We start from the raw sequence: 55298 nt of genomic DNA on the forward strand, positions 1-55298 counted from the left end.
GCCCCGCCCCGCCCCGCCTCGCCCCGGCTCGCCTCGGCGAGAAGCCATGAGTCGTCGCACTCGAGACCGACTGCGACAAATCCTGCGCACTCGCGGAACCGCGATCGGGATGAGCCCGACGAGAAGCCAGTAGTCGTCGCACTCGACGCCCACTGCGACAACTCCTGCGCACTCGCGACCGGCCTCGGGACGCCGGACGCCCGTCGCTCCTATGCCGAGCACCCCGAGACTCCAGGAGTTGTCGCACTCGAGACCGACTGCGACAACTCCTGCGCACTCGCGGAACCGCGATCGGAGGAGTCCGGCGAGAAGCCAGGACTTGTCGCACTCGACTTCGAGTGCGACAACTCCTGCGCACGCGCGAACGGAGGCGGCGCAGGACGCGCCGAGACGACGGAGGCCGCCGCGCTCGAGCTCGAGTGCGACGGCCTCCGGACCGTCAGGAGCGGGCGCCCGCGGGTCAGGACTCCGTGTCGACGAGCGAGTCGAGGTGCGCGAGGTCCTCGGACGAGATCTCGAAGTCGACATCGGCGTTCTCGACGATGCGCGAGGGCGTCGTCGACTTCGGCAGCGGCAGCACGTCCTTCTCGAGCAGGTAGCGGATGCAGAGCTGCGCCACCGACTTGTCGTACTTCGCGGCGATCTCGCCGATGTCGGAGTTGTCGAGCAGGCCGCCCGTCGCGAGGGGCGAGTACCCCTCGACGAGGATGCCGTGCTCCTTGCAGTAGGCGGTCGTCTCGTCCTGGGTGTTGCCGACGAACCAGCGGATCTGGTTGGCGTGCGGCACCACGTCGGTCGCCGCGATCAGCGACTCCAGATCGGCGACCTGGAAGTTCGAGACGCCGATGGCGCGCGAGCGACCGGCCTCGAGGATCTCCTCCATCGCCTTCCACGCCGCGATGTTGCCCTCGCGGTGGTCCGAGCCCATGTCCTGCCAGGGCCACGGGGCGTGGATGAGGTAAAGGTCGACGTGGTCGAGCTCGAGCGCCGCCATGGTGGTCTCGAAGCTCGCCTTCGCGCCCTCGTAGTCCTTCACCTCGGCCGGGAGCTTGGTGGTGATGAACACCTCGTCGCGCGGGACGCCGCTGTCGCGCAGTGCCCGGGCGACGCTCGCCTCGTTGCCGTAGGCGCGGGCGGTGTCGATGTGGCGGTAGCCGGCCTCGAGCGCGGCGGTCGTCGCGTCGTAGGCCTCGGGGCCGTCGGGGATCTGCCAGGTGCCGAACCCGATCTTCGGGATGGCGACTCCGTTGGACAGCGTGAACGTGTCGGTCAGGGCGGGCATGACTCTCCTCTGCATCGGTCTTCTCCGCGGCCCGCCACCGGCGGCGCCGCTCCTTCCACGCTAGGCCGGGCCCCCGGCTCGCGCGGGCCCCTTGCGCTGTGCGCCTCCGGTGCTACGCGGCCGTCGCGCTCCGGGCCGCCGACCCCGCAGAAGTCGCAGGTCCCGCACTCGAGCACCGCGACTTCTGCGGACTCGCGAGCCGGCACCACCGGCCCGCCCCCGCGAGCGGCCGGCGCCTCCCCCCTGAGGCGCCGACCGCTCAGCCTCGCGCCACCGACCAGGGGGTCCGCAGCGCCCGCTCGGCGAGGAACCGCCGCTCCCCTGTGATCGACACCTCCGCCGTCACCGCCGCGTCCGCCGCCGAGGCGCCGGCCGTCAGCCGCAGCGGCCCCGGGTCCACGGCGAGCCGGCCGTCCTCCCCCGTCACCGCGAGCCGGGCCGCGTCGACGTGGAAGTGCACCGTCAGCGTCTCGCCCGCCGCGATCGGCACGCGCGCGAAGCCGATGAGCTGCGCGACCGGCCGCACCACCGCCGAGGTCGGGTAGCCCGCGTAGAGCTGCACCACCTCGACCGTGTCGGCGCCGTCGTTCCGGAGCGATACCGCCACGTCGAGCGATCCGCCGACCGGCAGCTCCGCCGCCGTCGCCAGCGCCGTATACGTCACCGCGCCGCGGGTCAGCCCGTAGCCGAACGGGTAGAGCGGAGTCGCGTCCAGCGCCGTGATCCCGGGGTTCGAGAGCCCGAGCGACGGCTGCAGGTACGTGGTCGACGCGGACGGGAGCCGTGGGATCTGCACGGGCAGGCGCCCGGTCGGAGCCACGCGGCCCGAGAGCACGCCGGCGACCGCAGCCGCCCCGTCCGCTCCCGGGAAGAACGCCTGCACGAGTCCGCGCGCCGCTCCGAACGCCCCGAGCGCGTAGGGCCGGCCCGAGAGGACGACCACCACGGTGGGCACGCCGGTCTCGAGCACGGCCGTCACCAGCGGCTCCTGCGCTCCGGGGAGGCGGAGGTCGGCCGCGTCGCAGCCCTCGCCCGAGGTGCCGTCGCCGAAGAGCCCGGCGATGTCGCCGACCACGACGACCGCCGCATCGGAGCCGCGGACGAGGTCCACCGCCTCCTGCACGCCGTCGGTCGACGCGGAGGTGATCGAGCCGCCCTCCGCGAAGCGCACGCGCGACGCTCCGAACTCCTCCTGCAGCGCCGTCAGCACCGTCGGGATCGACAGGCCGAGGTCGTGCCCAGGGTGCTTGGAGAGCACGTGGTTGGGGAACGCGTAGCAGCCGACCAGGCTGCGGAACTGGTCCGCGGCCGGTCCCACGACGGCGAGCGAGCCGGAGGACAGCAGCCCCGCGACGTCCTCGTCGCGCAGCAGCACGACCGACTCCTCCGCGATCCGCGACGAGATCGCGCGGTTGCGGGCGCTGTCGAGGTCGACGTCCTCGGCTCCCTCGGGCACCAGCGGGCCGCCGTCGAGCAGGCCCGCCTCGAACTTGTGGCGGAGGTGCCTGGCCACGGAGCGGTCGAGGTCGGCCTCGTCGACGACGCCCTCGCGGATCAGGCGCGGCAGCTCGCCGTACGCCGCCGTCTGCGGCAGCTCGACGTCGACCCCGGCGTGCAGCGCCAGGCGCCCCGCGTCGGCCGCGTCGACCGCGACGTGGTGCATGGCCTGGAGGAACGGCACCGCCCAGTAGTCGGCGACGACCGTGCCCTCGAAGCCCCAGCGGTCGCGGAGCAGTGTCGTCAGCAGGTGCCGGCTGGCGCTGCTGGGCACGCCGTCGATGTCGGTGTACGACGTCATCACGCTGCGGGCGCCGCCGTGCCGCAGAGCGGCCTCGAACGGAGGCAGCACCGTGTCGGCGAGCTCGCGCGGCCCCATGCTGACGGGTCCGTGGTTGCGGGCGCCGCGGGAGGCGGCGTACCCGGCGAAGTGCTTCAGCGTCGCGACGACGCCGGTCCCCTCCAGCCCCGCGACGTAGGCGGCGCCGAGCTGCGAGACCAGGTACGGGTCCTCGCCGAGGGTCTCCTCGACGCGGCCCCAGCGGTAGTCCTTCACGACGTCGACGACCGGGGCGAGGCCCTGGTGGATGCCGAGGGCGCGCATGTCCGAGCCGATCGCCTCCGCCATCTCGCCCACGAGCTCCTCGTGGAAGGTGGCCGCCCAGGCGAGCGGAGTGGGGAACGCGGTCGCGCCGTACGCGGCCAGGCCGGTGAGGCACTCCTCGTGCGCGATGGCCGGGATGCCGAGGCGGCTGCCGGCGACCACGCGCTCCTGCAGCTCGCGGAGCCGGCGGACGCCCTCCGGGACGGTGACCGGCTCGGTGCCGAACACACGGGTCAGCTGGCCGAGGCCGCCGGTGAAGAGGTCGTCGCCCGCGGCGGGCCCGTCGTCGAGCTTCGGAGCGAAGTCGTCGGCGGAGTCGGTGAGCCAGACGGAGCCGAGCTGCGCCGCCTTCTCCTCGAGGGTGAGTTCCTGGGTCAGGAGGCGGGCGCGCTCGGCCGGAGGCAGAGCGCGGTCCCGCCAGTCCCGCCCGGGAGGACGCACGGCGTCCGTCCCGGGCAGTGCTGGGGAAGCGTCGTGCATCAGCCCTTGAACGCCCCGTCCATGATCCCGGACACCATCCGGCGGCCGACGAAGAAGAACGCGATCAGCAGCGGGAGGGTGGCCATGAACGATCCGCCCATCGCCAGGGCGACGTCGATCGAGCGGTTGGCCTGCAGCTGCTTCAGCGCGATCTGCACCGTGAACAGCTCCGGCGACTTGAGGACGATGAACGGCCACATGAAGTCGTTCCAGACCGCGGTGAAGGTGATCAGTCCGAGGACGAACGCCGCGGGGCGGACCACCGGGAAGGCGATGCGCCAGAACAGCTGCCACGAGTTGGCGCCGTCGATGCGGGCCGCCTGGATCAGCTCGTCGCTGACCGTCGTGGACATGTGCTGCCGCATCCAGAAGATGCCGAAGGCGCTGGCCAGGCCCGGCACGATGATCGCCTGGAGGGTGTCGACCCAGTCGAGCGCCGAGACGATCAGGTACTGCGGGATGATGCTCAGCTGCGCCGGCACCGTCATGGTCAGCAGCACGATCAGGAACAGCACGTTGCGGCCCGGGAACTGCAGCTTCGCGAAGGCGAAGCCGGCCATCGCGCAGAGGATCGCCGAGATGACGGCGATGCTCAGCGACACGATGAGGCTGTTCAGCATCGAGGCGATGAACGGGACGGTGTCGAACACCTTCTCGGCGATCGCCATGAAGTTCGTGCCCGGGTAGAGGCGCGGCGGGATCGACGTGACGGCGGTCGCTCCGACCGACGCGACGACGAACATGTAGTAGAGCGGGAAGATCGAGACGAGCACCGCGATCACGAGGAAGACGTAGGTCGGCCAGCCGACTCCGCCGCCCTTCCCGCGCCGCTTCGGCAGCTGTGCCTTCTGGACCGTGGGGGCCAGCGTCTGCGGGACGGCCTGGTCGATCACATCCGACATCAGACGGCCTCCTTCCGGGTGCGGGTGGAGAGGTAGAAGTTGAGGAGGGAGACGAGGACCACGATCACGAACAGCACGACGCCGATGGCGGATCCGTAGCCGAACTTGAACTGGCCGAAGCCCTGCTCGTAGAGGAAGAGCGCCAGCGTCTGGCACTGCCGGCCGGCGCCGCAGGTGAGGCCCGATTCAGGGGCCACCAGGAGCGCCTCCGTGAAGATCTGCAGACCGCCGATGGTCGACATGATCACGGTGAAGACGATGATCGGGCGCAGCGCCGGGATCGTCAGGTGGCGGAACTGCTGCCAGCTGGACGCGCCGTCGACGGAGGCCGCCTCGAACATCTCGCGGGGCAGCGACTGCAGGCCCGCCAGGTAGAGGAGCGTGTTGTAGCCGAACCAGCGCCAGAAGACCATCGTCGAGATGACGATCCAGGAGCCGTAGTTCGTGGCGAGGAAGTTGATCGACGGCAGTCCGAAGATGCCGAGGAACCAGTTGATCAAGCCGAAGTTCTTATCGAAGATCTGCGCGAACACGATCGCGGTCGCCGCGACGGAGGTGATGTACGGCACCAGCAGCGCCATGCGGAAGAAGTTCGCCCAGCGGAGGCGGGCGTGGTTCAGCAGGTGCGCGAGGAAGAGGGCGAACAGCAGCTGGGGCACCGTCGAGATGATGAAGATGCCGAAGGTGTTGACCAGCGCGTTCCAGAACCGGGAGTCGGCGAAGAGCTGCTGGAAGTTCGCGATGCCGACGAAGGTCTGCTCGCCGATCGGGTTCCAGTCGAAGAGCGAGACGTAGAACGTGAACAGGAGCGGGAAGAGCCCGAAGACGATGAAGATGATGAAGAAGGGCGCGACGTACGCGTAGGGGGCGATCCGCTCCGAGAGGGAGTTGCGGATCCGCGCGGCCTTCTGGACCGGCGCGCTGGGCTGCTTGCGCTGCTTGCGGGGTGGTGCTGCTGTCACCGTTGACACGGGAGTACCTCCGTCGAGAAAGGGGGGAGGGGCCCGGCGCGCGAGGCGCCGGGCCGCTCGGGTGGGTGGGGCGATCAGCCGCCGATGGCCTGCTTGGCCGTGTCGAGTGCGGTCGACCACGCCTTGTCGGAGGTCACGTTGCCGGCCTCCAGCTCGACGAGGGTGTTGAGGAGCGCCCCGTTGATCGGGGTGGTGTCCGGTCCGTTGTAGAAGGACGGGAACTGCTCGACGGAGGTGGCCATGACCTCGCCGATCTTCGAGTCGCCGAAGAACGGGTCGGTGTACGACTGGACCTCTTCGCTGGCGACCGCCTCGGTGGCGGCGGGCAGCGTGCCCGAGGCCTTGAAGTGGTCGGTCTGGCCCTCGGCCGACATCATCGTCTTGATGTACTGCCAGGCGGCCTCGGGGTGCTCGGCGCGGGCGGGGATGGCGATGACGCTGCCGCCCCAGTTGCCGCCGATGCCGGGGACGCTGGTGACGCGCCAGTTGCCGGCGGTGTCGGGGGCGTCGGTCTTGATGCCGGCGAGGATCCACGAGGGGGCGATCGTCACGGCGAAGGCGCCGTTCGCGCGGCCCGGGGCCCAGCCCGAGGACCAGGCGGCGATGCCGGCGCTGATGCCGGCGTCCTTGGTGTCCACGGCGACCTGGAACGCGTCCTTCACCTGCGGGTTGGTGTCGTAGACCAGCTCGCCGTCGGGCGAGTAGTACTTCTCCGAGACCTGGTTGACGGTCGAGAAGAAGACGCTGGTCTCGATGTTGTCGACGAACGGCTTGCCGGTCGCCTCGGTGTACTTCTTGCCGGTCTCGATGAAGGACGGCCAGTCCTTCCAGAGCTCGGCGACCTGGTCGGGCTCGGTCGGCAGGCCGGCCTGCTCGAAGAGGTCGGCGCGGTAGGCGAAGCCCAGTCCGCCGACGTCGGTCGGGACGCCCACGACGGAGCCGTCGTCGGCGGTCGCGGCGGAGGCGGCCCACGGGAGGTAGGTGGAGGCGACGTCGTCGCCGCCGAGGGTGCGCAGGTCGAGGAAGTTCGAGCTGTTGGCGACGAACTGGGGCAGGTCGTCGTTCTGGATCATGACCAGGTCGGGCACCTTGCCGCCGGCGAGGGCCGCGGTGAGGGCGGTGGCGGTCTCGGTCGTGCTGCCGACCTCGGAGAGCTTGATCTTCGCGTCGGGCATCTTCGCGAGGTACTCGTCGACGCTGTCCTTGGCGTTGATGCCGGTGAAGGACCAGAAGGTGGCTTCGGCGTTCGGGTCGTCCGAGGCGCCTCCTCCCCCTCCGGACGAGCACCCGGTCAGGGTGAGCGCGACTACTGCTGCTGCTGCGGCTACGGCCGTCAGGCTTCTTTTCACGACAATTCCTCTTCGTTGGGGATTCGCAGGGTTTCGGTGAGGGCGGGCCTCAGAGAACGATCTCTTGGCGGCCAACCTAACCCGCCCGCGAGCACGATGCAAGCGAGAACCGGTCTCCGCGAGATAACGATCTCCGCCTAGTATCAAAGGGAAGTTTCGCAAATCGAGCAGTTCCGGACGGCCGCCCGCCGCCCCGTGCGAGTCTTCACTCCGACGCTCTCCCCACCGTGCTCCGCGGGGAGGCGCGGAAGCCGGAACCTCCCCTCGCAGAAGGAAGCAGCATGACTCGACCCACGCTGGTGGACGTCGCCCAGGCCGCGGGCGTCTCGCGCGCCACCGCCGCCCGTGTGCTCGCAGGCGGCACCAATGTCGACGTCCGGATGACCGCCGCGGTCGAGCGCGCCGCGAAGTCCCTCGGCTACGAGGCGAACAGCGCCGCCCGGATGCTCCGCGGCGGGCGGGCCGGGGCCATCGCCCTGATCGTCGCCTTCAACGAGCTCGACAGCCTCACCGGGACGTTCTTCACCTCGGTGCTGAAGGGCGCCGCGAAGGGCCTCTACGCCGGCGAGGTGCAGCCCGTGCTGCTGCCCGCCGACCACGACGACAGCGACCGCATCCCCCGCTTCCTCCGCTCGCGGGCCGTCGACGGCGCGATCGTGATCCTCCAGCACGAGATCACCCACCTCGCGCAGGCGCTGGCCGACTCCCCCGTGCCGATCGCCTGGGTCGGCCGCCCGCGGGTCGCCCTGCCCGAGGACGCGATCGTCATCGACTCCGACAACTACGGAGGCGGCCGCCTCGCCGCCCGCGCGCTCGCCGACTCCGGCCGCCGGCGCCTGGGCATCATCGCCGGCCCGCACGACATGGAGCCCGCCCGCGACCGCATCCGCGGCTGGCGCGACGAGCTGACCGAGCTCGGCCTCGACTCCAGCCCGATCGTGCACGGCGCCTTCACCCTCGAGAGCGGATCGGCCGCAATGGCCCGCCTCCTGCAGCGCCACCCCGACCTCGACGGCGTCTTCGCCTCCTCCGACCTGATGGCCAACGGCGCGATCCGCGTCCTGCAGGCGTCCGGCCGCCGCGTCCCCGCCGACGTCTCCGTCATCGGCTTCGACGACGTCGTCATCGCGACCACCTCGGATCCGACCCTCACGACCATCCGGCAGCCCCTGGAGGACATGGGCCGCGTCGCCGCCGAGACCGTCGTCGCCGTCGTGCAGGGCCGCCCGGTCGACCGGCAGCCGATCCTCGCGACGACCCTCGTGCAGCGCGAGTCCGCATGACCCCGCCTCCCCCGCACCGCCTGATCGTCAGCACCGACGCCGCGAACGAGGCCGACGACCAGTTCGCGATCGTCCAGGCGCTGCTGACCGACACCCTCGACGTCCGCGGTCTGGTGGCGGCGCACTTCGGCCGGCCGGGGAGCATGCCGGAGTCGCGCGCCGAGATCGACCGCATCGTGGAGTTGGCGGGATCGACGGTGACCGTCGTCGACGGCGCCGAATCGGCCCTGCCCGCGGCGGCGTCGGACGGCGCCCGCCTGATCGTCGCGGAGGCTCTGCGCGACGACGGCCGGCTGTGGATCGCCGTGCTCGGGCCGCTGACCGACGTCGCCGCCGCCCTGCTGCTCGAGCCGACGATCGCCTCCCGCGACATCGTGGTCGTCTGGGTCGGCGGCCCGCCCTACGACGAGATCCCCGCCTACAGCCCCGAGTTCAATCTGATCAACGACGTCGACGCCGCGAATCTGGTGCTCGAGTCGGGCATAGCCCTCTGGCAGATCCCGATGCCCGTGTACTCCGGAGTCGGAGTCGGGCACGCCGAGCTGCGGACCCGGCTGCGCGGCACGAGCCCGCTCGGGGACTACCTGGTGGACCAGCTGATCGCGTTCAACGACACCATCCCGTACGGTCCGCTCGACTTCCGATCGCTGGGCGACAGCCCGGCCATCGGCGCCGTGATGAACCCCGCCGGCGGGCGCTGGCGGGAGCGCCGCGCGCCGCGGTTCTCCGCGGACGGCGAGCTCCTGCCCGACGCAGGGCCGCACACGATCCGGGTCTGCGAGGCGTTCGACACCCGCTGGCTGATCGAGGACCTGTTCGCGAAGCTCGTGGAATTCGGGGAGCGAGCGGGCGGCGAGTAGAGGAGGGCCTCCGCGACCTGGTGGAGCTCGGCCTGATCACCGCTCGCCACACGGTCAGCTGGTGGAAGCTGCACCGTGACCGCAGGAAGATCCTCGCGGCGCTGGACGAGCTCGCGGACCGGTGACCGGATCGCCCGGCTGAGTATCGAGCCGCTTACGAGGAGATCCGCGCCGCGCACGCGGGCGAGTCCGTCCGCGCGATCGGCGGGCGATCAGGCCGACTCGCGGAGCACCAGCTGGTGACGGACGGTGCGGTGGACGTCTGGGCCGCCCCGCGGGAGCTCGCCGGCGATCATGGCGACCGCGAGGTCGAGGGCGTGCCGCGCGAGCTCGTCGAGGTCGACGGCGAGGGTGGTCAGCGTCGGTGCGAGCAGCCGCCCGATCGAGAGGCCGTCGATCCCGACCACCCGGACGTCGCCGGGCACGTCCACACCCGCCCGACGACAGGCGGAGAGCACGCCGAGCGCGCAGAGGTCGTTGAACGCGACGATCGCGTCGGCGACCCGGGGCCGAGCGATGATCCGCTCGGTCGCGTCCGCGGCCGCCTGGGCGGTGGGGCCCTCGGCGCGGACGACGGAGGCCTGGAGTCCGCGCGCGGAGAAGGCCCGGATCAGAAGCTCCGCTCGCCGGCTCGGCCGGGCATCCCGCGAGACGTCGACGACCACCGGGCGCCTCACGCCCGATCCCGCCAGATGATCGGCCAGCGCCTCGACGGCCTCGGAGTGGTCGAGCAGCACCGCGGCGCGCAGCGGATCGCCGGTCGGGTCGAGCTCGATGACGGGCACGGAGCCGAGCCGCTCGATCCACTCCGCAGCACGATCGCCGAAGGTGCCCATCACCGCGTCGGTCTGCGCGCCCAGCGCCTGGATCATCCGGTCGGAGTCGGCGGCGAGGCCCACGTCCGCGAGCGACACGTTCCAGCCCCGCGCCGCCGCGACCCGGACGACGGCCGAGGCGAGCTCCGGCGACCACGGATTCCGCAGGTCGTCGACGACGAGCCCGAGCTGGTGCTCGCCGCCGGTGACCAGGCCGCGGCCGAACCGCGACGGGCGGTAGGACAGCTGCTCCGCGGCGTCGAGGACCCGCCGCTTCGTCTCCTCGCTGATGCCCGGCATGCCGTTCATCGCGCGGGTGACGGTCTGGCGGGAGACCCCGGCGGCGGCCGCGACGTCGTGGATCGTCGCGCGGCCGCCGGCCTCGGCACCGCTCAGGCGCGGAGGTCGAGCCATGCCGTCTGCTCCGGAGTCAGCTCGATCGACAGGCCGCGCATCGACGAGCGCAGCTCGGTGATCGTGCGCGGCCCGAAGAGCGGGAAGGTGGGGAACGGCTGCGCGAGCACGTAGGCCAGCGCGATCGCCGTCGCTCCGACACCGTGCTCGGCCGCCAGCTCCTCGGCCCGGCGCAGTCGCTCGAAGTTGTTCGGCCCGTAGTAGCAGCGCACCAGCTCGGCGTCGCTGGTGTCGTCCGGGCGGGCGCGGCCGGTGAAGAAGCCGCGGGCCTGCGAGGACCACGGCAGCAGCGGGATCTGCCGCTCGACCAGCCACTCCTTCGACGCCCGGTCGGTGACGTGGACGCAGCCCTCCCACGGCACGTCGTACGCCTCGGCCAGGCCGAAGTGGTCGCTCAGCGCCTGGAACCCGGCCCGCCCGTGAGTGCGGGCGTACTCCTGCGCCTCGTCGAAGCGCGCCGGCGTCCAGTTCGAGACGCCGTAGGCGCGGATCCGCCCGGCGCGCTGGTGCTCGTCCATCACGTCGACGAACTCCCCCACCGGCACCTCGAGGTTGTCGCGGTGCATCAGGTAGATGTCGGCGTAGTCGGTGCCCTGCCGCTCGAGGCTCTCGAGCAGCTGCCGGGAGAGCGACTCCGGGTCGCAGTAGGGGGTGTGCGCGCCCTTGGTGATCACGACGACGTCCTCGCGGATGCCGCGGTTGCGGATCCACCGTCCGAGGCGGCCCTCCATCTCGCCGTCGCCGTAGATGTAGCCGGTGTCGAAGGCGGTGCCGCCCTGCTCGACGAACGCGTCGAAGATCGCCGAGGCGTGCGCCAGATCCGGCTGGTTGTCGACGCCCATCACGAGCCGCGACATCCGCTTGCCGACGCCGGGGATCTCGCCGAAGAGCATCGGGGTGTCCGACGCCGCGCGCAGCGGCCGTCCGGACACCGTCGGGATGTCCGCGGTCTCGGCCTCGAACGGGAAGCGCAGGCCGATCGCGGCGCGCCAGCGGTCGAGCGTGCGGGACGTCGCGAGCGTCTCCTCGAGCGTCATCTGCGGCGCCTCGACGGATCCGGCCGCCAGGGCGTCGGTCGTCGCATCCGCCTCGAGCGCGTAGGGACTCTCCCCCTCGAACGTGAGGATGCGCGGCTCCTCCCCCACGACGCTGATCTCGATGCCCGCGTCGGACGCACCGAACCACGGGTCGGCCACGTGCAGCCGGCCGCGCGTCCCGTGGATCGTGAGGGCGTTCACGTCGTCGAGCGCCACTCCGGTGCGGAGGGTGGCGGTGATGCCGCCCCGGTAGGTCGCGCGGGCGACGCTCCACTCGTCGACGCCGGTCGGGCCGAGGCTGCCCTTCGCGTCGAACTCGACGGGCTCCGCGACGGCGGCACCGGTCGCGGCCTGCACCACGGCCGCCGCGGCGGTGACGGTGTATCCGCCGACGTCGAGGACGCCTCCTCCGGCCGTCGCGACGTCGTACAGGCGGCCCTCGCGGGACGGGGTGCGGAACGAGAAGGAGGCGTCGATGTGCACGACGTCGCCGATCGCGCCGTCGCGGACGAGCTCGAGCAGCGCGGCGGTCTGCGGGTGGAAGCGGTACATGTACGCCTCGACCAGCGGCAGACCGGCGCTGCGGGCGGCGTCGACCAGGGCCATCGCCGTGCCGTGATTGACGGCGAGCGGCTTCTCGCAGAGCACGGCCTTGCCGGCCTCGAGCGCCTGCAGGACGAGCGCGGCATGACCCGTGTGCACGGTGGAGATGTAGACCGCGGTGACCCGCGGATCGGCGAGGACCGCGGCGTAATCGCCGGCGGTCGCGTCCGCGAAGCCGTGCTCGACGGCCTCGGCGGCGAAGGCCGCGGCGCGCCCCGGGTCGGAGCTGCCCGCCGCGACGAGCCGGGCGCCGCGGTCGCTCGCCGGCAGCTGGGAGAGGAACCGGCGCGCGATGCTGCCGGGGCCGAGCACCGCCCAGCCGGGTGCGGGAGCGGTCGGGGTGGAGTCGGTCATGGGGACCCTTTCGCGGCGTCGTCGGCGTGAACGTTCACGCACCACGCTAGGCGGGCGGGAGGGGCCGGGACAAGTGCGGGGTGGAGCCTGCACGTGAACGTTCACCACGAGACCGGGGGCGCTCCCCCGCTGCTCGAGCGGCCGGGCGGAGGGAGCGGCGCCGCGATCGCTTCCGATGCCGAGCGCCGCCTCAGGCTCGGCGAGTGACGGCAGCGGCCCGACCCGCAGGTCGCCGACGGCGTCGCTTCACCGGAACACGTCGCCGTCGCGACCGGACGGAGCACGCAGGCAGCGGCGCCGCGGAGCAGCTCGCCTTCGTCGGGGCGCCACGAGGACCGTTTCGAGTGGGGTGCCTCAGCGGGACTCTTCATCGGGCGGGGTTGTCGGGACACTGCTCGCCGCGGGATCCCGCGGCCGGTTCTACTGCGTGCGCGTGTACCGGTGAACGATCCCCATACGGGACGCCGGATTAGCTGAACCCGGCGCTGCTCAAGATCTGCGGACGAGCGTGGGAAGAACGCTGTGATCGACGGTCTCGACGACAGCTGCGGTGACGACGGGCCCGACGGTGAAGCGGCGGGGTGGCGGATAGCTTCGCCGAGAAGGCGCCCGCGCAGCTCAACGAGGAGCGCGACGATCCGGGTTCGCATCTCAGGTCGCCGCCCCTACTCCTCGGGGGGCCTGAAGACGCGGCCAGCCGGGGTCGTGAGACGCATGACGACGGCGGCTCGTGCCCCACATCTCCCGCATTACGGGTCCATGTAGCCCCTGCGCGCATCGAGGCCCTTTTGTATACCACCGCCAGCGAACGTTTCGAGGTGTATGCGGTTCTGCGCGGTCACTGCGGCTCAGAGGAAGGTTGTAGCATCGTGGAAACCTGCCCGAAACGGTGTTTGGGATACAAAAGAGGAGTCCTCGCGGTGACCATCACTCTGGAGCCGCTTCCCCCCTCGCCCTGCTGGGAGCTACACATGTCAGCTGTATCCCGCACCACCGCTCCGCCCGCCTCTGGACACACGGTCGCCTCCGTCCTCGACTCCATCGGCTTCACCCGCGCGCAGTTCTGGATCTTCCTACTGATCCTCGCCGGGGAGTTCTTCAACACCCTCGAGCAGAACTCGGTGGGTGCCATGGGCAGCCACATCAAGGAGACGCTGCAGATCGGCGACGTCCAGCTCACGACGATCAACACCGCCACGGTCATCGGCGGACTGATCGGCCGCGTGCTGGCCGGCTACCTCGCCGACCGCTACGGCCGCCGCTTCTCGCTCAGCCTCAACCTGCTGATCTACACGCTCGGCGGCCTGCTCAGCGCCGTCGCGATGAACTACGAGATGCTGCTCGTCAGCCGCCTGATCGTCGGCATCGGCATCGGCGGCGAGTTCATGATCGGCCTGGTCATGCTCTCCGAGATGGTCTCCACCCGCTTCCGCGGCACCGCGATCGGCGCCGTCAACGTCGGCGCCGGGGGCCTGGGCAACTTCCTCTCCTACGGCCTGTTCCTGCTGCTGCTCGGCCCGCTGGAGACCCCGCTCGGCGGCCCCGACTCGGTGTGGCGCTGGTCGTTCGTGATCCTCGCCGTCCCCGCGCTGCTGGTCGTCTTCTACCGCCGCAAGCTGCCGGAGACGCCGCGCTGGCTGCTCTCGCAGGGCCGCACGGAGGAGGCGAACCGCTCGCTCGCGATCCTCGCCTCGAACTCGCTCACCCCCACCACCGACCGCCCGCCCGTCGAGCTGTCGCCCGACGACCTGCCGCCCGTGCGGATGTCCGCCTCCCCCGCCACGGTCTTCAGCCGCCCGGTGATCCGCCGCACCGCCGCCCTCGGCGTCGCGTCCTGGATGGCCTTCGGCTCGCAGGTCACGCTGAACTTCCTGATGCCGACCCTGCTGGTCGAGCGCGGCTACTCCGTCTCGGAGAGCCTGCTCTACACGATGATCATGAACATCGGCTCGCTCCTCGGAGCGACGACCGCGGCCCTGATCGCCGGTCGCGTCGGCCGCCGCACCGCCGTCGGCGCCGCCGGAGTCCTCGGCTGCCTCACCGCGCTCGCCTTCGCCGGCTTCGGGAACGGCACCGGGGCGATCCTGATGCTCGGCGCGCTCTTCCAGTTCTTCACGATGGTCACCAACACCACCCTCGCCACCTGGACCGCCGAGATCTTCCCGACCGCGATCCGCGCCTCCGGCGCCTCGATCGTCAACGGCATCGGCAACATCGCCGGAGCGGTCATGCCGTTCCTCGCCGTCGCGCTCTACGGCTCGTTCGCCTTCGCCGGCGTCTTCGGCCTCGCCGCCGTGATGTACGCGGTGCTCGTCGTCGCCTCCCGCTTCGCCCCGGAGACCCGGGGACGCTCGCTCGAGGACGTCAACGAGAACGCGATCGCCGCCGCCGCCCACTGACCCACCCCCGCCCCCGGCGCTCCGGCGCCGGGGGCGCGACCCACCACCGGACAGCACCACAAGGAGCACCATGGACACCCTCACCGTCTCGGCCACCGCCAACGGACTCAACTACCTCCCCGAGTACGTCGCCGACGTCGGCGGCCTGTTCGCCGAGCGCGGCCTCGCCGTCACCGCCACCGCCTGCGACCCCTGGACCGGCGTCCTCGACGACCTCGACTCCGGTGCCGCCGACCTCGCCCTCGGCGGGCTCTGGGTCCCCGGGATGTACGCCGGCACCAGCCGTGAGCTGACCGTCGTCGGCCAGCTCAACCACCGCTTCCCGATGACGATCGTGGCCCGCGACGGCTCCGGACCGGTCGGCCTGGACTGGCTGGCCGGCAAGGTCGTGCTCGCCCCGGGCGCCGGCGGCAGCGCGCCGTTCGAGTTCACCGCAGGCCTGATCCGCGAGGCCGGCCTCGACGTCTCCGCCACCCGCTGGGGGCGCGACCTGTCCACGGCGATGATGCTCGAGCTCTACCGCGACGGCCTCGGCGACGCGATCGTGCTCGACCTGCTCTCCGCGAAGGAGCTCGTCGCGGCCGGCGGCGGGCAGATCGTCTTCCGCCACCTCGACGCGGGCGTGATGCCCAACAGCGTCTACTACACCCGCACCGAGCGGGTCGAGGAGCTCGCCGACCGCACCGAGCGCTTCGTCGACGCGATCGAGACGGCGATGCAGCGGATCACGGCGGGCGAGGCCGGCGCCGAGATCGACGCGGTGCTCGCCGCGCGCTGGCCCGACCGCGACCCGGTGCTCCTGCACGAGGCCGCCGACGAGATGGCCGCCGGCGGGGTCTGGGACACGACCGTGATCGACGAGGCCGCCTCCGACCGCTGGATGCGGATCCTCGCGGAGGCCGGGCTCGTCACCCGCGCCCCCTCCCTCGCCGAGCTGACCGGCCGCACGACGGTCGGCGCGCGCTGATGACGCTCGTCCTCGCCTTCGAGCAGATCGCCGGGCTGCTCCCCGACGTCGACGTGCTCGGCGCGGTCGAGCAGGTGTTCGCGGACCTCGGCTCCGGGGCGCTGCACCAGGGCGCGCCGACGGCCCTCGCGGGCGAGGACGACGGGCTGATCCTGCCGATGGCGGTCCGCTCCGACGCCCTGAGCCTGGCCGCCGTGAAGCTGATGGCCGACCTGCCCGGCAACGCGGCGCGCGGGCTGCCGACGCAGCGCTCGACCATCCTGGTCACCTCGCTGCTCACCGGGGAGTGCGTGGGCGTCCTGGACGGAGCGCTGATCACCCGGGCGCGCACCGCCGCCGCCTCCGCGGTCGCCACCCGGCATCTCGCCCGGGCGGACAGCCGGGTGCTCGGGCTGATCGGCGCCGGCAACCTCGCCGTCGCGCACGTCCGCGCGCTGCAGACGGTGCGCGACCTGGACGAGATCGTGGTCTGGTCGCGGTCGGACGCGACGCTCGACCGGTTCGAGGAGGCGGTGGGTCGCCCCGTGACCCGCGCCGCGGATCCGCGGGCCGTCGCCGAGCGCTCCGACGTGCTCTGCACGCTGACGCCGTCGGTCGAGCCGATCGTGCGCGGCGCCTGGCTGCACGCCGGCCAGCACGTGAACGCCGTGGGCGCCCGTCCGCGGCCGGAGCACCGCGAGCTCGACTCCGCGGCGATGGCGCTCGGCACGCTCGTCGTCGACAGCGCGGCCACCGCGCGGGCGAAGTCCGGAGACCTCGTCCTCGCGATCGCGGAGGGCGCCCTCGACGCGGCGGCCGGGCTGCTCGAGCTCGGCGACGTCGTGGCCGGCACCGCTCCCGGCCGCACCCGGGACGACGAGATCACCGTGTTCGACTCCGTCGGCCTCGCCGCGCAGGACCTCGCGGTCGCCGCCGCGCTGATCGATCTGGCGCGGCTGCGGGACGCGGGCAGCGAGATCCGCCTGTCCGGGGTCCCCGCGGCGGCGGGCCGCTGATGCGCATCGCCGTCGTCAACTGCAACACGACCGAGTCGATGACCGAGACGGCCGCCGCCCGCGCCCGGCTCGCCGTCGGGCCGGGCACCGAGATCGTCGCGATCACGCCGAGCTGGGGCGTCGCCTCGGCCGAGGGCTGGTACGACAGCTTCCTCAGCGCCGCCGCCGTCCTGCACACCCTCGAGCGGCTGCCGGCCGGCATCGACGGCGTCGTGATGGCGGGCTTCGGCGAGCACGGCCGCGAGGGCGCCCGCGAGCTGCTCGACGTGCCCGTCGTCGACATCACGGAGGCGTCCGCGCACCTCGCGATGCTGCTCGGCCGCCGCTACGGAGTGGTCACCACGGTCCGCCGCGCGGTCGGCCAGATCGAGGACAGCCTCACCACCGCCGGCCTGATCGCGCACTGCGCCGCGATCGAGGACACCGGCCTCGGCGTGCTCGAGCTGGAGGAGGATCCGCAGGCGACCCTCGACGCCTTCGTCGCGGCGGGCGAGCGCGCGATCGCCCGCGGCGCCGAGGTGATCTGCCTCGGCTGCGCGGGGATGGCGGGGCTCGAGGAGCACGTCGGCGCGCGGCTGCCCGTGCCGGTGGTCGACGGGGTCGCGGCGGCGGCCGCGCTCGTCGAGACGCTCGTCCGGCAGCGGCTCGGCACGAGCCGGATCGACAGCTACGCCCGCCCGCTGCCGAAGGAGCGCAGCTGGCCCGGCGGCTGAGCGCGGGGCCGAGCGGGGTGGCCGGCGGACCGCACAGGCAGGGCCGAGCGTGTTGAATGGTCGCACCGGCGTCGCGAGGAGGACCGTCATGACACTCGCCAGCACCGAGGAGTCGCTCGCCAGCCAGACCTACCGGACGCTGCGCCGGCAGATCATCCTCGGCCAGCACTCGCAGGGATCGCGGCTGGTCGAGGCCTCACTGGCCGCCGAGCTGCACGTCTCACGACTGCCGGTGCGCGAGGCCGTGCCGCAGCTGGCCAACGAGGGCTTCGTGCGGATGCTCCCACGCCGCTCCACCCGCGTCGCCCAGTGGAGCATCGAGGACGTCGTCGAACTCTTCGACGTCCGACTCAGCCTCGAGACCCTCGCCGCGCGGCTGGCCGCACAGGCCGTCGCCGCCGGTGCGTCACTGCAACCGCTGCTCGACGCGATCGACGCGGAGCACCGCGCCCTCGACAGCGAGGACTGGCTCGAGGTCGCCGAGACCTCGACCGTCGTGCACGAGGCAATCGTCGAAGTCGCCGGCAGCGCCCTGCTCTCCTCGCTGATGCGCGCCGTCACTGGGCGGATGACGTGGCTGTTCTACCTCACCAGCGCACGCGACCAGCGCCAGCAGTCCGACGAGCACCACGGCCTCCTCGACGCGATCCGCGCCGGCAACGACCGCCTCGCCGAGTCGATCGCCTTCACCCACATCGAGAAGGGCCGGGCGCCCTCCCTCGCGATGATCGCCGGACAGTAGCCACCAATGTGAGGCGGTGCCCCTGCGACCGGTGAACCATCCCTTTGCGGAACACCTGCTCGTGTAGTCGTGCCGTGTGCTGCTCAACCGACGATCACGGCGGTACGCAGAGCCGGAACCCAGCTGGTCACGGCGCCGACGGCACCCGAGCCGAGCATCAGCCACTGCCATCGAGCGCGCGAGGGCGTGCTGAGGTGCATCGCTACGATCAGGAGAACGAGGGTTGCGAGGGCGACAGAGAACAGCGCCGGCCACGCGACACGGAACGCCGTGCACTGAAGCGGAAGGGACACCGGCGAGATCGGTCACAGTAGCGATCAGATCGAGCAGCGCCGCCTCGTCGTTGGCGACGCGGGCGGAGTGGAGCTTGGCGCCGGCTGCGTCGATGACGACGCAGTGATGGTGCCCCTTCCCCGCATCGATTCCGGCCCAAATCTGCGGCATGGCCGCTCCCTTCACTTCCCTCGTGGCGGTGATGGTCACGCCGACGTTTCCTTACGCAGCGATCTGTTCGCTTCTCTCAATTAGCGGTCGAACCATCGGGTGGACGGCGGGCGGCCATTCTTCACAAGCCGTCGCAGCGGCGATAACAGGGAAGCCATACCTGCCGTCCTCGGACGATCGACACACTACGACTGTGCCGAAACCGCCCGAGCAACAAGGTAAGGAAAACGGGTAATCCGGCCGCGTAGCGGCTCCCGCCGGCGGTGCTCCGTCACCGCTGCGCGTGCGGAGCTCGCGCCCCGCCGGAGAAACGACGTCGGTAGGCTTCGGGCAGGTGACGCTTGATCACCCCGAACGGGAGAACGACATGAACGCCGTGATCTACCGCATTCGCTCCATCGCCGCATCGCTCCGCGCGAAGTTCACCACAGCGCCGACGGCGCTGCCGAAGGATCCGTTCGGGGAGCCGCCCCGCGAGGCTCACGACCCGCACTCGTATCAGGAAGAGTCGTGGAAGGCACCTGCGCCCTCCACGATCAACTTCCACTAAAGCCATGCTCCCCGGGGGACCCTTCTATGGCTTCGAGTCAAGACCCAACACGCGATGAAGCGGTCGGTCGTCGTCTCGGCCTGAGACCCCACGGCGCCGGTCAGGGAGTCGACGGGGTCCCGGTGGATACTGGACGCCGCAGCGAGCCCGACGGGCCGCGTGTTCTGAAGCGAGGTCGTAGGACATGCCACAAGACAAGAACCTTCCCCCGTTCCTGAAGTACGCCAACAGGGTGATCGTGTTCCTCAACAACATCGGTATCACCACCGGTCCTCCGCATGTTCTGACCGTGGTCGGCCGAGTCTCCGGCGAGCCGCGCTCCACACCCGTCTCGATCGTTGTCGTGGACGGGGCTCGGTACGTGGTCGCCGGACAGAAGATGTCCTGGGTCAAGAACGTGAGGGCTGCCGGCCGTGGCGAGATCCAGCGCGGCCGACGACGAGAGGCAGTGAATTTCACCGAGATGACCCTTGAACAGCGCGGCCCGATCCTCAGCGCGTACTGGCATCAGCACAGCCAGGGCCGAAAAGTCGCCGCTCAGATCTTCGAAGTCGGCCCGGAGGCGAGCGCTGCCGATTTCGCAGCGGCCGCGCCGCGCTGCGCAGTGTTCCGCTTAGACGATCAGGACGCCACCACCCTCGCGTAAGACTCGTCACCTCTGACGCTCGTCGACGGCCGAACAGACGCCCTCGCATCGTGCTCGGCGCCCATTCATACGGCTAGGTGCACAACGCCATGCGGACCTGTAGCGCCTTGAATAGTTCACGTGCGATGTATCGCTTGACGCTGCGCCTGATCTCGCGGACAGTTCGGCCCTCTGACGTTCGTCGATCGACGTACGCGCGCGTGCGCGCCTCGGACACCATCCGTACGCGAGCGATCACGTCGAGCGCGCGATTGAGCTGACGGTCACCGCCACGGTTGAGCCGGTGACGTGTCGTGTTCCCCGATGACGCCGGAATCGGGTTCACTCCGGCGAGAGCTGCGAAAGCAGCCTCGCTCCGCACCCTGCCCGGGTGGGAGTATGCCGCGACTGCCACTGCGGCGGTGACCGGGCCGACGCCGTAGATCGGCTGCAGCCCGGGCGCGAGAAGCTCGACCAGCTCAGCTAACGCTTCGCGGTTGTGTCGCATCTGCCGTCCAAGATCGATCACGGTCGAGGCCAGCCGGACAGCTTCAGCGCGGATGATGCGCTCAGCCACGTCGGAACGATTAGCGTCCAGATTGGCGAGCTACTGCACACCACGATCGGTGAGTGCCCGCCTCGTGTCGAGCCCGAAGTCCGCGGTACGAATCAACGCGTTGAGCTGGTTCCGGGCGCTCGTGCGACGAACTTCCATATCCCGGCGGGCATCAAGCGTCACTCGGAGCGCGTTGCGCAGCCCGTCGGCCTTCGGCCGAGTCAGCGCCTCGAGCTCGATTCCCATCGCCGAGGTCGCGGCAGCGATCGCGTCGATTTCATCAGTCTTGCCGCGGACACGGCTCGACTTCTTCGGCGGCCGCACCTCGCAGAACACGATCTCGTCACGCAGCAGCGCCCGACCCAACGATGCACCGTAGGAGCCCGTACCCTCCATCGCGAACAGAACCGACCCGCCCGCGATGCCTCGCACCCAGGCGATCGCTCTGTCGATCGCCGCCGCCGTCACCGCGAACGCTTTCGTTCCGAGGATCTCGCCGGTCTTAGTGGCGACGATCGCGTAGGTGTGTGTGCGGGCGTGGGTGTCGACTCCGACGACGTGGTCGTAGTGGCGGGCGACGATCATGTGGCCTCTTCTCCTCAGGGGTTCATCCAGGTGGGATGCGCCGCGGAGGCATCTCTCTAATGAGTCACGCGAGCCAGGTCGCGGACAACCTTCTATCAAGCCATCGCAGCGTCACGCCGGTACTAGCTCGCCCGGACGGACAGGTCCCCAGCAAGACACAGCGGTCAAGAGTGTGATGAGTCACGCCCGAGCGAGCCAGAACCAGCCTGACAGCCGGCACCAGGCCAGCCGAGATCATTAGAGAGTGTGAGGGGATCGCCCCTCGCGGGCCGGCTGGAAGGCCGGCCCTCCCCCACCTGCGACCCCTGCATGTGAGACCGAGATCCGACTGCTGGACGCGGCGGATCTGGGGCACACCGAGATCTGATCGTCGCTGAAGGCCGGGGTCCCGCTCCCGGCCTTCGTCATTTCTGGTCCCCACCCGGAAAGGGGCCGCCGCGGAGGGACATCTGCCCGTTCCTGCACGGATGTTCACGGTAACGTCAGCCGACTCCTCAGCGGCGAGGAGGTCGGCGGGAGCTCGTGCCCCCGCCTGCTGCCGCTCGGGGCACTCAGCGAGGACCGACCCAGAGGACGACCATGCGACGACGACACGCCCTGCTCCCTGGAGCGCTCACCGGACTGCTGCTGGCCTCCGGGCTCGTCGCCGGAGGGCCCGCCGCGGCTCCAGCGGCGGCCGCTCCGGTGGCCCCCGCTCCCGCCGCTCCCGCTCCCGCTCCGGACCGCCCCGTCGCGGCTCCGGACGCCGAGCCCACCGTGATCGAGCCGGAGGCGGACGCGACGACGCAGCAGGCCGCCCTCGCCCTCGACGCCGACTTCGTCGACGTCGAGATCCCGGCGCGCGCCCAGGTGCAGACGCACCGCGTGACGATCGCGCTCGTCGCTCCGCAGGGCACCGTCCCGGGCGGGTACACGACCGCCGACGCCGTCCGCGCCCTCGACCTCGTCGACCGGTTCTACTCCCGCGAGACCAGCGGGGCGATCCGCTTCGAGCTCGACCAGGTCGTCGACTGGCAGGTCGTCGACCAGCCGATCGGCTGCACGAACACGGGCGGACTGCAGGACTGGATCGCGCAGAGGACCGGCTGGCAGCGCGGACCGGGCAAGCACCTGGTCGCCATGGTGCCTGAGGGTGACCCGTGCCCGAACTGGGCCAACGGCGAGCAGTCCGGCGATCCCGATGACGGCGGACGCGCGTTCCAGCCCGGACCGGACGCGTACTTCCTCGCGCACGAGCTCGGCCACAACCTCTCGCTGCCGCACGCCTACAGCGTGAACTGCGCCACGACCCGCGACTACGCCTCCACCCCGCTGCCCGCGGACTGCCGCCGCGAGGAGTACGGCAACCGGACCGACGTGATGGGCGGCGCCTGGTCGTTCCTGCCGCTGTCGTCCCCGTCGCTGGCGCGCCTGGGCACGCTGCCGAACACCCGCCAGCCGGTCTGCGGCGCACCCCGCACCACGACGCTCGACACCCTCGGAGCCGGACCCGCCGGCCGGCGTGCGCTCACCTGGAACGACCCGCAGGACACGGGCATCCGCTACTGGGCGCAGTACAACGACCGCGCCGACACGACGTCCGACGGCGGCGCGTACACGAGTCCCTTCCAGGTGCGCCGCGACGTCTCGGGCGTGCAGATCCTGCGCTCGAACCCGGGCCAGCCGTACGCCGGCGACCTGCTCGAGCGTCCGGGCGACGCGAGCGAGGCGAACGAGTTCGTGCTCGCCGGAGAGAGCGCAGTGCTCAACTCCGGCATGTCCGTGCGGGTCGACCGGATCGACGAGCTCACCCGGACCGCGACGGTCACCGTGATCGTGCCGTGCACCGACTACGTCGGCGACATCGCTCCGCTCGCCTCGTCGACGAGCGCTTCGTACACCTCGCCGTGGACCTCGGTCGGAGCGGTCGCCGACGGCGCCGCCTCGACGATCTGGGGCTCCTGGCCCCGGGTCGGAGAGCAGCACGTCGAGCTGCGCTGGCCGAGCGCCGTGACCGTCGACAGCGCCTCGGTGCTGTTCGCGAGCGACGCGGCCGACGCCGACGGACGCGGGCTGATCCCCGCGCGGTCGTGGCGGGTCGAGCACCTGGTCGGCGACGTCTGGACTCCCGTGAGCGGAGCGGCTCCCGGCCGCGAGCGCGACGTGCTGAACCGCGCGACGTTCGCTCCGGTGACCACGACGGCGCTGCGGCTCGTGTTCACGGCGTGGGGAGCCGGCGAGTACGGCGGGTCCACGGGCGTGGCCGAGATCGAGGTGAACGGCATCGCCCTCGCGGCCTCGGCGGAGGCGCGCGGGACGCTGCAGAGCGTGCCGACCGCGACGACGCGCGACCTCGCGCAGTCCGTGCTGGTGCGCGACTCCTCCGGTCGCGCCCTCGCGGGCCGCTCGGTGGGCTTCGCGATCACCGGGCCGGCGGCCTTCGAGAGCGGAGCGACGACCGCCGCGGTGCTGTCGGGCGCCGACGGCGTCGCCGCGCTCCCCCGGATCCGCACCGGCTCCACCGCCGGCACCGTCTCGATCACCGCGCGCGTCGACGGCGTGACGACGGCGCTGGCCGGAGCGAGCGTTGCGCCCGGCGCCTCCGTCACCGCGAAGGCGACCTCGCGGCTGATCCTCGGGAAGGTCGTCGTCACGGTGACGGCGACGAACACCGGCCGCGCGGCCGCCGATCTGACCGTCGTGACGCCCTACGGCACGGCGTCCTCGGCCGCGGTCGCCCCGGGCGCCACGGTGACCAAGGTGTTCCGCACGGGCAAGAGCTCGATCGCCGCCGGCACCGGCACGGTCACGGCCGTCTCGGGCGCCTCGCGCGCCTCGCGCGCGAGCGTCTCGGTGGTCATCCCGCGCGCGTGACCGGGACGGGGGCTGCCCGCCCGCCAGGACGACTCCGTCCGGGCGGGCGGCTGCTGTTGGCGTCGAGGTGACGCGCCCGGCGACGTGCCGCGGCGGAGTGATCGGGGGACACGATGAGGCGGACGACCGCAGGGATCGCACTGGCAGGAGCACTGCTGCTCGCCCTGACGGGATGCGCGGGCGGAGGCGGGACGGTGGGCGAGGTCCGACTTGTAAGCATGACAACAAGTCAGCGCGGCCCGCTCGTCAGAACAGAGGAGGGAGCTGCCCTGAGGTGAGGATCAGCCGCAGCCCGACCGCGAGAAGAGCGCCCGTCGCGATGACCACTCCGACGATGAGCCGCCGCTCAGCGGCGCTGTCCGCCGCGGCGATCCGGTTCGCTCGGATCGCCTCCTCCTGCTCGATCAGGCGGCGGCTCGTCTTCCGACTCAGCCCCGTCAGCCGCTCGCCGTGCAGGCGCACACGGTCGGCCTCCTGCTGGAGTCGGCCGCTGGACAGGCGCGAGAGCTGATGAGCCGCGCGCGCGGCCCCGGGCCGCTCATCGACACGGCTGCGCTCGATCACGTAGTCACCGCCGGGATGAGGAACGCGATCAGCGCGGCGGCGTGGTCGGTGCCGTCCTCCCGGACGGGGAACCCTCCGAGCACCCACACCCCGGGGAGGGTGAGCGTGTTGCGGACGCCCGCGAGCAGCCGTTCGGTGCTGTAGCTCTCGTGCTCCTCGTAGTAGTTGCGCTCGAACGCGACGATGAGGCCGATCTGCTCGGGCGTCGCGCATCCGGTGTCGGCGTCGATGACCGGTGCGGTGCGGGCGGGGTCCGGGGTGAGGAACGCGATCAGTGCGGCGGCGAGGGCGGAGCTGTCGTCCTCGACGGGCTCGGCGCCCGGCAGGGCGTGGGCGTTGCGGACGGCGGCGAGCATCACGTCGTCGCTGTCGTCGGCGTTCTGGTCCCAGTGAGCGCGCTGGTCGGTGATGATGAGGGCGACCTGATCGGGGGTCGCGAGGCCGGTGTCGGTGTCGGTGCGGTACATGGTCTGTTCCTCTCAGCGGGTTGCGGCCAGCGCGGTGTTGATGTCGACGGTGATCCCGCGCTCCGCGAGGCGGTCGAGGGTGGCGGGCTCCTTCGCGATCTGCTGCCAGCCCTCGGGCGAGATGACGACCGCGGGATCCCCGTCCGCGTCGTTGAAGACGACACAGGTGCGCGAGTCGAGAACGGCCCCGGTGCGCGGGCAGAGGATGTTCTTGCTGACGAGGTAGGTGACCGTCTGGTCACGGAGGATCGCTTCGAGGGTGTCCATGTGTGTTGCTCCTGCTCCTGGCTGATCGTTTTTCTTTGCCTCTCCGGCGGGGAAAACCGTTTGAGTGGAGCCGGCGGAGTGACACCGATCACGGGCGAAATAAGCCCGTAGGGCGCGTCCGGGATCGGTGGCACGCAGCCGGTGGAGCGAAATAGGTTGGAACCGCGGAGAGGTGAAGAAAACGGATGGAACGGGCCGCATCGCGGCCTCCCATTGGCGGTGCTCCGTCGCCGCTGCGCGAGTGCAGCTCGCGCCCCGGAACGGGACACCGGGGAGCGTGAGGGGGTCGCCCCTCACGGGCCGGCGCCGCCGGCCCCCACGCTCGAGCGGGTCGTGTCAGCGTCGGATGCGACGATGGAGGCATGTGGGAACTGGCACACCGGACGCGCGCGGAATCGGCATCAACGGTGGTGCGCAGCAACGCGGCGACGAGCGCCCCGGCGATCCCGGAAGTGCGCGCAGCGATCCCGGAGGATCACGTCATCCTCTACGTGCTCCGCGTCGAGAACTGCTGGGAGTAGAACCCACCGGGATTCGCTCGGAACCACTAGCGTTGCGATCAGTTCCGGAAAGCGATGGTCTCGTGATGGCAAACGTGTTGAAGTTCGTCGGAAAGGCATTCGTGATCGTCTTCCGCCTTCTGGGCGCGGCGGTGTCCGCGGGACTCGCCGCTCTGGGCGTGGGCAGCTTCCAGCAGCCCAACCCCGGACCGCCTCCGTCCTCTACGGAGAACCGCGAATATAGGCCGTAGAACGGCGAACTCTGCGGCGGATGGCGGAGTATCTCGGAGGACCGAGTCCTACTCAGCCGCGGAGGCCGCGCGGCGGCGGGGTGCGCGTTGGGTGGTCGTGGTGACGACGGCGGTTGCGCGGGTGAGGTTGGGGCCGATGGCGTCGGCTTCGAGGACGCGGCCGGTGCGGCGGTTCTCTCCTTCTCCCCAGGCGACGGTGCGCTCGTAGCCGACGACGATCACGGCGTCTCCCTTGTGGAGGGAGGCGAGGACGTGCTCGCCGAGTTCGAACTTCGCTTCCACGTAATGCGTGGTCGGGGCGTCGTGCGGGGTCCACTCCCCCGCGCGGTATTCGCCGGTGTTCTCGATGACGCGCAGCTTCACGATCTGCACGCGGCCCGCCTGCACGGCCTCGGGGTCGGCGGCGAGGTTGCCGGTGATGGTCCTGGTGCTCATCTGTCGTCTCCGTAAGTTTGGTGGCGGCCCGAGGGGGCCGGATGTGGCTTATCTGTCGTCGCCGATCGTGTGGCTCAGCAGGAGTGGCCGTCCGGTCCTCTGGGGTGCCCCTGGCCGCTAATTGAGATGTGCGTTTCGGTCGCTGTTTACGGAGATGACGGTTGGGTGCTCCTCGGGCTTGCACGAGGCAGATCACGACTGAGGAGGACGGGTTGAACGATCGACAAGCTCACATCTGGGTGGGCATCGATGCAGGAAAGGCGCATCACTGGGTGACAGCGATCGACGACCAGGGCGCGATGCTCTGGTCGCGCAAGGTCAGCAACGACGAAAGTGCGATCCTCGACCCGCTCGCCGAAGTGCTTACTCTCGGCGAGAACTTCACCTGGGCAGTCGACATCGTCGGCACCACGTCTGCGCTGCTTCTCGCGCTGCTCGCAAGCCACGGACAGTCCGCGCTGTACGTCCCCGGACGGATCGTCAACCGGATGGCCGGCGCATACCGAGGCGAAGCGAAGACGGACGCCCGCGACGCCTACGTGATCGCCGAGACGGCGCGGCACCGGCACGACCTGACCCCAATCAGGCTGCCGGTCGAGATCATTGCCGACCTCAAGCTCCTGATCGCACATCGCGGCGATCTCGTCGCTGATCGCGTCCGCATGCTCAACCGGCTCCGCGACGTCCTGACCGGCATCTTCCCCCGCCTCGACCGCGCGTTCGACTACGCCAAACACAAGGGCGCTCTCACCCTCCTCACCGGCTACCAGACGCCCACCGCGCTTCGCCGGATGGGGCAGGTGCGCCTGACGAAGTGGCTGGCTCGCCGCGGCGTGCAAGGCGCGCCGGCGGTCGCGGAGGCTGCTCTCGAGGCCGCGAGCGGACAACAGACGCAAATCGGGAACGAGACGATCGCGGCGCAGATCATCGCCGACATCGCAACGCAGATCCTCGCCCTCGACAAGCGTCTCCGAACGCTGGAGAACCAGATCACCACGATGTTCCACGCGCACCCGCAGGCCGAGATCATCGAATCGATGCCCGGGATGGGTCCGATCCTCGGAGCCGAATTCCTCGCCGCAGCCGGGCCACTCGACAACTACGCCGACGACGGCCACCTCGCCGCAGCGGCCGGGCTCATACCCGTTCCGCGCGACTCCGGACGCCGGACCGGGAACATGCACCGGCCGAAGCGGTACAACCGACATCTGCGCCGCTCGCTCTACCTCTCAGCGCAGACCTCCGTCATCCGCGAAGGACCAAACCGCGACCTTTACCTCAAGAAACGTAGCGAAGGGTACAAGCACACGCAGGCGCTCCTCGCTCTCTCCCGACGACGCGTGAGCGTGCTTTGGGCCCTGCTGCGCGACAACCGCACGTTCACCCCGGCGCCTCCGATTCGCTCTGCACAGATGAGCTGAACCGAGGTGATGAGCACTACGCCTCGTCAAACCCGATCGCCGCTTCGAGCGCCCACTGACCGATCCCCGTATCTAACGGTTCCTGCGATCGCTCCGTGTCGCCGTCGGCAACGTGTGGCTCCACGGCGGCCCCTGACAGCGTTCTCCCACCACTGCACGGCGAACGGCGGACTAAAGATCTGGCGTCAGTGGGCGAAGGTGCGCCCGTAGACCGCCACGTCCAGTCGTTTGTCCCCTAGAGGCAGCGCGCTGGTGAGGACGCCTTCCCGGGTGAACCCGAGCCGCTCAGCAACGCGCCAGCTGCGCACGTTCTCGACCGCCGTTCGTATCTCGACTCGACGGATTCCGCGGGCTGGGACCTCAGTCAGCAGCGCGGTGCAGGCGCGAGTCACGGCACCGCGACCCTCGGTGGCGGCGTCGATCCAGTACCCGAGTTCCGCTGTCTGCGTGTAGGAGTTCATTCGAAGAGACGCTGAACCGATGATGGAATCGCCCGACATGATGACGGTCGGCAACACGGATTCTGCGATGAAGTCCGACAGCTGAGCACGAGTGAAGGCAGCAGTGCCATCGAGAGTTTGGTCGTAGAAGGCCCATGGCTCCCACTGCCTTAGACGCTCAAGATTGGCCACCGTCAGAGCGTGCATCTCCTCGACGGTGTCGAGGGTGCGTAGCGCGAGTCGGAATCCATCGCCGAGTTCGTGAGTGAAACGCATGCAATCAGCATCTCGTACACGGGCTGGTCCGTGCAGGAGCCCGGTCCTCCAAGGCTCGACAACCAGTCCCCTATCGGGACGATCGAGATAGGCGCGCTGTGGGACGGCCCCGGCCACGACCCCCTCGGAGGTCCCCGTCGACGCTCAAACGAAAGTAGGGCGCCTTGACGTCGTCATTGAGACTCCTGCTCGTGCGGTTGGTGGGTCCCGTCGGCGTCGACGGGTTCTCGTTCGCGGCCTCGGCCGCGGGGGTGTCGGTGGGGGGTGTCTCGATGCCCCAGGACGCCAGAGCGTCGCGGCGGGTGACCTCGACCGGCGGCTCGGACAGCGCTCTGCGCTGTTCGAGCTCGGCGCGTGTGACGGTGAGGTCCTGGACGCGGCACTCGTCGCCGTAGGCGAGGCGGTAGAGCCGGTCGGCCTCGTTCTCCAGCCAGTCGACTTCGCCTTGCCGGTCGGCTTGTCCGGCGAGGTACCCGGCCCGGTAGTCGTCACCGGTGATGTTCGGGCCGGTCATGCGGCGTGCTTCTCGATGAGGTCGGGGCGGAACCCCGACCAGTGGTCCTGGTCGCTCGCGACGACCACGGGGGCGGCGGAGTAGCCCAGCTCCTCCGTGACGTACGCGAGCGCTGCGGGGTTGGTGGTGATGTCGACGGTGGTGTACTCGATGCCCTTCTTCTCGAGCACCCGGTAGGTCATGGTGCACTGCACGCATGACGGTTTCGATTAGACGGTGAGCATCAGTCGTCCCACCGGTCGCCGCGGTGCGGGTCGTGCTCGTCGTTGACCGGGGACCAGGCGTGCAGCTCGGCCCACTTCTCGGCGGCGTCGGTGTGTCCGGTCTGGGTAAGGATTCTCAATCAGATTTGTCAAGCCAGCGGGGGTGGTCTGGCTCGCTTGTTCTTCCTTCTCTCCCAGCGTTTTTTTGCCTGGAAGGCACGTAGTGCCGAGCAGGGTCGGAGGTGGGAGCGCAACCCGGAGGGAGGCGGAGGAGAGGTTGTCGGCGCGATGGGAGGGAGCGCAGCGACCGCGTGCTGAGAACGTCGGAGGAGCCGGCCGCGCAGCGGCTTGCGTGGACGCCGGAGGCCCGTACGTTGCCGAAGGCTTCCAGGCAAAAACTGCGCGCAGCGCACAACACCGCGCCGACTGCAGGTCGGCGTCCATGTCGGTGCCCGCGTCCGAGATCGTCTGCGCACCAGGGGCGTGCTGCTCCATCGGGCCGCACGTGCTGCCTTTGTATGCAGTGCGTACCGCTGAGAAGCCGCATATCTCCGCGGAGTAGGCCGGTTCCGCCGCGCCACGGGTGCGAGCATGACCGTAGGAGGCCTGGATGCGTGACGCGGTGATGGTCGTCGAAGACGACGTCGAGATGGGCGAGCTCATCAAGCGGGGCCTCACCGGCGACGGCTACGACGTCGACCTGTTCTCGAACGGGGTCGACGCGCTCAATTCGGCGCGCGAAGCGGACTACTCCGCGGCGATCCTCGACGTGATGCTCCCGGGGATGAGTGGCTTCGAGATCTGCCGGCACCTGCGCGCGAGCGGTGCCACGCTCCCGGTGATCATGCTCACCGCCCGCGACGCCCTGCAGGACCGCGTGTTCGGCCTCGACGCGGGCGCCGACGACTACCTCGCGAAACCGTTCCACTTCGAGGAGCTCTCCGCCCGCCTCCGAGCGATGATCCGCAGAGAGCACCTCACGAACCGGGCACCGGTCGTGCTGGGAAATCTGCGCGTCGACCCCTACGCGCACGCCGCGACGGTCGACGGCGCCGTCCTGCCTCTGAGCCCCAAGGAGTTCGGCGTCCTCCGCGCGCTCGCGGCGCGCGCCGGGGACTTCGTGCCGCGGGAGGAGATCCTGCTCGAGGTGTGGGGGTCGGCGGAGTTCGTGGACCACAACATCGCGGAGCAGTACATCAGCTACCTCCGCCGCAAGCTGGCCGCGGGCGGGGCGTCGGTCGAGATCCTCACCCGACGGGGTGCGGGCTATCGCCTCGGGGTGACGCCGTGAGCTGGCGGTCCCTGTCGATCCGGGTGCGGATCACGGTGTCGAGCCTGCTGGTCGCGATGCTGTTCTTCGGGATCGTCGCGGTCGTCGTGCGCGAGCAGCTCGATCACATCCTCGATGCCTCCACGATCGAGCTGGTCCGCTCGGGAGCGTCGCAGGCGCTGATCGAGGAGAGCCGCGACACCGCCGAGGCCGTCGTCGGCGGCGTCAGCACGACGCTCCTGATCGCCCTCGCGATCCTGTTCGTCGCGTTCGCTGTGACGTCCTGGGTCCTGGTCGGCCTCGCGCTGCGCCCCGTCGGCAGGATGCGCGCGATCGCCGACCGGCTGCGCCAGGGACGCTCCACCGAGCTGCTCCCGGTCGGGCCCGCCCGCGACGAGCTCTCCGACCTCGCCTCGACCCTGAACGCGCTGATCGCGGACCTGCGGGAGTCGGCGGACCGGGAGCGGCGGCTCGTCGCCGACGCGAGCCACGAGCTGCGCACCCCGCTCGCCGCGCTGCGCACCCGGCTCGAGCTCGCTGAGCGGGTCCGCGACGATCCGGCGGCTCTCTACGCCGATGTCGTCGACGCGCGCCGCTCGATCGACCGCCTGCAGTCCCTGACGGACGGGCTGCTGATCCTGTCGAGGATCGACGCGGGCATCGCTACCGGCGACGCCTCCTCGGCGGCTCTGCGGGAGGAGGTAGCCGACAGCGTCGACCGCGCCCGGATGCTCGCCCGCGAGCGGGACCTCGCGATCGACTTCGTCGCCCCCGCCTCGATCGTCGCCGCCCGGTACCCGATCTCCCCGACCGATTTCGGCCGGATCCTGGACAACCTGCTCGCGAACGCCGTCACTGCGACGCCCGACGGCGGCAGCGTCAGCGCGACCCTCGTCGAGCGCGCCGAAGAGATCGTCCTTTCCGTCGACGACGACGGCCCGGGCGTTCCTGACGCGTTCCTCGCGGTCGCGACCGACCGTTTCACCCGCCCGGATGCCGCCCGCTCCCGCGACGGCGGCGCCGGCCTCGGGCTCGCGATCGTCGCCGGTCTCAGCCGCGCCGCCGGCGGCGAGCTCCGACTCCGCAACCTCGCCCCCCACGGCCTCGGTGTCGACGTCCGCATCCCCGCGACGCAGCCCCACCCGACCTCTCGCAAGGAGAACCGATGATCGACCCCCAATCCCTCCTCGACGGCGCCGGCCCCTGGGCGATCGCCCTGGTCTGCCTGATCGCCTTCGTCGAGACGGGCCTGCTGATCGGGTTCTTCCTCCCCGGTGACACCCTCCTCTTCTTCACCGGTGTCTTCGTCGCGACCGGCGTGATCTCCCTGCCGGTGCCGCTGGTGATCCTGATGGTCGCCGCCGCCGCGTTCCTCGGCGACCAGCTCGGGTTCGTCATCGGCCGCGCGAGCGGGCCGCGGATCTTCGAGCGCAAGGACAGCGGGCTCTTCAGCCGCTCGAGCGTCGCCCGCACCCAGTCGTTCTTCGACCGGTTCGGCGGCTGGGCGGTCACCATCGCCCGCTTCGTGCCGGTCGTGCGCACCTTCGCCCCCGTCGCCGCCGGCGTCGGGAAGATGCACTACGGCCACTTCGTCGGCTTCAACGCCCTCGGCGCCGCCGTCTGGTCCACCGGCGTGATCCTCCTCGGCTTCTTCCTCGGGCAGATCCCCGGCGTCGCGGACTTCGTGGGGAAGTACATCGACATCGTCCTCGTCGGCATCGTCGTTCTCAGCCTCGCCGGCATCGCCCTCACCTACTGGCGGCAGAAGAACCGCGCCGGACGCGACGCCTGAGCCCAGCGCTCAGGGGGTCGCCGTGACGGCCGCGCGCGGTCGGCGGAGCGCGATCACCGCGACCAGCAGCAGGAACACCGCGAGGGCCGCGAGCGTGACCGGGCCGGTGCCCAGGCCCAGGCCCTTCCGGTCGACCGGATCCGCGAGCCAGTCGCAGACCGAGGCGCCGAGCGGTCGCGTGACGACGTAGGCGGCCCAGAACGCGAGGACCGCGTTCCGCCCCGTGAACCGGTGCGCGAGCGCCGGCACCGCGATGACCGCCGCGAACAGGACCGCGGACGGCAGGTAGCCGAACCCGAGCGTCGACGCGGTCAGATCGCCCGCGGCCGTGCCGAGCGCGAAGGTCCCGGAGACGGCGAGCCAGTAGAACGCGGCCCGGCGCGGCGTCGTGATCGAGTGGATCGACAGCGTCCGCTCCACCCGCCACCACACGACGAAGACCGCCGCGAGAGCCAGCGCGAACCCGAGAGTGGAGACGAGATACGGGACCCCGGCGACCACGTGCAGCACGTCGGCGGCCATCGTGCCGAAGACACTCACCATCAGCACGGCCAGCCAGTACACCCACGGGATGTACCGGCGGACCGCGAACTGCAGCCCGAGGGCCGCGAGGAACGCGAGCCCGGTCGCGCCGACCACGATCACCGGGTCGAACGCGGTCGCGAGGAAGTCCGACGCCGTCTCGCCCATCCCCGTCGTCAGCACCTTGAGGATCCAGAACAGCGCCGTCGCCTCGGGCACCGTCGAGGCGGCGTACCGGCCGGCGACGAGATGTGAGCGGATCCGAGGGAGCGGAGGGCGGCGCTGATCAGTGAGGTGCATCATGCCGCCATGCTCGGGCAGCCTGCGGTACCCGGGGCTGGGGGCTTCGCCGGGTCCGTTGAACAAGCGCACAGCGACCCGCTCACCGGCAGCGCTGCCCGCTGCCTTCCGCCGTCATCTGGTCGGACGGTGCCCGGAGAAGCGCCGCCAACGGAACGACGGTGATGCAGCACGTTCGGTGTGCAGCCTGACCGCGAGCGGCGCCCAGACGATCAACGCCACCCCGGCGCCCAGGAGCAGCCCGCCGACGGTGTCGGAGATCCAGTGCGCACCGAGGTAGGTGCGGCTGAGCATCATCGCCACCGTGTAAAGGGCTCCGGCGATGCGGACCCACCACAGCGGGAAGACGATCGCGAGGACCATCGCGGTCGTGGCGGCGTTCGCGCTGTGGCCGGAGGGGAACGAGCCGAAGTCGGCGTTCACGAGGATCTCCAGCGGCCTGGGACGCCCGACCGCGTTCTTCAGGATCTGCACCAGCAGCCCGCTGAGCGGCGCGGCGATCGCGAAGTACGTCGCCGCCCACCGACCCCGCCAGACCAGCAGCCCCACGAACACGACGAGCGGAATCACGATCGTGCCGACGATCCCGCCGCCGAGGCTGTTCATCACCAGCGACGGCACCAACCAGAACGTCGACCGGTGCTCGATGATCTCGTTCATCCAGGCGGTGTCGAACCCGAACGGCTTGTCGTGCTCCCGGTAGAAGATCAGCGCGGCCAGAAGTCCCGTGAGCAGCACCGCGAGGCCCGCCGAGATCAGCGGCCAGCGTCGCGCCGCCCGATAGGCGATCGCACCATCGGCCAGGGGTCCGCTGTTCGGCATCAGTTCCGTCCTCCTCGCTCGGCGCGCAGCACGCCGGAGGAGTCCACGCTACGAATGCGCGGGCTCCGGGTGCGGAGGATTCCCCCGCATCCGTTGTGAAAGCACAGAACCTGAGCCCATCGGCTCGGTACCGACCTGGTCGAACCGCGGAGCTTCGGGTCGTTGTGAGCAAACACAACGCAGCACGGCGCATCCCGAGCCGCCGCCCACGTCCCGGCTGGGACTCTGCGGGCATGGACATCTCAACGACGGCAGCACCGTCCCGCGGCCGGCGGCTGCTCAGCAAGGTCCCCGAGGTCACGATCTGGTTCTGGATAATCAAGATCCTCTGCACCACGGTCGGTGAGAGCTTCGCCGACTGGATCAACATGGTCCTCGGCGTCGGCCTCATCGCGACGGCTGTGATCTTCATCATCGTCACCGCGGTCGTGCTCGCCGTGCAGATGCGGCTGCGACGCTACGTGCCCGCCGCGTACTGGCTGACTGTCGTGGTGATGAGCGTCACCGGCACCCTGCTCACCGACATCCTCACCGACCAGCTCGGAGTGCCTCTCTGGGCCAGCTCCCTCGTCTTCTCGCTGCTGCTCGTGATCGTGTTCGGCGTCTGGTATTCGAAGGAGCGCACCCTCTCGATCCACAGCATCGACACCACCCCGCGGGAGGCGTTCTATTGGGTCACCGTCCTGGTCACCTTCGCGCTCGGCACCGCCCTCGGCGACTGGACTCTCGAGCTCACCGGCTGGGGCCCTGGCGTCTCAATCCTCCTGCCCCTCACGCTGCTCGCGATCGTCACCGGCCTCTGGCGCTACGGCGCGAACCCGGTCCTCGCGTTCTGGATCGCCTACATCCTCACCCGCCCCCTCGGCGCCAATATCGGCGACTGGCTCGGCCTGTCCCCCGACGAGCAGGGCCTCGGGCTCGGCACCTTCGTCACCAGCATCATCTTCCTGCTCGCGATCCTCGCCACCGTCGTCTACCTCTCCCTCAGCAAGGCCGATGTCGACAAGGGCGCATCCGAGCACTACACCACGCCAGTCGCCCGCGAACGCCGTTCACTCGTCGCCTTCGCGGTCCTCGCCGTCGCCGTCGTCGGGCTGCTCGCCTTCACCAACAGCCAGCCGCACACCAGTCCGGCACCGGAAGGCGCAGCCCCGGCCTGCGATGCGTCGGGAACGCTGTCCGCAGCTGACGCGAAGGCATCCGTTCAGACCGACTTCCCCTCCGCCGACGTGCAGAACTTCCAGACGATCACCGCCGACACCCTCGCCCTCGTCACCAGCGGCGATCAGGCCGGCGCGAAAGCCCGCGCCACCGACCTTGAGACCGCCTGGGACGACGCGGAGCCCGCACTGAGCGCCGCGAACTGCCAGACGTGGACCTACGTCGACCAGCAGATCGACCCCGTTCTCTCCTCCGTCCGCGCCGGCAGCCCCGACCCGGTTGTCGAGAAGACGAGCATCCAGGACCTGCTGACCACTCTCGCCGGACGCTGACATGAGGCGTCAAGGTCTTCTTTTGCGACCCGAATCTGGCCTCCTCCGACCAATTGATCACTGCCGCCCTGCCCTGCCGCCGCCGCAGCGGCATCAGCGCGACTCAACACATCGATCGGAACCGGTCGGTGACAAATCGGTCCGCTACTGAACCCATGCTCGAGCTCGTAGACGCACTCCGAGCACACGGGGCTGCCGACCAGGCCGGCGTCCGCGAGGTGCTCCACCCAGGGGTGCGAGCACTCACCACAAACCTCAGCGAGCAGAACCCGGAACCGGGCGCGGCGCGAACGGCGAGCGTCAGCTCGCCGGCGCCACTGCGAGAGGCCGACCATCACGTGAGCGTAGCGAGCGCGCCACCAAGCAATCGCGCGCTTCGCCTCATCCGCATCGCCTCTGGCGTCCCGTTTGGGGATTCCCATACGGACGGTAACTAAGGATCTATCCGGCGGTGATCAGCTCGCCGGGCGCACCGAGAGACGCGAGGTCGACATCGCCCTGTGACGTCAGGAGCTCTCCGCTGATCCCGTCGTAGACGGCGGTGAAGACGTCCACCCGATGGAGGTCGAAGCCATAGGGCACGTCTGTTCTCTCCGCGGGCGCGTGCACGGTCAGCGCCCAGACCGGCTCGTCCTGTGCGACCCAGTAGTGGTCCGCGAGAGCGGGGTCATAAGCGGCGAGCTCCTCGTACGTGGTTCCGACCGCGTAGATCGGGTACTGCTTCTTCTCCTCCGCACTGAGCGTCGAGAGCTGGACTCCGGTGCCGTTGGCCAGGTCGAGCGCCGGGTTCGTCAGCTGCTGGACGTCGATGATCGGCCCCTCAGAGGCGGCGGTGGCGATGGGGGTGCCCGGTGGGCCCTCCGTCGGGACGGTGGGTGTCAGGGACTCCGTCATCTCTGTTGGTTCGGCAGGCGTCTCGGTGGAGATGGGGGTCGTGCTGGCGGTGGCGTCGATGGTGACGGGGCCGGAGCGGATGCGCATCGTCGTGGAGGTCTGGGTGAGGCTGACGTCCTCGGCGCCCAGCACGTCCATGAGCCACTGCTCTCGTTCGTCGGCGGCGTCGAGGCAGCCGACGTACGTCGTCGCGGGGCCTCCGGTGACCACCCATACGGAGGTCTGCAGGCCGGCGGACTGGAGGTCGTAGGTGAGCGTGTTGCAGGGACCGTCGACGCTGAGCTGCGACCGGCCGTCGGTGCCGGTGATGCGAAGGCTGACGGGGTGATCGAGCAGCCATCCGCCTGATCCTTGATCGCCGATGACAGCGGTGGTCTCGTAGACGGGCTTGGTCGCGTCTTCGGCGCTGAGCAGTTCACCCGGCAGCTGCGCCGTCGACGGCGACCCGGGGCTGCTGGCGCTCGTCGCGCATCCACTGGCGAGGAGCGCCGCGGAGAGGCAGAGGGTACTGAGGGCGAGGGTTCTCGTGCGTCTGAAGGTCACTGGTCGACTCCGGTCCAGGTCGTGGGCGGGTTGGTGCAGTCGACTGTGGTGGTCAGTCCCGTGAAGATGTCGATTCGGCCGCCCTCCTGGCACACCTGGGTTCCTGCGAGGGAGAACAGGGCGGCGTCCGTTCCGTCTCCGTTGGTGCCCGCGAGCGCAGCGCACGCCGCGGCGAGCGACGCAGTGAAGTGTTCTGCGGGTGTCTGGATCTCGCCCGACAGGGCAACGCCCTGCCCGTCCGGTTCCCAGCAGGTGACGGGCGCTGCGACCGGAGTGCCGCGCTCGGTCGTCACCGCCGTGAGGACTGCCGCGCTGAGGACGGCGCCGGCGATGCCGGCGAGCGTCACCGCCGCGGCCTGGCGAAGACGTCGGCGGCGGCGGATGCGGTGCGCGAGGCGTGCGCTGATGCGCTCGAGCTGCTCGTCGCTCAGGTCAGGATCGTCCATGGTCTTCTGTCCGTTCCGTCAGGGTTCTCGCCAGTGATGTCCGCACCCGCGAGAGGCGGTTGCGGACAGTCCCGTGGGACAGGCCGAGGGAGCGAGCGGCATCGCTGTAGCTGAGGTCGTCCTCGATGCACGCCGTCCAGATCGCGCGGTCCGTCGCGCTCATCTGCTCGACCAGACGTCGCACGTCCAGCAGCCGGTCGCTCGCCTCCGCGTCGACGCCGCGAGAGGCGGAGTCGTCGGAAAGGGGCAGGTGGCGTCGGCGCTGCTCGCGGCGATTGGTCGAGAAGCTGAGGTTGCGTACCGTGACCAGCAGCCAGGGCAGCACCGACTCCCCCACGATGCGCACGCTCGAGCGGCGCTTCCAGAGCAGGAAGAAGCTCTCCTGCACGACGTCCTCCGCATGGCCGGCGTCCGTGAGGAAGCTTCCCGCGGCGCGGTAGACCGCGCGGCCGTGCATCCGGAAGAGAACGTCCAGCGCCGACGGGTCACCGCCGCGAAGACGATCCACCAGCGTCGCCTCAGCAGCACCGACCACCCGACATCACCCCCTCAGTAGTGAATGCCCTCAGAGCACGGTTTCGTCTCAGGCGTCATCAACGAACTTTGTCGGTTCGACAGTGCCTCTATGACCTATCCCCTACCGGACGCCCGCCAGATCATCATCCGCGCGCGACGGTCGGCCTGGCATCGCGCCGCCGTGATCATCGCTCGGGAGTCGAGGGACGGCCTTAAGGCATGTGGGAGGCGATGGCCGCGAGGGCGAAGCCGACGAGTGCGGTCGGCAACTCCAGGATGCACCAGACGATTTCCCACCCGTGGTGAGCATGGGCCCCGCTTGTCGCGCGAATGACGGTGAGGACCCAGACGCTGATAGCGCTGGTGAGGGCGACGATGCCAGCCGCGAGGAGGAAGGCTTTCCCTGCTGCGGCCTCCTCGTCGGTGGGCATCAATCCCATGCCGATTCCTCTCTCGCTGATGGAGAGGTAGGTCAGCACGACGGGCGCGACGATCATCCCGAGGACGGCGATCGCGGCGATCACCGGACTCAGGGGTCCCTTCCGAGCGACGTCAACCACGCAGTGCACACTATCCGCGCGTCGCTAAGCCCCCGCCTGCGAGCGGGCCGCTCGTCGTCCGGCATGGAGACGCCCTGCCGGACGCCCGCTGGACCATCCCCATACGGGACGCGCACAAGGCGCTCGGGTTCGCGAGACTGAACTGATGTCGGGGTTGCTGGTCATCGATCTCGTGTTGCGCGTGATCAGAGCCCGCCGCGGCCGAGCCGCGACGCACGAGAGGTGACGCGCCCGACGTCGGGAACCAGCACGCCTCATGATCCACGGCGACGGAGGACAGGACATCAACCGGCCGATCTGCGGCGTCGACTCAGCGCCCAGACGAGCGCGCCCGCAAGGAGCACCGCGCAAGTCAGCCCGACGACGTGCAGGACCAGCGACGGCACTCCGTTCTCGGGGAGCAGGAAGCCGTACGGCACCCACCCGTCGGTCGCTCCGCGGACGAGCACGACGACGACCCAGACGATCGGGTAGGGCAGGACCACCCACAGCCGTCGCCAGGAGAGCGGTCCGCGGTCGGCGACGACGATCCAGTCGAGGAGGACGAGCGCGGGGAGCGCCACGTGCAGGACGGCGCTGACCCAGGGCGGGGCCGTCCCGGTACCGGGGACGAGGGTGTTGTAGATCACGGCGACGACGATCAGGTAGGCCGTCGCCGCGCCGCGGACGTAGCTCAGCCACACCGGAGTCGGACGGCGGGCGAGCGCGACCGATCCGGCGACGATCAGCACCGCGCTCGCGAGGAGGCTGGTCTGGTTCGTGAAGTAGCCGAAGTAGTCGAACGGATTCGGGTCGCCGGCCGCGATGCTCAGCGCGTAGGTGTGGAGGATCACCGCGACCGCGGCTGCACCGACGGCGATGCGCGCTACACCCACGAAAGGGCGGGTCAGTGCCGGGGAACTCATCGGGTCAGCCTAGGAGCCGTTGGGCTTCCTGCTGGCCCGCAGCAGACCGGCTGACAGCGGTCAGCCCGCCGGCACCGTCCGCATCTCCTCGCCCACCGAGGTGTGCAGATCGCCGCTTCGACTGGGGCTCTGCACCATCGATGACTCTGTCCGAGTGCGAATGACGGGGGTCCGTGTCACCCTGACTGCATGGGTTAACTCCCGGCCGGCGCTGGGCTCTGCCTCTCCCCTTCGTCTCTTCCCAGCCGGTGCAGCACTGACGGGATCGGGCAGGCTCGCCTGGCTAGCGCTACCGAGGGGTGGGTGCTTGCATGGCCCTCATGTCGACCCCATTCACGCCTCAGCCCTCCTCGCCCCGCGCGGAACCGCACGACAGCGCGATTTCAGGGCGGCTGAACTGGTTGCGAGCGGGCGTGCTCGGCGCGAACGACGGCATCGTCTCGGTCGCCGCTCTCGTCGTGGGTGTCGCCGGAGCGACGACCGCCACGGCACCGATCCTGACGGCGGGCGTCGCAGGGGTCGTCGGCGGTGCGATCTCGATGGCGCTCGGCGAGTACGTGTCGGTGAGCAGCCAGAGCGACAGCCAGCGCGCACTGATCGCGAAGGAGCGGGTCGAGCTGGCCGAGGATCCCGACGGGGAGCTCGAAGAACTCGCCTGGCTCTATCGAGCGCGTGGCCTGACCCCGGAGACAGCGCATCAGGTCGCCCGCGAGCTGACCGAGAACGACGCTCTGACCGCACATCTGGAAGCGGAGCTCGGATTGAACGAGGAAGCGGTCGCCAGCCCGCTCGCCGCCGCCGGCGCCTCGGCGCTGGCGTTCCTCCTGGGAGCCGTGCTGCCGCTGCTGGCGATCCTGCTCCCTCCGCCGGACTGGAGGGTTCCGGTGACCTTCGCCGTGGTGCTGATCGCCCTCGCCGCGACCGGATACATCAGCGCACGGGTCGGCGGCAGCCCGGCTCTGCGCCCGATGATCCGCATCGTCGTCGGCGGCGCTCTGGCCCTCGCGGCGACGTTCCTGATCGGCCTGCTGCTCGGCACGTCCGGCGCAGTCTGATGTCCCGGATCCTCGTCGTCGAGGACGACCCGCAGATGGGTGCCCTCGTCGAGCGGGGACTGCGGGAGGACGGCTACGACGTGCAGCTCGTCGACAACGGCGTCGACGCGCTGATCGCCTTCACCGCGGGAGACGTCGATGTCGCCGTCGTCGACGTGATGCTGCCAGGGATGACCGGGTTCGAGGTCTGCCGACGGATGCGGGAGTCGGGCAGCACCGTCCCGGTCGTGCTGATCACGGCGCGGGACGCCGTCGAGGACCGGATCTTCGGGCTGGACTCGGGCGCCGACGACTACGTCACCAAGCCGTTCCACTTCGGCGAGCTGAGCGCCCGGATCCGCGCACAGATCCGGCGCCGAGCCAGCGGCCCGCAGCCAGTGGTCCAGATCGGAGCGCTGCGCCTGGATGCCCTGTCCGTGCGCGCGACGGTCCGAGAGCGTCCCTTCGCGCTGAGTGTCAAGGAGCTCACGCTGCTGCGCTTCTTCGCCGTGCATCTCGATGAGGTACTGACCCGGACGGAGATCCTCGCCGAAGTGTGGGGGTCTACGGAGACGTTCGAGCCGACCCTCGTGGATCAGTACGTCAGCTACCTCCGCAAGAAGCTCGCCCTCGCCGACACAGGCCTCCGGATCACGACCGTCCGCGGCGCCGGATACCGGCTGGAGCGCGCCGAGTGAGGCTGCTGCGCTCCCTGTCGATCCGCTCCCGGATCACCCTCGGCAGCCTCCTCGTCGCGCTGATCGGGGTCGGCGTGATCACCCTCGTGCTGCACGGGCAGTTCCGCAGCATCGTCGTCGCGTCCGAGGTGACCCTCGCCGAGGGCGACCTCGCCCCGTATCTCGCCGATCTGGGATCGGACCCGACCGAGACCCCCGACCCTCCGGCCGAGGGGATCCTGATCTTCGCGCGCGCTCCCGGCGGAGCGGTCCCCGTCGATACGATGCCGCACGACGTCCACGAGGTTCTGGAGCGCAGCACCGGCAGCGACGGCACCTCGACGGTGATGACCGACGAGGACGTCCGGTTCACGATCGTCTCCCGGACCCTGGACACGAGTGCGGGCACGTGGGAGCTGTGGGCGGCTCGCAGCGGCGCCGGCAGCGACCTGACCGTCGCGGCCCTGGACCGGACGCTGCTCGTCAGCGCCGCGGCCCTCGTGATCCTGTCCGCCCTCGCCGCATGGCTGCTCACCGGCGCCGCCCTGCGTCCGGTCGAGCGGATGCGCCGCACCGCCGCGTCGCTCGGCGACCGGCACGGCGGCGAGCTTCCCGTAGGCCCGGCGACTGATGAGCTGTCGGATCTGGCGGAGACGTTGAACGCGTTCATCGCCCGGACGCGGGACACCGCCGATCGGGAGCGGCAGATGGTGTCCGCGGCAAGCCACGAGATCCGCACGCCGCTGGCAGTCGTCATCACCCAGCTCGAACTCGCGCACCGGCACTTCGGCGACGCGGACGCCCTCGAAGAAGAGATCCGCGCCGCCGAGGGGTCCCTCGCCCGCCTGTCCCGCCTGGCGACGAACCTCCTGGAGCTCTCCCGGCTGGACGCCGCCCCGCCCGTCACCGCGCGCGCGACGGCGAGCGAGCTGGAGACCGAGCTGATGGACTCCGTCGACCGGCTGAGGACGATCACCGGCGGCACCGGCCCCGACATCGAGCTCGATACCGCGATCGAGCGCGCCGACGCGCCCTACCCGCTCTCGGTGAGCGCGTTCTCGCGGATCCTCGACAATCTCGGCGCGAATGCGATCGCCGCAACACCTCCTGCCGGACGCATCACCCTCCTCCTCGAGCAGCACGATTCCACCCTCGAGCTGAGCGTCCGGGACACTGGGCACGGCATCCCGGAGGAGTTCGTGCCGCACGCGTTCGAGCGCTTCTCTCGACCCGACGAGGCGCGCACCAGCCGCGACGGCGGCAGCGGGCTCGGGCTCGCCCTCGTCGCAGCTCTCGTTGACACCGCGGACGGATCGGTCACCATCGAGAACTGTCGACCCGCCGGAGTGAGGGTGACGGTCGTGCTGCCCGAGCGGTGACATGTGAGACCTCGAACACGAATCGGACTCCGGCGGGGAATCGGCACGCATCCCTCATAGTCGACACCAAGACTCCCCCGCGACGGTAGGAGCGCGCCCCCGGAAACCCGAGGTCGGCGCATGCGACACCGACCGGAGGGCGCCGCCGTGAGCACCACGATCCGACCGACCAACGCACCCGCACCCCACGCGCCGACCACGCTGCGGCGGTCGCAGGCCGACCGCGAGCGATCCCTGCGTCGGCGCCTGCGTTCCGCGGACGCGCTCGTCACCGCCAGCTGGGTCTCGGTCGCCCTCGCCATCGCGCTCTACCTCGCAGCCGGCGGGCCCGCGGAGGCCACCGATATAGCCGGAGCTCTCACGGCCGCAGGGATCGTCGCCGGCCTCGTCGGCACCGACCTGATCCTGGTCATGCTCGTCCTCGCCGCCCGGATCCCCTGGATCGACCGCACCTTCGGCCAGGACACCGCGATGGCGCTGCACCGTCGCCTCGGCAAGCCCGCCCTGTCTCTGATCCTCGGGCACGGTGCCCTGCTCACCGTCGGCTACGCCCTCACCGACGGGCTGACGCTGTGGAACGAGACACTCGCCCTGTACTCCGGCGCCGACATGCTCCTGGCGCTGCTCGGCAGCACCCTGCTGGTTCTCGTCGTCGTCACCTCCCTCGTCGCCGTGCGCCGCCGCTTCGCCTACGAGGCGTGGCACGCGATCCACCTCCTCAGCTACGCGGCCGTCCTCGTCGCCGTCCCCCACCAGCTCTCCGCCGGCCAGGTCCTCGCCGGGAGCACCCCGCAGCGCGTCTACTGGATCGCCCTCTACGTCCTGGCGTTCGGAGCGATCGCCTGGTTCCGGTTCGCGATACCGGTCCTCACGACGCTGCGGCACCGGATCCGGGTCGAGGCCGTCGAGACGATCGCCCCCGGCGTCTTCTCCATCCACCTCTCCGGCCGCGACCTCTCCCGCCTCGGCGTGATCGGCGGGCAGTACGCGATCTGGCGGTTCTGGAGCCACGGCACCTGGTGGCACGCCCACCCGATCTCCTTCTCCGCCGTCCCGACCGACACCCGCGCGCGGATCACCGTCCGCGCACTCGGAGCCGGGACCGACCGGCTCGCACGACTGCGCTCCGGGACCGCGGTCTCGACCGAGGACCCTTACGGGATCTTCACCGACGTCGCCCGCACCGCCCCGCGCCTCGCGATCATCGCCGCCGGCATCGGCATCACCCCCGCTCGAGCGCTCCTCGAGCACGGCGGCCTGCGCCCCGGCGAGGCCACCGTCCTGCTGCGCGCCACCGACGACTCCCAGACCTACCTCTGGGACGAGACACAGACACTGGTCCGCAGCAGCCACGGCGCACTGTTCGGGATGATCGGCCGGCGGCCCGCAGGGCTCGCGACGTGGATGTCCGCCGAGTCCATCGCCCGCGGTGTGACGCTCGCCTCGGCGCTGCCGGGCCTGCTCGACTCCGACCTGTTCGTCTGCGGTCCCACCGCCTGGGCCGACCTCGTCGTCCGCGACGCGCGAGCGGCAGGCCTGCCCGACCGGCAGATCCACGTGGAGAGGTTCGACTGGTGAGAACACGAGCAGCAGTCGCCAGCGTCCTCGCCTCCCTCGCCGTCCTCGTCGGCGGCTGGCAGATGGGATCCGCCGGCGCCACCGGTTCCCCGCTCGCCACCGGGACGAGCGCCACCACAGCCACGGAAGGAGCGGCTCCCGCGGTGACCACGCCGACCCCGGCCGGCGCCCCCGCCTCGACGACGCCCTCCGCCGGCGCGCCCACCGACCCGTCGGCCGGTACGAGCTCGACGGCCACTGCGAGCCCGTCCGCCTCGGCCGACGGCACGTGGACCGGCTCATCTGTTCCGACTCGCTTCGGCGCTGTGCAGGTCGCGATCACCGTCGCCGGCGGGCAGATCACCGACGTCACGGCCGTGCACCTCACGGACAAGGACGGCCGGTCCGTGTCGATCTCGCACCGGGCCGCGCCGATCCTGCGTCAAGAAGTCCTCGCCGCCCAGTCCGCGAACGTGCAGGCGGTCAGCGGAGCGACCTACACCAGCGACGGGTACCTCACCTCCCTGCAATCGGCGATCGACCAGGCCGGACTCTGACCGTGCACACGTTCACGACGATGGGCACCGTCGTCAGCCTGCGCGCCGCCGACGACACCCCGGTCGGCGACGTCGAAGCCGTCTTCGCCGACGCCGACGCCCGCTTCAGCCTGTACCGGCCGGAGTCGGAGGCGTCCCGGATCGCCCGCGGCGAGCTCGCGCTGACGGCCGCGTCCGAGCAGATGCGGACCGCCTACACCGAATCGCTGCACTGGCGAACGGCGACGGACGGCGCCTTCACCCCGCACCGGCCCGACGGGGTCATCGACCTCGCCGGAACCGTCAAAGCGACCACCATGGCGCACGCGGCCCGGCTGCTCGGCGACGGCGAATGGCTCCTCGATGTCGGGGGAGACGTCCTCACCTCGCCCGCCGACAGCTGGACGATCGGGATCGTGGATCCCGGCGACCGGCAGGCGCTGCTCTGCATCGTCCCCCTCGGCGACGGTCGCCGCGCGATCGCCACCTCCGGGACCGCCGAACGCGGAGAGCACGTCTGGCGCCGACCTGCCGAGCCCGGTGACGTCCCCTTCGTGCAGGTGTCCGTGATCGCCGAGGACATCGTCACCGCCGACGTCCTCGCGACCGCGATCCTCGCCGGCGGCGTCGGGACGCTCGACACCGTCACCGACCGCTTCGACGTCGACGTCCTCACCATCGACGCCGCCGGTGCCCTTCTCGTGACCGACCGGCTCCGCCGCCTGATCGCACCGGCGAGCCGGCACACGTCCTGACTCCGCTCGGTCGGCTCCTCGCATATCGGCGGTGAAGCGGGGAGTCGGCTCGGAGGACGGGCGAGTGATCGTTCGAGGGCTCACACGAATACGTCCAACGGCAGAGCGCGCAGGGCGGGGCGCGTTAGCGTCACGAGGACAGCCCCCCTCTCGACCGAAGGCGCCCCCGATGAACGACTGGCAGATCAACGGCCTCCCCCTCCACCCGCTCCTCGTGCACGCCGTCGTGGTTCTGCTCCCCCTCGCCGCACTGATGCTCATCCTCGGCAGCCTCTGGCCGGCCGCCCGCCGCAAGTTCGGGATCCTCACCCCGATCATCGCCCTCGCCGCGCTGATCGCCGTCCCGCTCACCACGCAGGCCGGTGAAGCGCTCGAACGACAGACGGAGCCGTCCGCGATCCTCGAGAAGCACACCGAGCTCGGCGACCACCTGCTCCCCTGGGCTGCCGGCCTGTTCCTCGTCGCCCTGGTCCAGTGGCTCTGGTTCCGCCGCACGCGACGAACCGAGGACCGAGCCGCCACCACCCGCCGCCCCCTCGTCGGAATCGTGCTCGCCGTCGCAGCGATCGCCATCTCCGTCGGAGCGACCATCGACGTCATCCGCATCGGCGACTCCGGCGCGCAAGCCGTCTGGTCCGACTCCACCTCGAGCACCAGCACCGATCAGGCACCCGCGCCCGACAGCGACGACGACTGACCGACCCGCTCTCGGGCACTGCCCTCTCCGGCTGACACCGCCCCCTCTTCGCAGGAGGATGGTGTGAGTGCCTCAGCACTCGACGCCATCTGCGAGGTCCTCGGCTGCCAGGTGGGCGACATCCTGACTCACGTGCCGGACGACGTCGGGAGCAGTACGGATCGGCTCGGTGACCGAGCGGCCCGCTGACACGTCGCACCTCGGTGGTCGACTGGTCACCGCGGGCGTCGTCCAGCTGGTGGCCGTCGTCGCGCTCAATGTGCTGGGGCCGATCGTGCCCGTCTGAAGGATCTCCGGCCCGAGCGCTCAGGGTCCACTGCGGTCCCCGATCTGTCGCCTCTGCTCGGCTGGGCGATCGCCGCGGCGGTGTTCCTCGTCTGGGCCTGGTCGACGGCGTGGCCGGCCGGCCCGGAACGCACCCGCGACCTCGCCCGCCACGAGGACCGGTCCCGGAAGCTGGTCGACTCGCTCACCATCGCCGCCACCTTCTTCAGCCTCGTCCTCGTGGTCGTCGCGCTCCTCCGCAGCCAGCAGAAGGACCCCGTCGGATCCGCGGCCGCGATCCTGGCGGTCGTCGGGATCGTCGCGGCCTGGGCGCTCGTCAACACCGTCTACGCCTTCAAGTACGCGCTCATGTACTACCTCGACGACCGCCACCGCTTCGACTTCGACCAGGACGAGGACCCGTCCTACAGCGACTTCGCCTACACCGCGTTCTCGATCGGGATGGCCTACAGCGCGAGCAGCATCACCCAGTCCTCCACCCCCTCACGCCGCGTAGCCCTGGCCCACGCCCTGCTGTCCTACTTCTTCGGCACCTTCGTCGTCGCTGTCGCCATCAACCTCATCACCGGCCTCACCCAGGGAGGGTGAGGAGTGCCGCACATCCTCAGGCAGGCGTGTCGGAGCTCGATACTGATGTCATGGCATCACCGCTCGTCTCCGACGTCGCTCACTCCGGTCTCACCGTGGCCGACCTCGACGACGCGCTGGTGCTGTGGTGCTCCGGTCTCGGGTTCGTGCTCGAGCGCACCTTCACGCTCGACGTGGACCTCACGGCGGCGACCACCGGCGTCCGTGGAGCCGTGATCCGCGCAGCGACGGTGACACTCGGCCCCCACCGGGTGGAGCTGCTGCAGTACGACCCGCCCCGACAGCTCGAGTCCGCCGGCTCGCCCGCGCAGGTCGGCACGGTGCACATCGCGCTCACGGTCTCGGACCTCGATCGTGTCCTCGAGCTCTGCGCTGGACACGGTTGGAGACCGGTCGGGACACCTCACCGGATGACCGCTGGCGCCCGAGCCGGCACGCGCATCATCTACCTCGAAGGTGCCCTCGGCGGATTCCTCGAACTGATCGCGCCCCCGCAGCTCCCGTAGGCCGCGTCAGCCCATCGCGTTGAGCGCCCGACCTCTCAGCCCGCCAGCCTCGCCATCCACTCCTCCACCGCGTCGGGCGTGCGCGGCATCGCCGCCGAGAGCAGGATCGACGACGTCTCCGTGACCACGAGGTCGTCCTCGATCCGGATGCCCAGGCCCCGCAGCTCGGCGGGGACCGTCAGGTCGCCCGGCTGGAAGTAGAGGCCCGGCTCCACGGTGAGCGTGTGGCCGGCCGCGAGCACTCCGCCGAGATACGTCTCGTGCGGAGCGTGGTTGCAGTCGTGCACGTCCATCCCGAGCATGTGCCCGGCGCGGGAGATGCTCCACCGGCGGTGGTACGACGCGGACGGGGCCATGGCCTCGTCGACGGAGCAGCGGATCAGGCCGAGGTCGATCAGCCCCTCGGTGAGGGCTTGCCCGCACGCGTCCTGGTAGTCCTGGAAGCGCACTCCCGCGCGCAGGGAGTCGATGCCGGCCTGCTGCGCGCGCAGCACGATCGAGTACACGTCCCGCTGCAGCGGGGTGAACTCTCCGCTGACCGGGACGGTGCGGGTGATGTCGGCGGCGTAGAGCGAGGGCAGCTCCACTCCCATGTCCATCAGGACGAGATCGCCGTCGGCGAGGGGCCCGGTGTTCCGCGTGTAGTGCAGGGTCGTGGCGTGCGCTCCCGAGGCGACGACCGATCCGTAGGCCGGTCCCTGTCCCTCGACCAGGGCGCGGCGGGCGAAGGTGCCCTCGAGGTAGCGCTCGCCGCGGGGCATCGCGCGGGCGACCTGCCACGCCTCGAGGCAGTCGTCGAAGCCCCGCACCGTGCCGTCGACGGCGAGCTGCAGCCGTCCGATCTCCCAGTCGTTCTTGATCAGGCGCAGCTCGTCGAGCGTCGCCTTGAGCACGAGGTGCGGTCCGAGCTCCGGCCCGCAGATGCTCCGCACCAGCTCGTCGACGCTCTCGTCGAGGGTGGGCAGCACGCGGATGCGCCGGGCCCGCCGCGCGGCCCGCTCCACGTCGCGCGTGAAGTCGGCCAGCGGCCGGGTCTCGACGCCCAGCGCCGCCTGCGTCTCGGCGAGCGACGGCCGCGGCCCGACCCAGAGGTCGCCGAGGGCGTCGTTCTGCCAGAACTCGTCGCCGTCGCGGCCGGAGGGAGCCCGCAGGTACAGGATCGAGCCGGCCTCCCCTCCCGTCGTGTCGACGACGAGCACGCTCTCGGCGACTCCATTGCCCGTCAGCCACACGTGGTCGGTGCCCGGGCGGAAGCGGTGGTCGCTGTCGTTCGAGCGCACCCGCGGCAGGCCGGAGGGGATGATCAGCAGCTCGGCGGGCAGCGCCTGCGCCAGTCGCGACCGGCGCTCCGCGGTGTAGGCGAGCACCGGCTCGTCGGGGTCGATCACCGGCTCCGGATCGGCCCAGCCGGCGGTCATGAACGCGCCGTCCCCGGGGAGCGGACTGCGGTTCACGGCCCTCGGCATGCTCCAGAGAGCGGACTCCTCGGCCCGGACCTCCTCCACCGCGCTCACGCGCTCGTCCGCTCCAGCGCGTCGGGCAGCTCCTCGAGCCAGGCCGCCCGGTCGGCGTCGAGTGGAGCCAGCGGCAGCCGCCCCAGGCCGTCCGGCAGCGGGATCGCCGCGAGCAGCGCCCGCGTGTACGGGTGCAGCGGGCTCTGCCACACCGTCTCGGTGTCCCCCGACTCCACGACCCGGCCGCGGTACATCACGAGCACCCGGTCGGCGATGCGCCGGACCACCGAGAGGTCGTGCGAGATGAACAGCATGCCCGCGCCGGCCTCGACGCTGAGCGAGCGCATCAGCGCGGCGACGCTCGTCTGGGTCGAGGCGTCGAGGGCCGAGATCGGCTCGTCGGCCACGAGCATCCGCGGCCGCGCCGCGAGGGCCCGCGCGATGGCGATGCGCTGCTTCTGGCCGCCGGAGAACTCGTGCGGGAACCGGCTCGCCATCGCCGGGTCGAGCCCGACGCGGCGCAGCCAGTCGGCCGGATCCGAGCCCTCGGCGCCCCGGGCGAGCGCCGCCCGGACGCCGTCGCCGATCTGCTCGCCGATGCGGCGACGGGGGTTGAGCGAGGAGTTCGGGTCCTGGAAGACCATCTGCACGCCGGTCATCGCCGGACTGCGCCGACGGAGTCCGAGCGCGGGCACGTCGACGCCGTTCAGGCGAACATCGCCGCCGCGGCGCTTCTCGATGCCGACCACCGCGCGCGCGAGGCTCGACTTTCCGCAGCCGCTCTCGCCGACCAGCGCCACGACCTCGCCGGCCGCCACCCGGAAGCCGACCCCGTCGACGGCACGCAGCGGCGGTCGCCGCCCGTACTCGACCACGATGCCATCGGCCTCGAGAACCACTCCCGCGCTCATCGCGCACCCCTCTCGACGTCGCCTGCCGTGGCCGCGCCCGGATCGTCCGCGGCGGCGGCCCTCTCGTGCCCCTCGACGAGCTCGGCGACCAGCTCCTCCGGGCTCTCCTCGAAGCTCGAGCCGGGCAGAGCCGCGAGCAGCGCCCGCGTGTACTCGTCCTCGGGTGCGGTGAACAGCCGCTCGCGCGGAGCCGACTCCACGACGAGCCCCCGGCGCATCACCGTCACCTCGTCGGCCACGGCGCTCATCACGCCGAGGTCGTGGGTGACGAGCAGGATGCTCAGCCCGCCGTCGTCGACCAGCTCCCGCAGCAGCTGCAGCACTCCGGCCTGCACGGTCACGTCGAGCGCGGTCGTCGGCTCGTCGGCCAGCAGCACGGAGGGCTCGCACGCGAGCGCCACCGCGATCGCGATGCGCTGCCGCTGACCGCCGGAGAACTGGTGGGGATAGCGCCCGAGGGAGGCCCGGGCGTCCGGCACCCGCACCCGCTCGAGCAGGGCCTCGGCCCTCGACCGCGCGGCCTCCTTGCCGAGACCGAGGTGGTGGCGCAGGTGGTCGGTGAGCTGGCGTCCCACGGTGAGCTGCGGGTGCAGGCTCGTCGACGGGTCCTGGAAGACCATGGCGACCCGGCGTCCGCGCACCGCGCCGAGCACCTGCCGGGACGCGCCGACGAGCTCCGTCGTGCCGTCGCCGGTGTCGTCGGCGAGGCGGATGCTCCCGCTGGCCGTCATCGATCCGGGCAGCAGTCCGAGCACCGCCAGGGCGGTCATCGTCTTGCCCGAGCCCGACTCGCCGGCGAGGCCATGGATGCCGCCGCGGCGCAGCGCCAGATCGATGCCGTCCACGACGGCGTGGCTGCGGGTGCGGATGCGCAGCCCGCTGATGGTCAGTGCGTCGCTCACAGCGTGGCGCCTCCTCCGCGGATCGTCTGCGACCGCGGGTCCAGGGCGTCGCGCAGGGCGTCGCCGACGAAGTTGAACGCGATGACGATGGTGAGGATGGCCAGGCCCGGGAAGACGCCGATCCACCACGCGTCGAAGTTCTGGATGGCGTCCGACACCATCGAGCCCCACTCGGCGGTCGGCGGCTTCGCGCCGAGCCCGAGGAACGACAGGCCCGACAGCAGGAGGATGGCCGTGCCGATGTCGAGGCTCGCCAGGACGAGCACCGGGCCGACGATGTTGGGCGCGATGTCGCGGACGAGGGAGCGCAGCGGCGAGAAGCCGAGCAGCTGTCCGGACACGACGTAGTTCGACGAGCGGAGGCCGAGCACGAGACCGCGGGTCAGCCGGGCGTAGGACGGCCACGACACGATCAGCGCCGCGAGCACCGCGTTCAGGAGCGAGGCTCCGAGCGCGGCCGCGATCACCATCGCCAGGATGACCGTGGGGAACGCCATCACGAGGTCGGTGATGCGCATCGCGACCTCGTCCACCGCACGGCCGAGGAATCCGGCGACGGATCCGACGATCGCGCCGATCAGCACCGACATCACGACGAGCAGCAGGGCGAGCGGGATGGTGACCCGGGCACCCCAGATCACGCGCGAGAACACGTCCCGGCCGAGCGCGTCGGTCCCCATCAGCGTGCCCTCGCCGGGCGCCTGGAGGAGGGGCAGGTCCTGCGCGAGCGGATCGTGCGGGGCGATGACGGGGGCGAGCACGGCGATGAGGATCCAGAGCACGCCGACGGCGGCGCCGAGGAGTCCGAGCGGCGCCGACCAGCGGCCCAGGCGCAGGCGGGGGCGGCGCAGGCGGAGGCCGGGGGCGGCGACCGGGTCGAGCACTCCGGCACCGACGCCGTCGCGCGGACCGGCCGGAGCGCCGTCGCGCGGGTCGGACCGGGTGGTTCGCGGATCCGTCACGAGGCCAGCCTCACTCTCGGGTCGAGCACGCCGTACAGCAGGTCGACGATCAGGTTCACGAGCAGGTACATCACGCCGATGAGCAGGCCGACGCCCATGATGCCGCGCAGGTCGAGGTGCGACGCGGCCTGGTAGGCGTAGGAGCCGATCCCGGGCCAGCCGAAGACCGCCTCGACGAGCACGGTGCCGCTGAGCAGGCTGCCGAAGGCGAGGCCCACGACGGTGAGGATCGGGATGCTCGCCCCGCGCAGCACGTAGGAGAAGGTGACCGCGCGGTTCGGCAGCCCCTTCGCGCGTGCGGCCCGCACGTAGTCCTGGTCGAGGATCTCGAGCACCGCGGTGCGCACGAACCGGGTCAGCAGGCCCACCGTGTAGAGCGTCAGGACGAGCACGGGGAGGAAGAGGTGCGACGCCGCGTCGAGGAAGGTGTCGAGCTGGCCGGCGAGCAGGGCGTCGACCGTGTAGAGGCCCGTCACCGTCGGCGGCGTGGTGAAGTCGCTGCTCAGCCGGCCGGATCCCGGCGCGATCCGCAGCTGGAAGTAGAGGACGTAGTAGAGGACCAGCGCGAGCCAGAAGGTCGGCACGCTGAGGCCGGCCAGCGACACGACGCGCAGAACGTGGTCGGAGGCCCTGCCGCGCCGGTAGGCGGCGACGGTGCCGAACAGCACGCCGACGATCACGCTGAGCACGATGGCGCCGAAGGCGATCTCGAGGGTGGCCGGCAGCGCCTTCGCCAGGTCGGCGACCACCGGGTTGTGCGTGGTGGTGGAGACGCCGAGGTCGCCGTGCAGCAGGTTGCCGAGGTAGGTGAAGTACTGCACGACGAGCGGCTGGTCGAGACCGTACTGGGCGCGGAACTGCGCGACGATCTCCGGATCCTCCGCAGCGCGCTGGCCGAGGGCGGCCGCCACGGGGTCGCCCGGCACGAGGTTGGTCAGGATGAAGGTGACGAGGGTCACGCCCACCACCAGCAGCAGCGAGGTGAGCACGCGGCGGAGCGCGTAGCGGAGGAACGGGTGGGCCGCCCGGCCCCCGCGCTGACGCGGGGTCCGGACGGCCGTCGTGGTGGTGGACACGGGCTACTGCGCGGTGAGGGCCGCGATGTCGATGGTCCACACCGCGTTGTAGACGACACCCGAGACGTCCTTCGCCGCGGCGATGTTGTTGCCGGGCTGGAGCAGCGGGATGAAGGGGCCGTCGGCGTTCAGCGCGGTCTGCAGCTCCTCGAAGCGCGACTGGCGCTCGTCGTCGCTGCCGCCGGTGGCCGCGGCGTCGGCCAGCGCCGAGATCGCGGGGGCCGCACCGTCGGTCCAGCCGGAGCGGAGGCCCACGACGTCGCCCGGCGTGAAGACGAGGTAGTCGCTCGGGTCCGGGTAGTCCGGGCCCCAGTACCAGAGGCCCATGGTCTCGGTGCCGTTGCGGTAGGCGTCGAGCTCGGTGGCGACGGGGGCCGGGGCGAGCTCGACGGTGATGCCGGCGTCCTTCAGCTGCGACTGGATGCGCTGCGCGATGGTCGGGAAGTCGATGCCGTTCAGGCTGATGTCGCTCGGGAAGTTGAGCGTCACGGACTCGCCGGTGTAGCCGCTCTTCGCGAGGTCAGCCTTCGCGGCGTCGAGGTCCTGGGTGAGCGCGCCGCTCTCGGGCAGGGCGCCGAGCAGCATGCTCGGGATGACGCCGGACGCCTGGGCGGTGCCGTTGCCGGCGATCGAGACGAGGTCGTCGTAGTCGACGGCCTCCTTCACGGCCTTCACGAAGTCGGGGTTCGACGTGATCGCCGAGACGCTCGGGTTCTGGTTGAGCAGCAGGAAGATCACGTTCGCCGACGGGTCGCTGGTCACCGCGACCGAGTCGCCGAGCGCCTCCGCCTGGGTGCCCGAGAGGTCCAGCGCGACGTCGGCGCTTCCGCCCTCGACATTGATCTTCTGGGTCGCGCCCTCGACGTTCTGGATGACCACGCGGCCGTAGCCCGGGGCGTCGCCGTCGTAGTTCTCGTTCGCGGTCAGCACGACCTGCGAGGCGAGGTCGAGCGTGTCGAGCACGTACGGGCCGGAGCCGGCGGAGGTGGTGTTGAGGAACGTCTCGGCGGTGTCGGTCTCGTCGGTGGTGCCGCCGTTCTCCTTCACGACCTTCGAGTTCAGGATGCCGAGCGCCGGGTTCGCCAGGATCGCCGGCAGGGCGGGCGTGGGGTTCTCGGTGGTCAGCACCACCGTCGTGTCGTCCTTCTTCGTGACGGTGACGCCGTCGAGGAGGAACGAGGGGTTGCCCTTGAGGCCGATCACGCGCTGCAGCGAGAACACCACGTCGTCGGCGGTCATCGCGGTGCCGTCCGAGAAGGTGTGCTCGCCGTTCAGGGTGAGGGTGAAGGTCTTCGCGTCGTCGGACTGCTCGAGGCTCGCGAGGCCGTCGACGACCTGCGAGACGTCGCCGCCCTCGAAGGTGAGGAGGGTCTCGTAGAGCGCCTTGTCGACCATCTGGCCGGTCGGCTCGTACATGCGGCCCGGGTCGGCGGTCTTCAGGTCGAACGCCTTGTTGATGGTGAGCGTCGCGCTGCTGCCGTCGGCGGTGTCGACGCGGCCCGAGGAGCAGCCCGCCACCAGAAGGGCGAGGGAGACCGCCGCAGCGGCGATCACCACTCGCGTCGGGGCGGAGCGCGGGGTGCGGGTGGAGCGGACAACCATGGAGGCCTCCTGGCGAGGGTTCGGCTGGACGTGTTGCGAAACGATGGCACATCGCGACGCACTCCGTTTCCAGAGGGCCGCTATCGTGGACGAACTGCCTCCCGCAGCGACGAAGGAGTGGATTATGTCGATCACCGATCCGGCCGCCGGTGCGGTCGCTGGACAAAGCGCGGGCGGGCTCGACGACCTCAATCTGCGCATCCTCGCCGTCCTGCGCGAGAACGGGCGCATCTCGATGTCCGCCCTGGCCGAGCGGGTGAACGTCTCGCGGGCGAGCGTCTACAACCGGGTCGAGCAGCTGACCGCATCCGGCGTCATCACTGGATTCTCGGCCCTGGTCGATCCGGGAAAGGTGGGGCTCGACGTCTGCGCCCTGGTGTTCGTGACGGTGCATCCGCAGTCGTGGCACCGGTTCCGCGAGGGCATCCTCCAGATGCCCGACGTGGAGTACTGCTGCATCACGACCGGCGAGCACGACGCGATGCTCCTGGTCCGCTCGCTCGACATCGGCGGCGTGCACGACTTCGTCACCGGCGTGGTCGCGGCCCGGCCCGAGGTGAAGTCGGTGGTCTCGGTCGTCGTGCTCGACGAGGTGGTGCGCAAGGCCTACCTGCTGCCCTCCGACATCCCCGACCGCTCCGGATCGACGAACCGGCTCGGCATGACGCGGTTCACCACCGCGGGGAACGGCCGCGACGCGGCGCGCTGAGCGTCAGACCTCGACGCAGATGCTGACGTGGTCGTCGCCGTCGATCTCGAACTCCTCGACGAGCCGCAGCAGGCCTTCGCCGTCGAGTTCGACACGGCTGCCGCCGGTACCGCTGACCACGGTCCCGCCGTCGATCAGCTGATGCACGAACGAGACCTGCAGGGCGTCGCCGGTGCGCGTGCCCACGAACCGGCCGAAGGTCACGGTGTCGCCGACGTAGTCGCCCCAGACCACTCCGTCGCGCTCGGAGTAGCGGAACCGCGACGGCGACTCCGGGTCGACCGCGCTGTTGGTCGAGGAGGTCATCACGAACTCGCGGCCGTCGAGACTGGGGGCAGTGGTGGCGTCGTTCACGTCATGGAGTATGCCGGAGAGGTCGGGGTGTCC

The 55298-nt window shown here is 70.7% G+C and carries 56 protein-coding genes and 2 pseudogenes; 27 read left to right on the top strand and 31 right to left on the bottom strand.

Annotated elements, in window-relative coordinates; translation table 11 throughout:
* Nucleotides 1-460 precede the first annotated feature (460 nt).
* The 5 genes from C5C46_RS09380 to C5C46_RS09400 form a co-directional block, all read right to left on the bottom strand.
* Nucleotides 461-1282, bottom strand: coding sequence for an aldo/keto reductase (locus tag C5C46_RS09380; protein ID WP_104226493.1), 822 nt, complete (start codon nucleotides 1280-1282; stop codon nucleotides 461-463).
* A 259-nt stretch (nucleotides 1283-1541) separates the two neighbouring features.
* Entirely contained in the window at nucleotides 1542-3863 is a 2322-nt protein-coding gene (locus tag C5C46_RS09385; RefSeq protein WP_104226494.1) for a glycoside hydrolase family 3 N-terminal domain-containing protein, read from the bottom strand.
* Nucleotides 3863-4765 (bottom strand): carbohydrate ABC transporter permease, encoded by a 903-nt coding sequence (locus tag C5C46_RS09390; protein WP_104224678.1) that lies wholly within the window; start codon nucleotides 4763-4765, stop codon nucleotides 3863-3865. The genes C5C46_RS09385 and C5C46_RS09390 overlap by 1 nt, the downstream gene beginning before the upstream one ends.
* Nucleotides 4765-5727: a carbohydrate ABC transporter permease gene (locus C5C46_RS09395; RefSeq protein ID WP_104224677.1), complete on the bottom strand. Its 963-nt coding sequence runs from the start codon at nucleotides 5725-5727 to the stop codon at nucleotides 4765-4767. Before C5C46_RS09395 ends, C5C46_RS09390 begins: the two co-directional genes overlap by 1 nt.
* A gap of 83 nt (nucleotides 5728-5810) precedes the next feature.
* Nucleotides 5811-7085: an extracellular solute-binding protein gene (locus C5C46_RS09400; RefSeq protein ID WP_104226495.1), complete on the bottom strand. Its 1275-nt coding sequence runs from the start codon at nucleotides 7083-7085 to the stop codon at nucleotides 5811-5813.
* Nucleotides 7086-7366: 281 nt separating this feature from the next.
* On the opposite strand from C5C46_RS09400, the gene C5C46_RS09405 reads away from it, so the two are divergent.
* Both C5C46_RS09405 and C5C46_RS09410 read left to right on the top strand, forming a co-directional pair.
* Entirely contained in the window at nucleotides 7367-8368 is a 1002-nt protein-coding gene (locus tag C5C46_RS09405; RefSeq protein ID WP_104224675.1) for a LacI family DNA-binding transcriptional regulator, read from the top strand.
* Entirely contained in the window at nucleotides 8365-9228 is an 864-nt protein-coding gene (locus C5C46_RS09410; protein ID WP_104226496.1) for a nucleoside hydrolase, read from the top strand. Before C5C46_RS09405 ends, C5C46_RS09410 begins: the two co-directional genes overlap by 4 nt.
* A 212-nt stretch (nucleotides 9229-9440) precedes the next feature.
* On the opposite strand, the gene C5C46_RS09415 is transcribed toward C5C46_RS09410, so the two are convergent.
* Nucleotides 9441-10457 carry a LacI family DNA-binding transcriptional regulator gene (locus C5C46_RS09415; protein ID WP_104226497.1) on the bottom strand — a complete coding sequence of 339 codons (1017 nt, stop codon included), beginning with the start codon at nucleotides 10455-10457 and terminating at the stop codon, nucleotides 9441-9443.
* Nucleotides 10436-12451 carry an aldo/keto reductase gene (locus C5C46_RS09420; protein WP_104226498.1) on the bottom strand — a complete coding sequence of 672 codons (2016 nt, stop codon included), beginning with the start codon at nucleotides 12449-12451 and terminating at the stop codon, nucleotides 10436-10438. Before C5C46_RS09420 ends, C5C46_RS09415 begins: the two co-directional genes overlap by 22 nt.
* A gap of 971 nt (nucleotides 12452-13422) precedes the next feature.
* Here C5C46_RS09420 and C5C46_RS09425 point away from each other — a divergent pair.
* The 5 genes from C5C46_RS09425 to C5C46_RS09445 all read left to right on the top strand — a co-directional run bounded on the left by C5C46_RS09425 (nucleotide 13423) and on the right by C5C46_RS09445 (nucleotide 18267).
* Nucleotides 13423-14850, top strand: coding sequence for an MFS transporter (locus C5C46_RS09425; protein WP_104224671.1), 1428 nt, complete (start codon nucleotides 13423-13425; stop codon nucleotides 14848-14850).
* 70 nt (nucleotides 14851-14920) lie between these two features.
* Entirely contained in the window at nucleotides 14921-15817 is an 897-nt protein-coding gene (locus C5C46_RS09430) for an ABC transporter substrate-binding protein (RefSeq protein ID WP_104224670.1), read from the top strand.
* The gene (locus C5C46_RS09435) at nucleotides 15817-16812 is read left to right on the top strand and encodes an ornithine cyclodeaminase family protein (protein ID WP_104226499.1); all 996 of its coding nucleotides are present in this window, start codon (nucleotides 15817-15819) and stop codon (nucleotides 16810-16812) included. The genes C5C46_RS09430 and C5C46_RS09435 overlap by 1 nt, the downstream gene beginning before the upstream one ends.
* Complete coding sequence (locus C5C46_RS09440; RefSeq protein ID WP_104226500.1) at nucleotides 16812-17525, top strand: aspartate/glutamate racemase family protein; 714 nt, start codon at nucleotides 16812-16814, stop codon at nucleotides 17523-17525. The genes C5C46_RS09435 and C5C46_RS09440 overlap by 1 nt, the downstream gene beginning before the upstream one ends.
* Before the next feature lie 88 nt (nucleotides 17526-17613).
* Entirely contained in the window at nucleotides 17614-18267 is a 654-nt protein-coding gene (locus C5C46_RS09445) for a GntR family transcriptional regulator (RefSeq protein ID WP_104224667.1), read from the top strand.
* A gap of 294 nt (nucleotides 18268-18561) precedes the next feature.
* Here the strand turns inward: C5C46_RS09445 and C5C46_RS09455 are convergent.
* Nucleotides 18562-18711, bottom strand: a pseudogene (locus C5C46_RS09455) (transposase); the annotation flags it as partial.
* A 334-nt stretch (nucleotides 18712-19045) separates the two neighbouring features.
* Between C5C46_RS09455 and C5C46_RS09460 the strand changes: the two are divergent.
* Nucleotides 19046-19261 (top strand): hypothetical protein, encoded by a 216-nt coding sequence (locus tag C5C46_RS09460; RefSeq protein WP_146076862.1) that lies wholly within the window; start codon nucleotides 19046-19048, stop codon nucleotides 19259-19261.
* A gap of 184 nt (nucleotides 19262-19445) precedes the next feature.
* On the top strand, nucleotides 19446-19907 hold the full coding sequence (locus tag C5C46_RS09465; protein WP_104226502.1) for a nitroreductase family deazaflavin-dependent oxidoreductase: 462 nt from the start codon (nucleotides 19446-19448) through the stop codon (nucleotides 19905-19907).
* Nucleotides 19908-19980: 73 nt separating this feature from the next.
* Here C5C46_RS09465 and C5C46_RS17110 read toward each other — a convergent pair whose 3' ends face one another.
* The gene (locus C5C46_RS17110) at nucleotides 19981-20463 is read right to left on the bottom strand and encodes a transposase (RefSeq protein WP_219812282.1); all 483 of its coding nucleotides are present in this window, start codon (nucleotides 20461-20463) and stop codon (nucleotides 19981-19983) included.
* 30 nt (nucleotides 20464-20493) lie between these two features.
* Complete coding sequence (locus tag C5C46_RS17115; protein ID WP_219812283.1) at nucleotides 20494-21027, bottom strand: transposase; 534 nt, start codon at nucleotides 21025-21027, stop codon at nucleotides 20494-20496.
* A 579-nt stretch (nucleotides 21028-21606) separates the two neighbouring features.
* Between C5C46_RS17115 and C5C46_RS16905 the strand changes: the two genes are divergently transcribed.
* The gene (locus C5C46_RS16905; protein ID WP_181136511.1) at nucleotides 21607-23880 is read left to right on the top strand and encodes an Ig-like domain-containing protein; all 2274 of its coding nucleotides are present in this window, start codon (nucleotides 21607-21609) and stop codon (nucleotides 23878-23880) included.
* Nucleotides 23881-24126: 246 nt separating this feature from the next.
* Here the strand turns inward: C5C46_RS16905 and C5C46_RS09480 are convergent, their stop codons facing one another.
* Genes C5C46_RS09480 through C5C46_RS09490 form a run of 3 tightly spaced genes read right to left on the bottom strand, consistent with a single transcriptional unit; the run spans nucleotide 24127 to nucleotide 25178 of the window.
* Nucleotides 24127-24444 (bottom strand): hypothetical protein, encoded by a 318-nt coding sequence (locus tag C5C46_RS09480; protein WP_104260266.1) that lies wholly within the window; start codon nucleotides 24442-24444, stop codon nucleotides 24127-24129.
* Nucleotides 24441-24911: a hypothetical protein gene (locus tag C5C46_RS09485; RefSeq protein ID WP_104223236.1), complete on the bottom strand. Its 471-nt coding sequence runs from the start codon at nucleotides 24909-24911 to the stop codon at nucleotides 24441-24443. Before C5C46_RS09485 ends, C5C46_RS09480 begins: the two co-directional genes overlap by 4 nt.
* Before the next feature lie 12 nt (nucleotides 24912-24923).
* Nucleotides 24924-25178 carry a hypothetical protein gene (locus C5C46_RS09490; RefSeq protein WP_104223237.1) on the bottom strand — a complete coding sequence of 85 codons (255 nt, stop codon included), beginning with the start codon at nucleotides 25176-25178 and terminating at the stop codon, nucleotides 24924-24926.
* Nucleotides 25179-25540: 362 nt separating this feature from the next.
* Here C5C46_RS09490 and C5C46_RS16910 point away from each other — a divergent pair, with 362 nt between their 5' ends.
* Nucleotides 25541-25699, top strand: a complete 159-nt coding sequence (locus tag C5C46_RS16910) for a hypothetical protein (protein ID WP_181132683.1) — start codon at nucleotides 25541-25543, stop codon at nucleotides 25697-25699.
* 278 nt (nucleotides 25700-25977) lie between these two features.
* On the opposite strand, the gene C5C46_RS09495 is transcribed toward C5C46_RS16910, so the two are convergent.
* The gene (locus tag C5C46_RS09495) at nucleotides 25978-26364 is read right to left on the bottom strand and encodes a single-stranded DNA-binding protein (protein ID WP_104226503.1); all 387 of its coding nucleotides are present in this window, start codon (nucleotides 26362-26364) and stop codon (nucleotides 25978-25980) included.
* A 212-nt stretch (nucleotides 26365-26576) separates the two neighbouring features.
* Here C5C46_RS09495 and C5C46_RS09500 point away from each other — a divergent pair, with 212 nt between their 5' ends.
* On the top strand, nucleotides 26577-27785 hold the full coding sequence (locus tag C5C46_RS09500) for an IS110 family transposase (RefSeq protein WP_104226504.1): 1209 nt from the start codon (nucleotides 26577-26579) through the stop codon (nucleotides 27783-27785).
* 185 nt (nucleotides 27786-27970) lie between these two features.
* Here C5C46_RS09500 and C5C46_RS09505 read toward each other — a convergent pair whose 3' ends face one another.
* From C5C46_RS09505 to nrdH, 3 genes and pseudogenes are all read right to left on the bottom strand, one after another.
* Nucleotides 27971-28501 carry a GNAT family N-acetyltransferase gene (locus C5C46_RS09505; RefSeq protein WP_104226505.1) on the bottom strand — a complete coding sequence of 177 codons (531 nt, stop codon included), beginning with the start codon at nucleotides 28499-28501 and terminating at the stop codon, nucleotides 27971-27973.
* Between the two features lie 70 nt (nucleotides 28502-28571).
* Nucleotides 28572-29015, bottom strand: a complete 444-nt coding sequence (locus C5C46_RS09510) for a hypothetical protein (protein ID WP_104226506.1) — start codon at nucleotides 29013-29015, stop codon at nucleotides 28572-28574.
* Nucleotides 29012-29224: pseudogene (gene nrdH, locus C5C46_RS09515) on the bottom strand (glutaredoxin-like protein NrdH); the annotation flags it as partial. The gene C5C46_RS09510 and the pseudogene nrdH, both read right to left, overlap by 4 nt.
* Nucleotides 29225-29828: 604 nt before the next feature.
* Here nrdH and C5C46_RS09520 point away from each other — a divergent pair.
* Genes C5C46_RS09520 through C5C46_RS09530 form a run of 3 tightly spaced genes read left to right on the top strand, consistent with a single transcriptional unit; the run spans nucleotide 29829 to nucleotide 32280 of the window.
* Complete coding sequence (locus C5C46_RS09520) at nucleotides 29829-30509, top strand: response regulator transcription factor (protein WP_104223238.1); 681 nt, start codon at nucleotides 29829-29831, stop codon at nucleotides 30507-30509.
* Entirely contained in the window at nucleotides 30506-31657 is a 1152-nt protein-coding gene (locus C5C46_RS09525; RefSeq protein WP_258059421.1) for a HAMP domain-containing sensor histidine kinase, read from the top strand. Before C5C46_RS09520 ends, C5C46_RS09525 begins: the two co-directional genes overlap by 4 nt.
* Nucleotides 31654-32280: a DedA family protein gene (locus tag C5C46_RS09530; RefSeq protein WP_104226507.1), complete on the top strand. Its 627-nt coding sequence runs from the start codon at nucleotides 31654-31656 to the stop codon at nucleotides 32278-32280. The genes C5C46_RS09525 and C5C46_RS09530 overlap by 4 nt, the downstream gene beginning before the upstream one ends.
* 9 nt (nucleotides 32281-32289) lie before the next feature.
* On the opposite strand, the gene C5C46_RS09535 is transcribed toward C5C46_RS09530, so the two are convergent.
* Together C5C46_RS09535 and C5C46_RS09540 are read right to left on the bottom strand one after the other, a co-directional pair.
* On the bottom strand, nucleotides 32290-33105 hold the full coding sequence (locus tag C5C46_RS09535; protein WP_104226508.1) for a hypothetical protein: 816 nt from the start codon (nucleotides 33103-33105) through the stop codon (nucleotides 32290-32292).
* A 111-nt stretch (nucleotides 33106-33216) separates the two neighbouring features.
* Nucleotides 33217-33924 (bottom strand): phosphatase PAP2 family protein, encoded by a 708-nt coding sequence (locus C5C46_RS09540; RefSeq protein ID WP_181127762.1) that lies wholly within the window; start codon nucleotides 33922-33924, stop codon nucleotides 33217-33219.
* A gap of 233 nt (nucleotides 33925-34157) precedes the next feature.
* On the opposite strand from C5C46_RS09540, the gene C5C46_RS09545 reads away from it, so the two are divergent.
* Nucleotides 34158-35417, top strand: coding sequence for a hypothetical protein (locus C5C46_RS09545; protein WP_104226509.1), 1260 nt, complete (start codon nucleotides 34158-34160; stop codon nucleotides 35415-35417).
* A gap of 441 nt (nucleotides 35418-35858) precedes the next feature.
* On the opposite strand, the gene C5C46_RS09550 is transcribed toward C5C46_RS09545, so the two are convergent.
* The 5 genes from C5C46_RS09550 to C5C46_RS09570 all read right to left on the bottom strand — a co-directional run bounded on the left by C5C46_RS09550 (nucleotide 35859) and on the right by C5C46_RS09570 (nucleotide 39281).
* Nucleotides 35859-36854, bottom strand: coding sequence for a hypothetical protein (locus C5C46_RS09550; RefSeq protein ID WP_104226510.1), 996 nt, complete (start codon nucleotides 36852-36854; stop codon nucleotides 35859-35861).
* On the bottom strand, nucleotides 36851-37300 hold the full coding sequence (locus C5C46_RS09555) for a hypothetical protein (protein ID WP_104226511.1): 450 nt from the start codon (nucleotides 37298-37300) through the stop codon (nucleotides 36851-36853). Before C5C46_RS09555 ends, C5C46_RS09550 begins: the two co-directional genes overlap by 4 nt.
* Nucleotides 37287-37808 (bottom strand): RNA polymerase sigma factor, encoded by a 522-nt coding sequence (locus C5C46_RS09560; RefSeq protein WP_146078969.1) that lies wholly within the window; start codon nucleotides 37806-37808, stop codon nucleotides 37287-37289. Before C5C46_RS09560 ends, C5C46_RS09555 begins: the two co-directional genes overlap by 14 nt.
* A gap of 220 nt (nucleotides 37809-38028) precedes the next feature.
* On the bottom strand, nucleotides 38029-38340 hold the full coding sequence (locus C5C46_RS09565) for a hypothetical protein (RefSeq protein ID WP_104226513.1): 312 nt from the start codon (nucleotides 38338-38340) through the stop codon (nucleotides 38029-38031).
* Nucleotides 38341-38660: 320 nt separating this feature from the next.
* Nucleotides 38661-39281, bottom strand: a complete 621-nt coding sequence (locus tag C5C46_RS09570) for a Pr6Pr family membrane protein (protein WP_104226514.1) — start codon at nucleotides 39279-39281, stop codon at nucleotides 38661-38663.
* 311 nt (nucleotides 39282-39592) lie between these two features.
* Between C5C46_RS09570 and C5C46_RS09575 the strand changes: the two genes are divergently transcribed.
* The 10 genes from C5C46_RS09575 (at nucleotide 39593) to C5C46_RS09620 (ending at nucleotide 47295) form a co-directional block, all read left to right on the top strand.
* Nucleotides 39593-40336, top strand: coding sequence for a VIT1/CCC1 transporter family protein (locus tag C5C46_RS09575; protein WP_104226515.1), 744 nt, complete (start codon nucleotides 39593-39595; stop codon nucleotides 40334-40336).
* Nucleotides 40336-41013, top strand: coding sequence for a response regulator transcription factor (locus tag C5C46_RS09580; RefSeq protein WP_104226516.1), 678 nt, complete (start codon nucleotides 40336-40338; stop codon nucleotides 41011-41013). Before C5C46_RS09575 ends, C5C46_RS09580 begins: the two co-directional genes overlap by 1 nt.
* Nucleotides 41010-42371 (top strand): cell wall metabolism sensor histidine kinase WalK, encoded by a 1362-nt coding sequence (locus tag C5C46_RS09585; RefSeq protein ID WP_104226517.1) that lies wholly within the window; start codon nucleotides 41010-41012, stop codon nucleotides 42369-42371. Before C5C46_RS09580 ends, C5C46_RS09585 begins: the two co-directional genes overlap by 4 nt.
* 147 nt (nucleotides 42372-42518) lie before the next feature.
* The gene (locus C5C46_RS09590; protein WP_258059423.1) at nucleotides 42519-43949 is read left to right on the top strand and encodes a ferredoxin reductase family protein; all 1431 of its coding nucleotides are present in this window, start codon (nucleotides 42519-42521) and stop codon (nucleotides 43947-43949) included.
* Nucleotides 43946-44485: an FMN-binding protein gene (locus C5C46_RS09595; protein WP_258059424.1), complete on the top strand. Its 540-nt coding sequence runs from the start codon at nucleotides 43946-43948 to the stop codon at nucleotides 44483-44485. The genes C5C46_RS09590 and C5C46_RS09595 overlap by 4 nt, the downstream gene beginning before the upstream one ends.
* A gap of 2 nt (nucleotides 44486-44487) precedes the next feature.
* Entirely contained in the window at nucleotides 44488-45219 is a 732-nt protein-coding gene (locus C5C46_RS09600) for an FAD:protein FMN transferase (protein WP_258059425.1), read from the top strand.
* Between the two features lie 169 nt (nucleotides 45220-45388).
* Nucleotides 45389-45916 carry a DUF2231 domain-containing protein gene (locus C5C46_RS09605; RefSeq protein ID WP_104226519.1) on the top strand — a complete coding sequence of 176 codons (528 nt, stop codon included), beginning with the start codon at nucleotides 45389-45391 and terminating at the stop codon, nucleotides 45914-45916.
* A 63-nt stretch (nucleotides 45917-45979) separates the two neighbouring features.
* A complete protein-coding gene (locus C5C46_RS17430) occupies nucleotides 45980-46105 on the top strand; it encodes a helix-turn-helix transcriptional regulator (protein ID WP_181065426.1) in 126 nt (41 codons plus the stop codon).
* Nucleotides 46106-46255: 150 nt separating this feature from the next.
* Nucleotides 46256-46789 (top strand): DUF1345 domain-containing protein, encoded by a 534-nt coding sequence (locus tag C5C46_RS09615; RefSeq protein WP_258059428.1) that lies wholly within the window; start codon nucleotides 46256-46258, stop codon nucleotides 46787-46789.
* Nucleotides 46790-46839: 50 nt separating this feature from the next.
* Entirely contained in the window at nucleotides 46840-47295 is a 456-nt protein-coding gene (locus tag C5C46_RS09620; protein ID WP_104226522.1) for a VOC family protein, read from the top strand.
* Nucleotides 47296-47330: 35 nt separating this feature from the next.
* On the opposite strand, the gene C5C46_RS09625 is transcribed toward C5C46_RS09620, so the two are convergent.
* The 6 genes from C5C46_RS09625 to C5C46_RS09650 are packed head-to-tail and all read right to left on the bottom strand — an operon-like array spanning nucleotide 47331 to nucleotide 54202.
* Nucleotides 47331-48809: an aminopeptidase P family protein gene (locus C5C46_RS09625; RefSeq protein ID WP_219812284.1), complete on the bottom strand. Its 1479-nt coding sequence runs from the start codon at nucleotides 48807-48809 to the stop codon at nucleotides 47331-47333.
* Nucleotides 48806-49660, bottom strand: a complete 855-nt coding sequence (locus tag C5C46_RS09630) for an ATP-binding cassette domain-containing protein (protein ID WP_104226523.1) — start codon at nucleotides 49658-49660, stop codon at nucleotides 48806-48808. Before C5C46_RS09630 ends, C5C46_RS09625 begins: the two co-directional genes overlap by 4 nt.
* Nucleotides 49657-50562 carry an ABC transporter ATP-binding protein gene (locus C5C46_RS09635; RefSeq protein ID WP_104226524.1) on the bottom strand — a complete coding sequence of 302 codons (906 nt, stop codon included), beginning with the start codon at nucleotides 50560-50562 and terminating at the stop codon, nucleotides 49657-49659. Before C5C46_RS09635 ends, C5C46_RS09630 begins: the two co-directional genes overlap by 4 nt.
* Nucleotides 50559-51524 (bottom strand): ABC transporter permease, encoded by a 966-nt coding sequence (locus C5C46_RS09640; protein WP_258059426.1) that lies wholly within the window; start codon nucleotides 51522-51524, stop codon nucleotides 50559-50561. Before C5C46_RS09640 ends, C5C46_RS09635 begins: the two co-directional genes overlap by 4 nt.
* On the bottom strand, nucleotides 51521-52600 hold the full coding sequence (locus C5C46_RS09645; protein ID WP_104226525.1) for an ABC transporter permease: 1080 nt from the start codon (nucleotides 52598-52600) through the stop codon (nucleotides 51521-51523). The genes C5C46_RS09640 and C5C46_RS09645 overlap by 4 nt, the downstream gene beginning before the upstream one ends.
* Before the next feature lie 3 nt (nucleotides 52601-52603).
* Entirely contained in the window at nucleotides 52604-54202 is a 1599-nt protein-coding gene (locus C5C46_RS09650; protein WP_104226526.1) for an ABC transporter substrate-binding protein, read from the bottom strand.
* Nucleotides 54203-54326: 124 nt separating this feature from the next.
* Between C5C46_RS09650 and C5C46_RS09655 the strand changes: the two genes are divergently transcribed.
* A complete protein-coding gene (locus tag C5C46_RS09655) occupies nucleotides 54327-54911 on the top strand; it encodes an Lrp/AsnC family transcriptional regulator (RefSeq protein ID WP_104223259.1) in 585 nt (194 codons plus the stop codon).
* 3 nt (nucleotides 54912-54914) lie between these two features.
* Here the strand turns inward: C5C46_RS09655 and C5C46_RS09660 are convergent, their stop codons facing one another.
* On the bottom strand, nucleotides 54915-55265 hold the full coding sequence (locus C5C46_RS09660; protein WP_258059427.1) for a hypothetical protein: 351 nt from the start codon (nucleotides 55263-55265) through the stop codon (nucleotides 54915-54917).
* Nucleotides 55266-55298 lie beyond the last annotated feature (33 nt).

Origin of the sequence: Rathayibacter sp. AY1E6 (assembly GCF_002931115.1) — a bacterium.
Classification (GTDB): domain Bacteria; phylum Actinomycetota; class Actinomycetes; order Actinomycetales; family Microbacteriaceae; genus Rathayibacter.

Bases quoted from the DNA above. Each gene is read 5' to 3' on its own strand.
- C5C46_RS09380 (WP_104226493.1), bottom strand. From the start codon at position 1,282: ATGCCCGCCCTGACCGACACGTTCACGCTGTCCAACGGAGTCGCCATC.
- C5C46_RS09385 (WP_104226494.1), bottom strand. From the start codon at position 3,863: ATGCACGACGCTTCCCCAGCACTGCCCGGGACGGACGCCGTGCGTCCT.
- C5C46_RS09390 (WP_104224678.1), bottom strand. From the start codon at position 4,765: ATGTCGGATGTGATCGACCAGGCCGTCCCGCAGACGCTGGCCCCCACG.
- C5C46_RS09405 (WP_104224675.1), top strand. From the start codon at position 7,367: ATGACTCGACCCACGCTGGTGGACGTCGCCCAGGCCGCGGGCGTCTCG.
- C5C46_RS09410 (WP_104226496.1), top strand. From the start codon at position 8,365: ATGACCCCGCCTCCCCCGCACCGCCTGATCGTCAGCACCGACGCCGCG.
- C5C46_RS09415 (WP_104226497.1), bottom strand. From the start codon at position 10,457: ATGGCTCGACCTCCGCGCCTGAGCGGTGCCGAGGCCGGCGGCCGCGCG.
- C5C46_RS09420 (WP_104226498.1), bottom strand. From the start codon at position 12,451: ATGACCGACTCCACCCCGACCGCTCCCGCACCCGGCTGGGCGGTGCTC.
- C5C46_RS09425 (WP_104224671.1), top strand. From the start codon at position 13,423: ATGTCAGCTGTATCCCGCACCACCGCTCCGCCCGCCTCTGGACACACG.
- C5C46_RS09430 (WP_104224670.1), top strand. From the start codon at position 14,921: ATGGACACCCTCACCGTCTCGGCCACCGCCAACGGACTCAACTACCTC.
- C5C46_RS09435 (WP_104226499.1), top strand. From the start codon at position 15,817: ATGACGCTCGTCCTCGCCTTCGAGCAGATCGCCGGGCTGCTCCCCGAC.
- C5C46_RS09440 (WP_104226500.1), top strand. From the start codon at position 16,812: ATGCGCATCGCCGTCGTCAACTGCAACACGACCGAGTCGATGACCGAG.
- C5C46_RS09445 (WP_104224667.1), top strand. From the start codon at position 17,614: ATGACACTCGCCAGCACCGAGGAGTCGCTCGCCAGCCAGACCTACCGG.
- C5C46_RS09465 (WP_104226502.1), top strand. From the start codon at position 19,446: ATGCCACAAGACAAGAACCTTCCCCCGTTCCTGAAGTACGCCAACAGG.
- C5C46_RS17115 (WP_219812283.1), bottom strand. From the start codon at position 21,027: ATGATCGTCGCCCGCCACTACGACCACGTCGTCGGAGTCGACACCCAC.
- C5C46_RS16905 (WP_181136511.1), top strand. From the start codon at position 21,607: ATGCGACGACGACACGCCCTGCTCCCTGGAGCGCTCACCGGACTGCTG.
- C5C46_RS09485 (WP_104223236.1), bottom strand. From the start codon at position 24,911: ATGTACCGCACCGACACCGACACCGGCCTCGCGACCCCCGATCAGGTC.
- C5C46_RS09490 (WP_104223237.1), bottom strand. From the start codon at position 25,178: ATGGACACCCTCGAAGCGATCCTCCGTGACCAGACGGTCACCTACCTC.
- C5C46_RS16910 (WP_181132683.1), top strand. From the start codon at position 25,541: ATGTGGGAACTGGCACACCGGACGCGCGCGGAATCGGCATCAACGGTG.
- C5C46_RS09495 (WP_104226503.1), bottom strand. From the start codon at position 26,364: ATGAGCACCAGGACCATCACCGGCAACCTCGCCGCCGACCCCGAGGCC.
- C5C46_RS09505 (WP_104226505.1), bottom strand. From the start codon at position 28,501: ATGCGTTTCACTCACGAACTCGGCGATGGATTCCGACTCGCGCTACGC.
- C5C46_RS09510 (WP_104226506.1), bottom strand. From the start codon at position 29,015: ATGACCGGCCCGAACATCACCGGTGACGACTACCGGGCCGGGTACCTC.
- C5C46_RS09520 (WP_104223238.1), top strand. From the start codon at position 29,829: ATGCGTGACGCGGTGATGGTCGTCGAAGACGACGTCGAGATGGGCGAG.
- C5C46_RS09530 (WP_104226507.1), top strand. From the start codon at position 31,654: ATGATCGACCCCCAATCCCTCCTCGACGGCGCCGGCCCCTGGGCGATC.
- C5C46_RS09535 (WP_104226508.1), bottom strand. From the start codon at position 33,105: ATGATGCACCTCACTGATCAGCGCCGCCCTCCGCTCCCTCGGATCCGC.
- C5C46_RS09540 (WP_181127762.1), bottom strand. From the start codon at position 33,924: ATGCCGAACAGCGGACCCCTGGCCGATGGTGCGATCGCCTATCGGGCG.
- C5C46_RS09545 (WP_104226509.1), top strand. From the start codon at position 34,158: ATGGACATCTCAACGACGGCAGCACCGTCCCGCGGCCGGCGGCTGCTC.
- C5C46_RS09555 (WP_104226511.1), bottom strand. From the start codon at position 37,300: ATGGACGATCCTGACCTGAGCGACGAGCAGCTCGAGCGCATCAGCGCA.
- C5C46_RS09570 (WP_104226514.1), bottom strand. From the start codon at position 39,281: ATGAGTTCCCCGGCACTGACCCGCCCTTTCGTGGGTGTAGCGCGCATC.
- C5C46_RS09575 (WP_104226515.1), top strand. From the start codon at position 39,593: ATGGCCCTCATGTCGACCCCATTCACGCCTCAGCCCTCCTCGCCCCGC.
- C5C46_RS09580 (WP_104226516.1), top strand. From the start codon at position 40,336: ATGTCCCGGATCCTCGTCGTCGAGGACGACCCGCAGATGGGTGCCCTC.
- C5C46_RS09605 (WP_104226519.1), top strand. From the start codon at position 45,389: ATGAACGACTGGCAGATCAACGGCCTCCCCCTCCACCCGCTCCTCGTG.
- C5C46_RS09620 (WP_104226522.1), top strand. From the start codon at position 46,840: ATGGCATCACCGCTCGTCTCCGACGTCGCTCACTCCGGTCTCACCGTG.
- C5C46_RS09630 (WP_104226523.1), bottom strand. From the start codon at position 49,660: ATGAGCGCGGGAGTGGTTCTCGAGGCCGATGGCATCGTGGTCGAGTAC.
- C5C46_RS09650 (WP_104226526.1), bottom strand. From the start codon at position 54,202: ATGGTTGTCCGCTCCACCCGCACCCCGCGCTCCGCCCCGACGCGAGTG.
- C5C46_RS09655 (WP_104223259.1), top strand. From the start codon at position 54,327: ATGTCGATCACCGATCCGGCCGCCGGTGCGGTCGCTGGACAAAGCGCG.